Source organism: Synergistaceae bacterium, assembly GCA_031272035.1.
Classification (GTDB): domain Bacteria; phylum Synergistota; class Synergistia; order Synergistales; family Aminobacteriaceae; genus JAISSA01.
Genome location: JAISUO010000024.1, coordinates 1 through 57,671, shown reverse-complemented (window position 1 = coordinate 57,671; position 57,671 = coordinate 1). Strand labels below are relative to the sequence as shown.

General features: G+C 57.2%; 50 protein-coding genes and 1 other RNA gene (1 of these 51 running past the window's edge). 38 read left to right on the top strand and 13 right to left on the bottom strand.

Going from position 1 to position 57,671, the window contains the following annotated elements:
* The 4 genes from LBR61_02820 to LBR61_02805 all read left to right on the top strand — a co-directional run.
* On the top strand, nucleotides 1-647 hold the final stretch of the coding sequence (locus LBR61_02820) for an MATE family efflux transporter (protein MDR1731005.1). It extends 724 nt beyond the left edge of the window; only the last 647 of its 1,371 coding nucleotides appear in the window; its start codon lies beyond the left edge, outside the window; the stop codon is at nucleotides 645-647.
* 134 nt (nucleotides 648-781) lie between these two features.
* Nucleotides 782-1,951: an iron-containing alcohol dehydrogenase gene (locus LBR61_02815; GenBank protein MDR1731004.1), complete on the top strand. Its 1,170-nt coding sequence runs from the start codon at nucleotides 782-784 to the stop codon at nucleotides 1,949-1,951.
* A 32-nt stretch (nucleotides 1,952-1,983) separates the two neighbouring features.
* Nucleotides 1,984-3,111, top strand: a complete 1,128-nt coding sequence (locus LBR61_02810; protein MDR1731003.1) for a sodium ion-translocating decarboxylase subunit beta — start codon at nucleotides 1,984-1,986, stop codon at nucleotides 3,109-3,111.
* Between the two features lie 35 nt (nucleotides 3,112-3,146).
* Entirely contained in the window at nucleotides 3,147-3,929 is a 783-nt protein-coding gene (locus LBR61_02805) for a 2-keto-4-pentenoate hydratase (protein ID MDR1731002.1), read from the top strand.
* A gap of 355 nt (nucleotides 3,930-4,284) precedes the next feature.
* On the opposite strand, the gene LBR61_02800 is transcribed toward LBR61_02805, so the two are convergent.
* Both LBR61_02800 and LBR61_02795 read right to left on the bottom strand, forming a co-directional pair.
* Nucleotides 4,285-4,482 carry a hypothetical protein gene (locus LBR61_02800; protein MDR1731001.1) on the bottom strand — a complete coding sequence of 66 codons (198 nt, stop codon included), beginning with the start codon at nucleotides 4,480-4,482 and terminating at the stop codon, nucleotides 4,285-4,287.
* A gap of 17 nt (nucleotides 4,483-4,499) precedes the next feature.
* A complete protein-coding gene (locus LBR61_02795) occupies nucleotides 4,500-5,474 on the bottom strand; it encodes a hypothetical protein (GenBank protein ID MDR1731000.1) in 975 nt (324 codons plus the stop codon).
* 176 nt (nucleotides 5,475-5,650) lie between these two features.
* Between LBR61_02795 and LBR61_02790 the strand changes: the two genes are divergently transcribed.
* Together LBR61_02790 and LBR61_02785 are read left to right on the top strand one after the other, a co-directional pair.
* A complete protein-coding gene (locus LBR61_02790) occupies nucleotides 5,651-6,013 on the top strand; it encodes a hypothetical protein (GenBank protein MDR1730999.1) in 363 nt (120 codons plus the stop codon).
* A 987-nt stretch (nucleotides 6,014-7,000) separates the two neighbouring features.
* A complete protein-coding gene (locus LBR61_02785; GenBank protein ID MDR1730998.1) occupies nucleotides 7,001-8,710 on the top strand; it encodes a hypothetical protein in 1,710 nt (569 codons plus the stop codon).
* A 99-nt stretch (nucleotides 8,711-8,809) separates the two neighbouring features.
* Here LBR61_02785 and LBR61_02780 read toward each other — a convergent pair whose 3' ends face one another.
* The 4 genes from LBR61_02780 to folP form a co-directional block, all read right to left on the bottom strand.
* Complete coding sequence (locus LBR61_02780; protein MDR1730997.1) at nucleotides 8,810-9,841, bottom strand: hypothetical protein; 1,032 nt, start codon at nucleotides 9,839-9,841, stop codon at nucleotides 8,810-8,812.
* A 113-nt stretch (nucleotides 9,842-9,954) separates the two neighbouring features.
* Nucleotides 9,955-10,116: a hydrogenase expression protein HypA/HybF gene (locus LBR61_02775; protein MDR1730996.1), complete on the bottom strand. Its 162-nt coding sequence runs from the start codon at nucleotides 10,114-10,116 to the stop codon at nucleotides 9,955-9,957.
* 113 nt (nucleotides 10,117-10,229) lie between these two features.
* The gene (gene folK, locus LBR61_02770) at nucleotides 10,230-10,760 is read right to left on the bottom strand and encodes a 2-amino-4-hydroxy-6-hydroxymethyldihydropteridine diphosphokinase (protein MDR1730995.1); all 531 of its coding nucleotides are present in this window, start codon (nucleotides 10,758-10,760) and stop codon (nucleotides 10,230-10,232) included.
* Nucleotides 10,748-11,974: a dihydropteroate synthase gene (gene folP, locus LBR61_02765; protein ID MDR1730994.1), complete on the bottom strand. Its 1,227-nt coding sequence runs from the start codon at nucleotides 11,972-11,974 to the stop codon at nucleotides 10,748-10,750. Before folP ends, folK begins: the two co-directional genes overlap by 13 nt.
* Nucleotides 11,975-12,179: 205 nt before the next feature.
* On the opposite strand from folP, the gene hrcA reads away from it, so the two are divergent.
* From hrcA to LBR61_02740, 5 genes are all read left to right on the top strand, one after another.
* Nucleotides 12,180-13,196, top strand: a complete 1,017-nt coding sequence (hrcA, locus tag LBR61_02760) for a heat-inducible transcriptional repressor HrcA (protein ID MDR1730993.1) — start codon at nucleotides 12,180-12,182, stop codon at nucleotides 13,194-13,196.
* 94 nt (nucleotides 13,197-13,290) lie between these two features.
* On the top strand, nucleotides 13,291-14,055 hold the full coding sequence (locus LBR61_02755) for a nucleotide exchange factor GrpE (GenBank protein ID MDR1730992.1): 765 nt from the start codon (nucleotides 13,291-13,293) through the stop codon (nucleotides 14,053-14,055).
* 88 nt (nucleotides 14,056-14,143) lie between these two features.
* On the top strand, nucleotides 14,144-15,964 hold the full coding sequence (dnaK, locus tag LBR61_02750) for a molecular chaperone DnaK (protein MDR1730991.1): 1,821 nt from the start codon (nucleotides 14,144-14,146) through the stop codon (nucleotides 15,962-15,964).
* 137 nt (nucleotides 15,965-16,101) lie between these two features.
* A complete protein-coding gene (gene dnaJ, locus LBR61_02745) occupies nucleotides 16,102-17,229 on the top strand; it encodes a molecular chaperone DnaJ (protein ID MDR1730990.1) in 1,128 nt (375 codons plus the stop codon).
* Between the two features lie 85 nt (nucleotides 17,230-17,314).
* Nucleotides 17,315-18,232: a DnaJ domain-containing protein gene (locus LBR61_02740; protein ID MDR1730989.1), complete on the top strand. Its 918-nt coding sequence runs from the start codon at nucleotides 17,315-17,317 to the stop codon at nucleotides 18,230-18,232.
* A 3-nt stretch (nucleotides 18,233-18,235) separates the two neighbouring features.
* Here the strand turns inward: LBR61_02740 and LBR61_02735 are convergent, their stop codons facing one another.
* Nucleotides 18,236-19,171 carry a WG repeat-containing protein gene (locus tag LBR61_02735; protein MDR1730988.1) on the bottom strand — a complete coding sequence of 312 codons (936 nt, stop codon included), beginning with the start codon at nucleotides 19,169-19,171 and terminating at the stop codon, nucleotides 18,236-18,238.
* 208 nt (nucleotides 19,172-19,379) lie between these two features.
* Between LBR61_02735 and LBR61_02730 the strand changes: the two genes are divergently transcribed.
* The 4 genes from LBR61_02730 to LBR61_02715 all read left to right on the top strand — a co-directional run bounded on the left by LBR61_02730 (nucleotide 19,380) and on the right by LBR61_02715 (nucleotide 25,711).
* Nucleotides 19,380-21,152: a phosphoenolpyruvate carboxykinase (GTP) gene (locus LBR61_02730; protein ID MDR1730987.1), complete on the top strand. Its 1,773-nt coding sequence runs from the start codon at nucleotides 19,380-19,382 to the stop codon at nucleotides 21,150-21,152.
* Nucleotides 21,153-21,570: 418 nt separating this feature from the next.
* Nucleotides 21,571-23,097, top strand: a complete 1,527-nt coding sequence (locus tag LBR61_02725; protein ID MDR1730986.1) for an S-layer homology domain-containing protein — start codon at nucleotides 21,571-21,573, stop codon at nucleotides 23,095-23,097.
* A 540-nt stretch (nucleotides 23,098-23,637) separates the two neighbouring features.
* On the top strand, nucleotides 23,638-25,179 hold the full coding sequence (locus LBR61_02720; GenBank protein MDR1730985.1) for an S-layer homology domain-containing protein: 1,542 nt from the start codon (nucleotides 23,638-23,640) through the stop codon (nucleotides 25,177-25,179).
* Between the two features lie 133 nt (nucleotides 25,180-25,312).
* Nucleotides 25,313-25,711 carry a hypothetical protein gene (locus LBR61_02715; GenBank protein ID MDR1730984.1) on the top strand — a complete coding sequence of 133 codons (399 nt, stop codon included), beginning with the start codon at nucleotides 25,313-25,315 and terminating at the stop codon, nucleotides 25,709-25,711.
* A gap of 5 nt (nucleotides 25,712-25,716) precedes the next feature.
* On the opposite strand, the gene LBR61_02710 is transcribed toward LBR61_02715, so the two are convergent.
* The 3 genes from LBR61_02710 to LBR61_02700 form a co-directional block, all read right to left on the bottom strand.
* The gene (locus LBR61_02710; protein ID MDR1730983.1) at nucleotides 25,717-27,891 is read right to left on the bottom strand and encodes an FAD-dependent oxidoreductase; all 2,175 of its coding nucleotides are present in this window, start codon (nucleotides 27,889-27,891) and stop codon (nucleotides 25,717-25,719) included.
* Between the two features lie 150 nt (nucleotides 27,892-28,041).
* Complete coding sequence (locus LBR61_02705) at nucleotides 28,042-28,560, bottom strand: hypothetical protein (GenBank protein MDR1730982.1); 519 nt, start codon at nucleotides 28,558-28,560, stop codon at nucleotides 28,042-28,044.
* On the bottom strand, nucleotides 28,557-28,970 hold the full coding sequence (locus LBR61_02700) for a hypothetical protein (protein MDR1730981.1): 414 nt from the start codon (nucleotides 28,968-28,970) through the stop codon (nucleotides 28,557-28,559). Before LBR61_02700 ends, LBR61_02705 begins: the two co-directional genes overlap by 4 nt.
* Nucleotides 28,971-29,127: 157 nt before the next feature.
* On the opposite strand from LBR61_02700, the gene LBR61_02695 reads away from it, so the two are divergent.
* Both LBR61_02695 and dut read left to right on the top strand, forming a co-directional pair.
* Entirely contained in the window at nucleotides 29,128-31,431 is a 2,304-nt protein-coding gene (locus LBR61_02695) for a polyribonucleotide nucleotidyltransferase (GenBank protein ID MDR1730980.1), read from the top strand.
* A gap of 55 nt (nucleotides 31,432-31,486) precedes the next feature.
* Nucleotides 31,487-31,933, top strand: a complete 447-nt coding sequence (gene dut, locus LBR61_02690; protein MDR1730979.1) for a dUTP diphosphatase — start codon at nucleotides 31,487-31,489, stop codon at nucleotides 31,931-31,933.
* A 119-nt stretch (nucleotides 31,934-32,052) separates the two neighbouring features.
* Here dut and LBR61_02685 read toward each other — a convergent pair whose 3' ends face one another.
* On the bottom strand, nucleotides 32,053-32,856 hold the full coding sequence (locus LBR61_02685) for a TIGR00282 family metallophosphoesterase (GenBank protein MDR1730978.1): 804 nt from the start codon (nucleotides 32,854-32,856) through the stop codon (nucleotides 32,053-32,055).
* A 27-nt stretch (nucleotides 32,857-32,883) separates the two neighbouring features.
* Entirely contained in the window at nucleotides 32,884-34,416 is a 1,533-nt protein-coding gene (rny, locus tag LBR61_02680; protein MDR1730977.1) for a ribonuclease Y, read from the bottom strand.
* A gap of 204 nt (nucleotides 34,417-34,620) precedes the next feature.
* Between rny and rnpB the strand changes: the two genes are divergently transcribed.
* From rnpB to LBR61_02585, 19 genes are all read left to right on the top strand, one after another.
* Nucleotides 34,621-34,957, top strand: an RNA gene (gene rnpB / locus LBR61_02675) — RNase P RNA component class A.
* 118 nt (nucleotides 34,958-35,075) lie between these two features.
* The gene (gene mraZ, locus LBR61_02670) at nucleotides 35,076-35,543 is read left to right on the top strand and encodes a division/cell wall cluster transcriptional repressor MraZ (GenBank protein ID MDR1730976.1); all 468 of its coding nucleotides are present in this window, start codon (nucleotides 35,076-35,078) and stop codon (nucleotides 35,541-35,543) included.
* Between the two features lie 33 nt (nucleotides 35,544-35,576).
* Nucleotides 35,577-36,509, top strand: a complete 933-nt coding sequence (gene rsmH, locus LBR61_02665) for a 16S rRNA (cytosine(1402)-N(4))-methyltransferase RsmH (GenBank protein ID MDR1730975.1) — start codon at nucleotides 35,577-35,579, stop codon at nucleotides 36,507-36,509.
* Nucleotides 36,510-36,544: 35 nt separating this feature from the next.
* Nucleotides 36,545-36,907, top strand: coding sequence for a hypothetical protein (locus LBR61_02660; protein ID MDR1730974.1), 363 nt, complete (start codon nucleotides 36,545-36,547; stop codon nucleotides 36,905-36,907).
* A gap of 79 nt (nucleotides 36,908-36,986) precedes the next feature.
* Entirely contained in the window at nucleotides 36,987-38,615 is a 1,629-nt protein-coding gene (locus tag LBR61_02655) for a penicillin-binding protein 2 (protein ID MDR1730973.1), read from the top strand.
* Nucleotides 38,612-40,075: a UDP-N-acetylmuramoyl-L-alanyl-D-glutamate--2,6-diaminopimelate ligase gene (locus LBR61_02650; GenBank protein ID MDR1730972.1), complete on the top strand. Its 1,464-nt coding sequence runs from the start codon at nucleotides 38,612-38,614 to the stop codon at nucleotides 40,073-40,075. The genes LBR61_02655 and LBR61_02650 overlap by 4 nt, the downstream gene beginning before the upstream one ends.
* A gap of 16 nt (nucleotides 40,076-40,091) precedes the next feature.
* On the top strand, nucleotides 40,092-41,042 hold the full coding sequence (locus LBR61_02645) for a phospho-N-acetylmuramoyl-pentapeptide-transferase (protein ID MDR1730971.1): 951 nt from the start codon (nucleotides 40,092-40,094) through the stop codon (nucleotides 41,040-41,042).
* Nucleotides 41,043-41,102: 60 nt separating this feature from the next.
* The gene (murD, locus tag LBR61_02640) at nucleotides 41,103-42,467 is read left to right on the top strand and encodes a UDP-N-acetylmuramoyl-L-alanine--D-glutamate ligase (GenBank protein MDR1730970.1); all 1,365 of its coding nucleotides are present in this window, start codon (nucleotides 41,103-41,105) and stop codon (nucleotides 42,465-42,467) included.
* 3 nt (nucleotides 42,468-42,470) lie between these two features.
* Nucleotides 42,471-43,610: a putative lipid II flippase FtsW gene (locus LBR61_02635; protein MDR1730969.1), complete on the top strand. Its 1,140-nt coding sequence runs from the start codon at nucleotides 42,471-42,473 to the stop codon at nucleotides 43,608-43,610.
* A complete protein-coding gene (locus tag LBR61_02630; GenBank protein ID MDR1730968.1) occupies nucleotides 43,607-44,698 on the top strand; it encodes a UDP-N-acetylglucosamine--N-acetylmuramyl-(pentapeptide) pyrophosphoryl-undecaprenol N-acetylglucosamine transferase in 1,092 nt (363 codons plus the stop codon). Before LBR61_02635 ends, LBR61_02630 begins: the two co-directional genes overlap by 4 nt.
* 110 nt (nucleotides 44,699-44,808) lie before the next feature.
* Nucleotides 44,809-46,254, top strand: coding sequence for a UDP-N-acetylmuramate--L-alanine ligase (gene murC / locus LBR61_02625; GenBank protein MDR1730967.1), 1,446 nt, complete (start codon nucleotides 44,809-44,811; stop codon nucleotides 46,252-46,254).
* Nucleotides 46,255-46,301: 47 nt separating this feature from the next.
* Nucleotides 46,302-47,234, top strand: a complete 933-nt coding sequence (gene murB, locus LBR61_02620) for a UDP-N-acetylmuramate dehydrogenase (protein MDR1730966.1) — start codon at nucleotides 46,302-46,304, stop codon at nucleotides 47,232-47,234.
* A 72-nt stretch (nucleotides 47,235-47,306) separates the two neighbouring features.
* Entirely contained in the window at nucleotides 47,307-48,110 is an 804-nt protein-coding gene (locus tag LBR61_02615; GenBank protein ID MDR1730965.1) for a hypothetical protein, read from the top strand.
* A 6-nt stretch (nucleotides 48,111-48,116) separates the two neighbouring features.
* Nucleotides 48,117-49,430 (top strand): cell division protein FtsA, encoded by a 1,314-nt coding sequence (gene ftsA, locus LBR61_02610; GenBank protein ID MDR1730964.1) that lies wholly within the window; start codon nucleotides 48,117-48,119, stop codon nucleotides 49,428-49,430.
* Between the two features lie 47 nt (nucleotides 49,431-49,477).
* Nucleotides 49,478-50,641, top strand: a complete 1,164-nt coding sequence (gene ftsZ / locus LBR61_02605; protein ID MDR1730963.1) for a cell division protein FtsZ — start codon at nucleotides 49,478-49,480, stop codon at nucleotides 50,639-50,641.
* Between the two features lie 66 nt (nucleotides 50,642-50,707).
* Nucleotides 50,708-51,544 (top strand): SPOR domain-containing protein, encoded by an 837-nt coding sequence (locus tag LBR61_02600; GenBank protein ID MDR1730962.1) that lies wholly within the window; start codon nucleotides 50,708-50,710, stop codon nucleotides 51,542-51,544.
* Between the two features lie 20 nt (nucleotides 51,545-51,564).
* Nucleotides 51,565-52,923: a bifunctional folylpolyglutamate synthase/dihydrofolate synthase gene (locus LBR61_02595; protein MDR1730961.1), complete on the top strand. Its 1,359-nt coding sequence runs from the start codon at nucleotides 51,565-51,567 to the stop codon at nucleotides 52,921-52,923.
* Nucleotides 52,920-53,723 (top strand): polyphenol oxidase family protein, encoded by an 804-nt coding sequence (locus tag LBR61_02590; protein ID MDR1730960.1) that lies wholly within the window; start codon nucleotides 52,920-52,922, stop codon nucleotides 53,721-53,723. The genes LBR61_02595 and LBR61_02590 overlap by 4 nt, the downstream gene beginning before the upstream one ends.
* Nucleotides 53,724-54,034: 311 nt before the next feature.
* Nucleotides 54,035-54,997 (top strand): Gfo/Idh/MocA family oxidoreductase, encoded by a 963-nt coding sequence (locus LBR61_02585; protein ID MDR1730959.1) that lies wholly within the window; start codon nucleotides 54,035-54,037, stop codon nucleotides 54,995-54,997.
* Nucleotides 54,998-55,082: 85 nt separating this feature from the next.
* On the opposite strand, the gene LBR61_02580 is transcribed toward LBR61_02585, so the two are convergent.
* Nucleotides 55,083-55,454, bottom strand: coding sequence for a (2Fe-2S) ferredoxin domain-containing protein (locus tag LBR61_02580; protein MDR1730958.1), 372 nt, complete (start codon nucleotides 55,452-55,454; stop codon nucleotides 55,083-55,085).
* Between the two features lie 202 nt (nucleotides 55,455-55,656).
* On the opposite strand from LBR61_02580, the gene LBR61_02575 reads away from it, so the two are divergent.
* Both LBR61_02575 and LBR61_02570 read left to right on the top strand, forming a co-directional pair.
* Nucleotides 55,657-56,916 carry a putative DNA modification/repair radical SAM protein gene (locus LBR61_02575; protein ID MDR1730957.1) on the top strand — a complete coding sequence of 420 codons (1,260 nt, stop codon included), beginning with the start codon at nucleotides 55,657-55,659 and terminating at the stop codon, nucleotides 56,914-56,916.
* The gene (locus tag LBR61_02570) at nucleotides 56,913-57,671 is read left to right on the top strand and encodes a TIGR03915 family putative DNA repair protein (GenBank protein MDR1730956.1); all 759 of its coding nucleotides are present in this window, start codon (nucleotides 56,913-56,915) and stop codon (nucleotides 57,669-57,671) included. The genes LBR61_02575 and LBR61_02570 overlap by 4 nt, the downstream gene beginning before the upstream one ends.

Below are 57,671 nucleotides of genomic sequence, written 5' to 3'. Positions count from 1 at the left end.
GGCTTTCTCCCTGTCTTTCGGAGCTTTCCTTCACGCTTTTTTTCGTCCTTTTCAACCACGCGCTCCGCTTTCACGGCGGGGACATCGCCGTGTCCGCCATGGGGGCCTTCATGGGATGGGATTCTCTTCTGTTTCTTCCGGTGATTGGCGTTGCGGAGGCGATGCAGACGATTTTCGCCTACAATCAGGGAGCGCGTCTTTTCGGTCGGGTCCTCGATGCCCTCAAGTGGGCCCTTGCCACGGCTTCCGGCTACTTTTTCCTCAGCGCGGTGACGGTGTATTTTTTTGCGGAGGAGATGCTCCGCCTTTTCACCACCGACGAGGACCTTCTCCGGACAGCGATCCTGGGGGCGCGCATTTCCTACGCCGCCGTGCAGTTTGTGGGGATAGCCCTCATCGTCACGAGTTTTTTTCAGGGACTGGGACGGGCTGGAACCTGTCTGACGCTCTCCCTCGCCCGTCAGTTCGTTTTTTTGATTCCTTCCATTTTAATTCTGCCTCGCTTTTTCGGCCTGACGGGGGTCTGGTTCTGCTTTCCGGCGGTGGATGCGGCCAGCGGTCTCTTCGCGCTTTTTTTGCTGCTGAGGGAATATAATCGCTCGAAACTGGCGGAGTATGACGGCCGATCTTTTTGGGCGCGGAGGTAAAGCCGGAACGGTTACGCTATAATAGGCACACGTTAAAATACGTTAAACAGGCAGCAGTTATGGACGATGCAGTTGCACGGGTTAAAGAGTACGGGGCTCATGTCCTGGAGGTCATGTCCTGGAGGGAAGATAAAATGAAAAATTTTACGTGGTGGAACCCGACGATAGTGATTTTCGGTCGGGGGACGATTCCTCAGATCGCCGAGCAGCTGGCGGCTGTTGGGGCGAAGAGCGTGCTTTTGGTTTACGGAGGCAAGGCCATCTTTAAAAACGGAGTTTACACTCAGGTGACCCAGGCCCTTGAAAAGAAAAACATCGCCTTTCCCGAGCTGGGCGGGATAAAGTCCAACCCCCGAATCGACAAGGTTCGTGAGGGAGTGGCGCGGGTCAAGGCCGCCCCGGTGGACGCCATCGTTCCCATCGGGGGGGGAAGCGTCTTCGATTCGGCCAAGGCCATCGCCGCCGGAGCCTTCTATCCCGGGGACGTGTGGGACCTGTTCGAGGAGAAGGGGTCGGAGCTCACCCGGGCATTGCCGATTTTCGGGGTTTTGACGGCCTCCGCCACGGCCAGCGAGGTCAACAACATCTCGGTGGTCTCCAACCCTGAAAAAGATTCCAAGATTTCCTTCACGAGCCCCTTCATCTATCCCAGAGTGTCCATCATCGACCCCTCCGTCCAGGCCTCTCTCCCGGAGTCCCAGACGGTAAACGGCGGAATCGACATCATGGCCCACGTCATGGAACGCCTGTTCGACGGCGCGGAAGGCGTGGAAATCATGGACGAGCAGGGGTACTCCGTCATTCGGTGCATGATGGAGCTGATTCCGGCCCTTCGGGAAGATCCCGGCAATTACGACGCCCGCTCCCAGTACGCCTGGGCGGCCTCTTTGGGGCACAACGGCTGTTTTTCCTGCGGTCGGGACCCCAGAGGGGATTTTGCCTCGCATAAACTGGGGCATTCTCTGAGCCTTCTTTTCGACACTCCCCACGGCGCGTCTCTGGCCATCATGATGACCGCCTGGGCCCGTTATCTCTGTCGGGATTACCCGCTGCCCTTCGCCCGGTTCGCGGAGGCCGTGTTTGGAGTTATCGACGGCAGCGACGAGGAAAGGGCTCTGGAGGGCGTGGATCGTCTGGAGGACTTCTTCCGTTCGGTGGGGGCTCCCACGTCTCTGCAGGAGGCGGGCGTTGAGGAAAAGGACATTGAGCGTCTGGCGAAGAACGCCGCTCAGGTCGCTCCCTTTGGGACGCTGAAGAGCCTTTCGGCGGAGGATATTCTGGAGATTTACAAGCTGGCTTACTGAGCCGGAGAAACAGGGAGAGGGGAAAAGACGATATGGAACTTTTCAACGGGATTTTTTCTCTGACCTGGCAGCAGGCGGTTATGCTGCTGGTGGGAGGGGCGCTGATCTATCTGGCCGTGGCGAAGGAATATGAACCGTCGCTGCTGCTTCCCATGGGTTTTGGCACGCTTCTCGTCAACATTCCTCTTTCCTCGGCTCTGACTCAGTTATCCGGCGGGCATCTGGAAGTGGGGGCCATCAGTCGTCTTTTCGATATGGGGATTCAGACGGAGCTTTTCCCTCTGCTGATCTTCATCGCTATCGGCGCGATGATCGACTTTCGCCCGCTTTTTCTGACGCCTGTGGCGATGGTCTTCGGCCTGATGGCTCAGGGAGGCATTTTCCTCACCATGGGCATCGCCTACTGGTTTTTCGGGTTTTCCATTCAGGAAGCCGCTTCCATTGGCATCATCGGCGCGGCGGACGGGCCGACTTCGATCTATGTGGCCAACCGTTTCGCCCCCAACCTGCTGGGCTCCATATCGGTGGCCGCTTACTCCTACATGTCTTTGGTTCCCATCATTCAGCCTCCCGTGATTCGACTGCTGACGACTTCGGCGGAGCGGCGCATCCCCATGACCTTCCACGAACGGGAGGTTTCCCGACGCGCTTTGATTCTTTTCCCCATTGTCGTGACGCTGGTGGCCGGAATCCTCGTTCCCGCTTCGGCCTCTCTGATCGGGTTCCTGATGTTCGGAAACCTGCTTCGGGAGAGCGGAGTGGTGGATCGTCTGGCGAAGGGCGCTCAAAACGAGCTGGCGAACATCGTGACGATTCTCCTGGGTCTTTCCATCGCCAACAAAATGACGGGCGAGGAATTTTTACGGCCGATGACCCTGGGCATCATGGCGCTGGGGCTCGTGGCTTTCATTCTGGATACGGCGGTGGGAGTTTTGACGGCCAGAGTTCTGAACCTGTTCCTGAAACACAAGATCAACCCCATGATCGGAGCTGCGGGGATTTCGGCCTTTCCCATGTCCTCTCGGGTGATTCAGAAGATGGCGGCCCGGGAAGACAAGCAGAACTTCATTTTGATGCAGGCCATCGGCGCCAACGTCTCAGGGCAGATCGGTTCGGTGTTGGCGGGAGGTTTGCTTCTGGCTTTCCTGGCCGGACTGTAGAGCGGATAAAACCAGTGGATCGGGAGGGAAAAAGCATGGGAGATGAAAAGAAACGCATCAAGTTCGCGGCGGCGCTGTACGAGGCGGAGCGGAGCCGTAAGGTCATCCCGCCGCTGTCCCGGCAGGACGCTTCTCTTACGGTGGAGGACGCCTACGCCATTCAGTTGGAGAACGTGCGGCGGTTGGTGGGGGAGGGGCAGGTCGTCACCGGAAAGAAGATCGGCCTCACGTCTCCCGGCATTCAGGCGCAGCTTAACGTTCACGAGCCCGATTACGGACACCTTTTTGCGTCGATGGACTGTTCCAGCGGCGACGTTCCCACCGACAAGCTGATACAGCCCAAAATCGAGGCGGAACTGGCCTTCATTCTCAACGCCGACCTTTCCGGAGGCAGCGTTACCGTAGAGGACGTTCGAAAGGCCACGGAGTGCGTGGTCGGGTCCTTCGAGATCGTGGACAGCCGGGTGGAGGACTGGAAGATCAAACTGGTGGACACGGTGGCGGACAACGCCTCTTCCTGCCGGTACGTTCTGGGAAAGAAAAGGATTCCCCTGGGCGATATGGACCTGGCGGCTGTGACGATGAAACTCTGGAAAAACGGCGCGGTGATCGCCGAGGGAGCGGGGTCGGCGGTGATGGGAGATCCCTGTCTGTCCGTTGCGTGGCTTTCCAACCGCCTGTGGGATTTCGGAGTTCCCCTGAAAAAGGGTGAAGTGATTCTCTCCGGAGCTTTCACCGCCGCGCCCTTCGCGCAAAAGGGAGACGTGTTCCGGGTGGAGTTTTCGACCTTCGGAGAAGTGGAGGCGCGTTTCCTGTAGACCCATCGGACAGGCCGTTTCACGGAAAAATTTTTTTCGCGTTCGGTGAGTTTTGGTGTATAATGGCTTTAATACGTAAGTAGCCCTGCGGTATTCGTGATCATGAAAATGTCCTGAGCCAACGCTCGATTCCAGGAGGTAAACGTCCCTGTCGGAGATGATGGCCGGTGTGGTCGTCTGAACTGAGGCAGAGCGAGCCTCAATTTAATGGGAACGGGTCAGGACGTTCAGGACACGGTATTGTGGGGTTTTTTGATATGTTGTTTATCTGCCGCTCACATAGGCCACAATGCGTTTTGCGTAATCTTCATCATTAATATTGTCCCCGGTCCTCAAAGAGAACCGGGTTTTTTGTTCATTTGTTCAGCAGGGTCTCGACCTTTTCTTTCGACAGGCGCGTATACTGAACCACTTTATCTACAGGCACTCCATCCCGCAACATATTTTGAGCCATCTCCAGACGCCCCTTCAGACGCCCTTTCAATTCCCCTTCCCGAAGCCCTTCTTCTTTTCCACGGGCGGTGTAGACTCTTTCGAATACGGATACGTACATCTCTCTGTCCTTATGGTTCATTTGTTCAGCAGGGTCTCGACCTTTTCTTTCGACAGGCGCGTATACTGAACCACTTTATCTACAGGCATTCCATCCCGCAGCATATTTTGAGCCACCTCCAGACGCCCCTCACGAAGCCCTTTCTGAAGCCCTTTTAATTCCCCTTCACGAAGCCCTTCTTCTTTTCCACGGGCGGTGTAGACTCTTTCAAATACGGATACGTACATCTCTCTGTCCTCCTGGTTCATTTGCAGCACCTCCACATGGGCCACAATGCGTTTTGCGTAATCTTCGTCCCTGAGGTTCATCAGGTAGCTCACCGCGTTCAGAATAATTCGCTTGTCGTCGCTGTTCCATCCGCGTTCTGCCCACAGTGTCGAGATCCTGCGCAGATAACGGAATTTTTTCTCTTCGTCGTTACCGCTTTGCTGCAGACATTTCGCCGCGTAGAGAACAAGCCCGACTCGATTTTCTTCCTCCAGCAGCGCCTCGTCCTCCAGATCCATGAGCACCACATTGATGTATTCGTAAAGAACCCTAACCCCAAAACGCTCCCACCGGTAGGACGTTTGCTCACCCCTGGGCCGCGGGGCCGTCATGACGGCGATTCCCACCGGTTCTTCTCTGTATCGGAGGCAAATCATCTGCCGGTAGCGGTTCATCCTCACGGGCATGTCTCCGCCGCCTTCGCCCTGGATTTCGGTGTGGCAGAGAATCAGTTCCCCCTCGCCGTTTTTGAGTTTTACCCGCGTCAGAAGGTCCGCCCGGTTGGGACCGCCTTCAAGGTCAAAGGTCACTTTTTGTAGTTCCTTGTCGAGAAACTCTGGTTCTTTCGTTCGGTCTGCCGCCTCGTACAGAGCGGGCAGAAAAATTTTCAGCGCTTCCCAGAAAAAATGGTGCAGTATCGTCTTCCAGAGATTGTCATAATCAAAACGCTCCGGCGCACCGTTTTTCGCGTCGTGTTCCATTTCCTGAATTTCCTCGTCTCTCATTGCAGTTTTGTTCCATTAAAAATTTCTGTTTTGCCCTCTCTCGCTTCTTTTATTATACCGAAAAGCTGCTTTTTCGTGTTGAGGGAAGCTGTTATAATCGTTTTGCAGTGAACAATGTGGGAAAACCGGCTTCGGGCCGGATATGAGCGGAGGAGCAGTCAGGGAGGCGGAAAACAATGCCTGAAAAAGAGACAGAGAGGACAATGGCGGCCTCGTCGGCGCCAATGTGCGGATTTATGATAACGCCGGTGGACGAAAAGCGGTTTGAAAGCGAAATCAGATTCCTGGATTCACGGATTGAGGACGTGAAAAGAGGTCAGGAAAGATTTGAAAATGAAGTGCTGAGACGTTTCGACAAAATTGATGCGCGTTTTGAAAAAGTAGACGCGCGTTTTGAAAGAATTGATGAGCGTTTTGGAAAAGTGGACGCGTCTTTCGAAAGTTTTCGCAAAGAATTTCATGACCAGACCCGATGGCTTTTTGGCGCGATTGTCCTTTCAATTCTGGTTCCCGTCGCCCTTCAGTATTTCGGAAAATAACTGAACCACCTCCATCATTGTCACAACTCCGGAAAAAATCCGGTTCTCCTTTCAGCAAATCTGTGAGGCTTCTTTAAAGGGCAGAGACCTGTCTTTGCCGTGACTTCAGACCCGTATACGGCGGTCGAAAAGATGTTATAATTTTCAAGATAATAATGAATCATGCCGAAACGGGAAAGGAGACAGCGGAGCTCAACGGTAAAGGTTGTTTTTTTGCTCCAGTGATAAAGAAATAGCCGAAGATTTTCTTTTGGCTGCAATTGTTTGCACCTATTAAGGAGGGAAAAAAGGAGAATGAAATTTTTGCGTGGTTCGATTTTGTTTTTGCTGGTCGCCGCTCTGGCGTTCAGCGGAGGAGAAGCCTGGGGAGCGGCGTTAAGTTTCGCTAATTATGCTGTGGATGGTAACGTGGGGGCCATTGCAGCAAATGCGGCAAATGTTTATTATCAGGCAGGGAGCGGCGTCACCGACGTAAAGGTTCCGTTGTCGATTACTGCGTCTGTTGCTCCGTCGGTTACTTTTACCTGTGAAATTTCAACCGTTCCTGTATCTCATACTTTCCCTGCTGCTGGTTCATGGGGAAGTGCGACTGAGACTGGTATACTGACAGTGCCTCTTCCGAGCAGTGGAACAACTCAGGACATTGATTTTGTTGCAGATAGCGACAATGGTACTCTTACTCTTACCTTTGTTCCCGTCACCGTGGGTTTGGATCCCACGACGGTACCTGCTACGACCGATGCAGTGTTCGTTACGGATTTAGCCGGAGCTTCCTATGTGTATGACCTGTTGACAGGTACGCCAGCCGCCACAGTTGGTACAGTGCCGCTGTTTTGCCAGACAGGAAACACCACACAGGTGTCGACGTTCCCGAATTTGTGGAGCGGTATAGATGTAACTGCCGCACTAGTGACAGGAACGCCCCTTTTGACGTTGACGAATGGAACGGCCGTAACGGCGTCGCAAGCTCTAACAAGTTTCGATCTTGTGGCTACGGGTTCAAGTGTAACAGTGTCGGACGGCGGAGCTCTGGTAGCGCCTCTTGATGGCTCGTCAGGAACCCTGAAGATCGGGACGATCGGGGCGAAGATCGTGGAGTCCACCGACTACGCCATCACGCTCGCTTCGACGGCGTTGTCGGGGGGAAAGTTTTACGTTCCTCCGAGCGGCTCCGGTACGACGACGGTGACGGTCTCTCCTTCGGGAGCACTGGCGACGGCGCTGGGTATAAACATTGATCCCGCCAGACATGAGGGCATCCGCGTCTTTCCCGACCCCCTGCCTGCAATGACGGTAGGTTCATTCCACCCAGGGGCTAACGATTCCAGCTATATCGGTGTTACCAACCCGGATTCCGATGCCACTGTGAATGGAGTCACCGCTACAATTTCGAGTACGGGTGATATCATTCTCTCCACAGGTTTGGTAACGTACGCTGGGACAACAGTAAGATTCCACGTGTACACGACGCCCGCCTCCGGCCCTTATCAGAGTACGTATGTAGCCACAACAGGAGACGGACTGTGGGCCTATGCCGTCCTGGACGTCGAAGTTGGAACCCCTCCCACGCCTACTCCGACGGTATACACTCTGACGCTGACTCCGGACAGCCTGGACCTCAATACCTATGAAGCCGTGAGCCCTTCCAAGGTAATCAACGTAACCTACGACGTGGGTGCAGCAGCCGGGGTCACTCTGGTGAGTTTTGACATTGCGGGAGCCACCGGCGGTATCCTGTCACAGGGAGGCCTGACGTACCAGACGAATATGCCGAACGTGACGACCCCAACCGTTACCGTGTCGGGAACCCCGTCTTTCGAGGGCTTTCACACCGTGACCGTAGTGGGCGCGTTCTCGGACAACCAGTTGGCCTCGGCGGATTTGCGCGTCACCGCGGCGGAACGAATCTACACGGGCATACTGCGGCTGACGCCCGCGACCTTGACCATGATACTGAACCAGAACGACTCGAAAACCGTGTCGGCTGACATCACGACGGGTTCGTCAGAAGTTCTGTCCCCGAGCACGCCGCTGACGGTGAGCCCCACCAGCCTGAGCGGCCTGACCGCCTCGGTTTCGGGCAGCGTCATCACCATCTCGGGAACTCCCACGTCGGCCGGACTGAAGACCTTCACCGTGACGGGCAGAACGGTATCCAACAAAAAGATTACGGCCACCATCCAGGTCAACGTGCTGTCCAGCGCGGGCACGGGCATCGTCATTTCCGACCCGACGGATGCTCTGGTCTACACGGGCGTTACCGGCACGGACGCCCACTATTTCTACAATGTGACTACGGGCGAAAGCAACTTCAACGTGGGCCGCACGTACACGATAACCATTCCCTGCAGTACGGCGATCTCCCTCGTGGGGGTTGTGTACTCAAGCCCGACGTCCAGCGCGCTTCAGTCGCTGCCGGCCTCGTCCTACAGCCTGGTATCGCTTCCCGACGGCACCTGCAACGTGGTGATCGAGTTCACCCCGACGACCACGGGCTCGTACAAGTTCTACATCGATTACCTCTACGGCGGCACTCAGTACAGAGCGCCCACGTCCGGCCTGACCTTCGTGGCCACGAGAGCCACCAGCGGCGGCAGCGGTCTGGAGAAGGACGGCAGCGGCGGCTGCTCCTCCCTGAGTCTGGGCTTTGCGGCTCTGGCTCTGGCGGGTCTCGCGCTGCTTCGCCGGAGAGGCTGATCGCGGCGACGACGCGGCAATAACACAGCGCAACAAAAAAACGGGAGCGGCTTCGGCTGCTCCCGTTTAATTATCGGATTGGGTCAGAGGTCGAATTTTTTAAAAGAACAGCATACGAATGACCACGATGATGATGAGGACCGCCACGAACAGCGTCCCGAAGAAAACGAGGTTGTCGGTGTTGATGGGAAACGGCGGGAAGGGGAAGGGCTTTTTGTTCTGCATGTGGATGGTCCGGAGCCGCAAATCTTTGGTCACGGTGATCACGCCCCGAATTTCCTCGTTGATCGTCAAAAAGACGTAGGTTTTGTCCTTGGCCTTTTTTTCCACGGACTCCACGGGGAACACCGCGTCCTGGTTGGTGGAGGAGAGGTACTGCTCAATGAGGCCGCTGGCTCCGATGCCCCCCTGGATTTTGACCTCCACCAGGTCGCCGGGCTTGAGCTCTGAAACGGGACATCCCTTCGCGGGGTCGATGATGGGCATACAGTTGATGAGGGTCCCCTCGAAGCTCTTTTCCTCCTGTCCGGCGGCGTCCGCCGCGGTTTTCGCGGCTTCGCTTCCCTCGGCCGTCAGAACGCCCGCCGCCACCAGATTTTCCCGGGGCAGCCGTTCCAGCACGGTGTCGAACTCCAGAAAATAGTAGGTGGCGCGCTCGAAGTTTTTGCGGATCGCCTCGGTGATCATGGGGAGTTTCGAGGGATCTTCGGGGTGCTGCATGAGCTCCAGCCGGCTCGACAGGGAAAAGGTCTCCGTGAGAAGGGCGCTCAGTTTGTCCCCGACGGATTTTTCGTAAGGCCCCATGTCGGGGATGGACTTGTTGAACTCTCTCCATCCGGTGCTGACGTCCAGGCGGGCGTCCGAGGTGGCGTAGGTCGTCCAGAAAACGTTCTCCAGAATTTCTCCGGTGTTTCCGTCGATCAGCAGACAAAAAGCGCCCCGAATGTCTCCGCGTTTCGGAGTGTAAAAATAACCTTTCAGCGCGCCGTAGGTGAGTTCGCTTTTGGGCTTGGGCTGCGCGCCTGCGTCTTCGGCGGGGGGAACGGAGGTTTCACCGGTGTTTGAGGGAGAAGGCCCTGGCGTCCCCGTCGTCAGCGGGTCGTGCGTATCTGTCTGCTGTGTGTTCGGCATCGTAATTCCTCTCCTTTTCTGCCGCTTTCTTTTTCAGGAAGTACGGGATATGTCAGCGATTTTGGAGCGGAGGAAAATTGCGGAAACGCGCTCCTTTCCTCCGCCCCGATGGGTCATTTTACGCTGAAGCTTTTTGCGCTCCAGGATTTCCCACGCTTCATTTCCCCGGAGAGCAGTTCGAGGTAACGACCGAAACATTTTGGACAACGCTTCGTAGGTTCATCCGCATTGAACTCCACCTCGGTTCTGCACTCCAGACAACGGAACTTCGCCACGTGACTCGCCTCCCTCTCTGTCGGCAGAATTGCTGCCGCGTATAATCGCTACTCTATCATAATAGTAAAAGACCTGCCGCGGGTCAACGGGCAAAAAAGCAAACGACGCGGGTCTACAGCGGGCAGATGCGCACCGCCTGAAAGCCGGCGGCTCCGGAGTCGGAAAGGGATTTCGCCATGGCCGTCACGGTCTGTCCGGTGAGGGGATGCACCCAGTCGGGCAGGAGAGTGGACAGGGGAATCAGGACGAAGTCCCTTCGATGCATTTCGGGGTGGGGGATGCGCAGGTCGGGCTCGTCGAAAACGAGGGAGTCCAGGGTCAGGATGTCGATGTCGATGACGCGCTCGCCCCACCGGCGGGTGGCGGTTCTTCCCAGACGGGTCTCGATCTCCTTCACCGCCGAAAGAAGCTCCCGTGGGGTCAGGCTGCACTCCGTCAGGACGCAGGCGTTCAGGAAACTGGGCTGGTCCGTGACGCCCCAGGGGGCCGTTTCGAAGACGTCGCTGGCGCGAAGAATTTTCAGAGCGTTTATTTTGTCCGGTCCGTTTTCACGCCTGATATTTTTCAGGGCCCGCAGCGCGTTTTTCAGGTTCAGCAGCCGGTTGCCCATGTTGCTCCCCAGCCCCAGAGCTACGGTCGGCATGGCAGGGCCTCCCGCACGGCGCGGGCCATATCCATAGCCCGGCGGTTCTCCTTCACGTCGTGGACGCGAATCATCTGCGCCCGTCCCTCCAGCAGGGCCGAAACCGCCAGAGTTCCCGTCAGGCGCTGAGAGACGTCGTCCGCCCCCGTGGCGGTTCCCGTGAATCGCTTGCGGGAGTGCCCGATGAGGATGGGCCGGCCAAAGACGGCAAGGCTTTCCGCTTCCCTCAGAATCACGAGGTTGTCCTCTCCTTTCTTGGCGAACCCCAGTCCCGGATCCAGGATGAGACGTTCCCGGTCGAGACCCGCCCCTTCCGCCGCTTCCATTTTTTTTTGGAACCAGAGGTTCAGCTCGCTCAGGAGGTCCTCGTAGGGGGCGGGGTTCTTCATGTCGGCCAAAGTCCCTCTGAAGTGGGAAAGAATGAAGGGGACTCCCGCCTGCGCCGCCCGGGGCAGCATGTCGGGGGACAGCTCGAAGCCTCCCACGTCGTTGATGATGTCGGCGCCGGCCTCCACGGCCTCCAGGGCGACGTCGCCCCTGTAGGTGTCCACGGAGATCACCGCGTCGGGGAACGCCGTTCTCAGGGCCTTCACGGCGGGGCAGAGCCGGGCCGCCTCCTCCCGTCCGTCCACCGGCGTCGCTCCGGGGCGGGTGGACTCCGCTCCCACGTCCAGAACGTCCGCCCCGTCCTCCAGCATGGCTCCGGCCCGCGCCAGCAGGTCGTCGCCTCCGGCGACCCGGCTCTCCGGATAGAAGGAGTCCTCCGTCAGGTTGAGGATCCCCATGATTTTCGTCCGGTCGGAAAGCCGAAGTTCTCTGCCCCTGGGCAGGGCAAGCCTCCAGTCCGACAGCGCGGTCCCCGTCAGGGAGGCGGCGAGGGCCTCCCTCAGATTTTTCAGCCCCCAGATGTCCATGGCCTTCATCTTCTGAAGGAGGGATTGAAGCTGCCGGTCCGTCCCCATCAGAAGGACGTCGCTGTACTCCGCGCGGCCGTCGATGACGTGTTTGGCCACGACGGCGTCCCCGCCCCGGGCCAGAAGCTCCTGTTTCAAAAACGAGGCGGCCCGGAAGTCGGCGCGCCGGACGTAGAAATGCCGCATTCGCCTCTTGGGCTGGAAGTAGGCCAGAGAGCGCGGATCGGCCCCAATGCGCTTCACCGCGGCCTCCAGCTCCTTCGCGGATTGGATGTTCAGGGGATAAATACTTTCGGACATGTCAACCTCCTGCAGAACTACCTGATATTTTCTAAGAAGATTATACCTTCTGGAGTACGTAATAACCCTTAATCTTTCTGTTCAGCCTCTTCTGAACCTCTAACCTATTGACAATCGGGGCTGAGATTGCTAATCTATCCACAGATTAAAGATATTGGCACTCATTTAAAGAGACTGCTAATATAAGAGTCTGGAGATAGATCACATGCTGACGGAAAGACAACTTGGGATAGTTCTGGCGGTAGTATACGAGTACATCAAGACAGGGGAGCCGGCGGGGTCTCGGACCATCACGAAGAAGTACATTCGGGGGTTGAGTCCGGCCACGATACGAAACGAGATGGCGGACCTGGAGGAGATGGGGTATTTTTATCAGCCTCACACCTCGTCGGGGCGGCTGCCCACGGCGAAGGCCTACCGGGTGTACGTGGATTCCGTGACCTCCCGGGAGCGGCTGAAGCCTCGCGAGTCGAAGGAGTGGCAGAAGGAAATCGAGAGCCGACGCAGCGGGATCGAGGACCTTTTGAACTACGTGACGCACATGCTGGCCCGCCTCACCAACTACGTGGGCGTGGCGGCGGTGGCGGGGCTGGACACGGCGGAGATTCAGCACATCGACCTGATGCCCCTGGGGGGAACGAACCTCCTGGCTCTGATCGTGCTGAAGGGGGGACTGGTGCATCACTCCCAGTTTTCTCTCACCTGCGAAATGGACCCCGGCGTGATCGAAGAGCTGGCGCGGCGCATCAACACGGTGGCCTCCGGCAGAACCTGGACCGAGGTGCGGGGAGTTTTGTACGACTTCGTGCTGAACGGCCTGGAGGACGTGGAAGAGGCCTGCAGAATGGCGATCGGCGAGCTGGATCGTTTTTTGACCGTGCAGAACTACCGCTTTTTCAGCAGCGGAGCCCAGCATATTTTGAATCTGCCGCACTTCCAGACCCTGGGGAGACTTCAGGCGGTTCTCTCCCTCCTGGAGCAGGAGAAGCCCCTTTCGACGATGATCGAGCGCTGCAGACTTTCGGAAAGCCTCAAGGTCAGCATTGGAGAGGAAAACGGCGCCGAGGGCGTGGAGGGGATGGAGGAGAACTCCATGATTCTCATTCCGGCGCACACGCGTCAGCAAAAGGCGATTTTGGGGCTGATCGGCCCCCTGAGAATGGACTACGAGCGTTCCATCAACATTCTGGAGGCCATGGTGGACGCTCTGGGCCGGGAATAATACGGGAATGACAAAGGAATACCCGAAGGCCGCGGGGTGAAGCGAACGCGCTTTTCGGGGTCACAATATCGACGAAGTTTGGAGAGGATAGAGGATGGCAAAAATCGACTGGATGGACGGAGTGGGAGACATGGAGGAATACCGAGAAAGAAACGACGCTTCCCTGGAATCCACCGAGGTCGAACAGCATAAGGACGATGAAGATGAGACGATTCCGGAGATAATGGAAATTCCGGAAAAAATAAATGCGGAGGAATGGAACGACTCGAAAGAAGTCTTAAAAGAAGAATCATCAAAAGAAGTCTCAAAAGAAGAATCTTTAAAGGAAGAAACATCGAAGGACCGGAATGCCGCGAATACCGATGAAAAGGAAGCGGGAGACGAGGCTTCGGAAACCCTGATTCAAAACCTGAAAAACGAACTCGCCCTCGCCCGGGCGGACCTCTACAACTACCGCCAGCGGGTGGAGCGGGATCGGGTTCGGAAGATGAAGCTGATGGTGGAGGATCGGGTTTCGGAGTTTCTTCCGGTGGTGGACAACCTGGACAGGGCCCTTCAGGTTCCGGAGGACGGCAGCGTGAAGGACGTCCTGATGGGAGTGCGCATGGTGCAGCGCCAGTTTCTCTCGGTGCTGGAAAGTTTGGGCATAACGGCCGTTCCCACGGAGGGCTGCCGCTTCGATCCCCGCTCTCACGAGGCGGTGGAAACGGAGCTTGTGGACGACCCGGAGCAGGACGGAATGGTGCTTCAGGAACTGACCCGGGGTTACGCCACGCCGGATCGCGTTTTGCGCCCCGCTCACGTTCGTGTGGGGAAACTGAGGGACGTGGACGAGGAGGAAAATCCGGACCGGGAATAGAACGGCTGAAACAAATATAAGAAATCAGATATAAGAATTAAAGAAAATCAGGAAAATCAGATGAAATCACTTCAGGGGGAATGGAGATATGTCTAAAGTAGTGGGAATCGATCTTGGAACGACGAACAGCTGCATCGCGATACAGGAGGGGGACCAGACCACCATTATCGCCAACGCGGAGGGAATGAGGACGACCCCTTCCGTGGTCGCTTTTACGAAAGAAGGAGAGCGCCTTGTGGGGCAGCTCGCCAAACGTCAGGCGATCGTCAACGCGGACCGCACCATTATTTCCATCAAGAGAGAAATGGGCACGGATTACCGCGTCACCATCGACGACAAGAAATATACGCCGCAGGAAATTTCCGCCATGATCCTGCAGAAGCTGAAACACGACGCCGAAGAGTACCTCGGCGAGCCGGTGACTCAGGCGGTCATCACGGTTCCGGCCTATTTCACGGACGCTCAGCGTCAGGCCACCAAGGACGCGGGAACCATCGCGGGCATGGAAGTGCTGCGCATCATCAACGAACCCACGGCCGCCTGCCTGGCCTACGGAGAGAACAAGCAGGAAGAGCATAAAATTCTGGTGTTCGACCTGGGCGGCGGAACCTTCGACGTCTCGATTCTGGACGTGGGCGAGGGCGTGTTCGAGGTGCTCTCCACCTCCGGCGACAACCGGCTGGGGGGCGATGACTGGGACAACCGCATCGTGGACTGGATGACCGCCGAGTTCAAGAAGATGGAAGGCGTCGACCTGAAGAACGACCGCATGGCCATGCAGCGTCTGCGGGAGGCGGCGGAGAAGGCCAAGGTGGAGCTGTCCTCCATGATGGAGACCACGATTTCCCTGCCCTTCATCACCGCGAATCAGGCCGGACCCAAGCATCTGGAAATGAAACTCTCCCGGGCCAAGTTTGAGGAAATGACGTCAGACCTGATGGACCGCACCATCAATCCCACCAAGCGCGCCATCGAAGACTCCGGCCTCAAGGTGGAGGAGATCAACAAGATCCTTCTGGTGGGCGGTTCGACCCGTATGCCCATGGTTCAGAAGAAGATCGTCGAGCTGCTGGGCAAGGAGCCGACGAAGGGGATCAACCCCGACGAGTGCGTCGCCGCGGGGGCGGCCATTCAGGGAGCGATTCTGAAGGGCGAGCACAAGGACATCGTCCTGGTGGATGTCACCCCCCTGTCCCTGGGCCTTGAAACGCTGGGCGGCGTGTTCACGAAAATCATTGAGCGCAACACGGCTATCCCCGTGTCCAAGAGCCAGGTGTTCACCACGGCGGGGAACAACCAGACCCAGGTGGAAATTCTGGTTCTGCAGGGCGAGCGGGCCATGGCCAGCGATAACGTGAGGCTGGGGCAGTTCGTTTTGGACGGCATTCCTCCCGCGCCCCGGGGCATACCTCAGATCGAGGTCACGTTCAACATCGACGTCAACGGTATTCTGAACGTCACGGCCCGGGACAAGGGGACGGGCAAGAACCAGAAGATCACGATCCAGTCCTCCAACCTCTCCAAGGAGGAGATCGAGCGCATGAAAAACGACGCGGACTCCCACGCCGACGAGGACAGCAAAAAACGTCTGCTCATCGAGGCCCGCAACGAAGCGGATGCGGCTCTCTTCGCCGCGGAGAAGCTGGTGTCGGAGCAGAGTGACAAGATGACCGCCGACGAAAAGGGCCGGATCAACTCCGCCATCGAGGAGCTGAAACAGGCCGCCCAGTCGGAGGACGTGGAAAAACTGGAGAAGGCGAAATCCGTTCTGAACAAGGCGCTCCAGGGCTTCTCGACCCGTCTGTATCAGGAGGGCGGAAGCGTAGGGTCCAGCCCGAGTTCAGGCGATTCGGGCGGAAGCGCGGGAAATGACACCGTCGACGCCGAGTTCACGGATCAGGGAAAGTGACGCCCCTGATCTCCGCCTCCCCGGTGAAGGAATGAGGGTCCGGCGGGAGTGTTATAATCTGACGGATTGCGCAGAGAGAGGCAGAATCCTTTCTCCGTTTCTTTACAGTTTTCTCTTGTTACGGGGTGTTTTGTAAATTGGAAGATTTGTATCAGATCCTGGAAGTTTCGCGCGACGCCTCGCAGGCAGACATAAAAAAAGCCTACCGGCAGCTTGTTCGTAAGTATCATCCGGACACGAACCGCAATAACCCGGAGGCTGAGGAGAAGTTCAAGAAAATCAACGCGGCCTATTCCGTCATCGGGGATCCCGAAAAACGCGCCCGGTACGACCAGTTCGGCACCACCGACGGAACGACGGGAAATCCCTTCGAGGGCGGAGGATTTGGCGGGGGTTTCGGAGATCTTTTCGGGGATCTGTTCGAACAGGTGTTCACCGGCGGTATGGGGGGACGACGGGCGGATCCCCACGCGCCGCGGCGCGGCGCGGATCTGGAAATGAACGTGGGCGTTACGCTGCTGGACGCGGCCAACGGCGTGACCCGTACTGTGGAAATCCCCCGGTGGGACTCCTGTTCGGCTTGCGGCGGAACGGGGGCGAAGCCGGGGACGTCTCCCAGAACCTGCGAGACCTGCGGCGGACGCGGACAGGTTGAAAACGTCCAGCGTACTCCCTTCGGTCAGTTCGTCTCCGTCAATACCTGCCCGCGCTGTCAGGGAAAGGGAAAGGTCATCGCGGAGCACTGTCCGGAATGCGGCGGTCGGGGACAGGTTCGGGACAATCACAAAGTCGAGGTCAAAATTCCGGCGGGAGTGGAAACGGGGACGCGTCTGCGAATCGCCGGCGAGGGAGAGGGAGGGACAAACGGAGGGCCCTCCGGAGATCTATTTCTCGTTCTGGAGGTGGAGCGTCACAAAAGCTTCGAACGGGACGGCGGAGACCTGCACAGCCGGCTGCTTCTCACCTGGCCTCAGGCGGTTCTGGGGACCTCTGTGGAGATTCCCACGCTCATCGACGGAATGGAAAAAATCGACATTCCCCCGGGGACCACGCAGGGCCGGGTCCTGAAGGTTAAGGGCCTGGGTATGCCCCGGCTGCGGGGAGCCAGGGGACGGGGAGATCTTTATGTGCACGTGTTTATCGACGTTCCCTCGAAGCTCACCGATAAACAGAGGTCCCTTGTGAACGAACTGGCCCATGAAATGAAGGTCCCCGTCTCCTCCGAAGAGGGGATCTTCGATAAATTTAAAAAGCTTTTCGACTGACCGGGGATGAAGACCGGCGCCGATTTGGAGGCGCTGATTCCGAATCGGCGCAAAAACCCCGGGAGGTCAGCGGGGGTGGATAACTATGGCCGTGCAGTACAAAGACTATTATGAAATTCTTGGCGTGCCGCGCACGGCATCGCAGGAAGATATTCGCAAAGCGTATCGGAAGCTGGCGAAAAAATACCATCCGGACGTGTCGAAGGAAAAAAACGCGGACGTCCGTTACAGAGAAATCAACGAGGCCTACGAGGTCCTGAAGGACCCGGATAAACGGGTCAAATACGACACGCTGGGGGCAAACTGGGAGCAGGGGCAGGATTTTACCCCTCCGCCGGGCTGGGGCTCCTCAATGAACGGCGGGCCTCAGGTGGAGTTTGGCGGCGACCTGGGCGACTTCAGCGACTTTTTCAGAACGATTTTCGGCGGCGGCGGGCTGGGAGACATGTTTGCCGGAGGCAAGGGCCCCACGGTCTCCGGACGCTCCCGACCCATTCAGCGGGACAGCGAGGTGGAGCTGACCCTTTCCCTGGAGGACGTGATCCAGGGGGGAACGAAGGCCCTGCCCCTTCGTCTGAGCTCCGGCTCCGAGGCGCAGACGATCAACGTCAATCTGCCCCGGGGCGTGGTGGAAGGATCCCGCATACGCCTGCCGGGCAAATCCCCCAGAGGCGGCGACATTTATGTAACCCTCCATATTGCCCCTGACCCCGTGTTCGAGGTGGACGGGCACAATCTCACCCGTACGGTGAAGGTGACGCCCGCGATGGCGGTGCTGGGCGGCAGGGTGAACGTGGAAACCCCCAGCGGCGTCGTCGAAATGAAACTTCCCCCCGGCATTCAGGGGGGGCAGAAACTCCGGCTGAGGGGCAAAGGGCTTCCGCGTCGGGAGAAGAGCAGCAATGGCGACCTGTTCGTTCGCATCGAGATCGCCATACCCAAATATCTTACGGAACGGCAGAAGGAGCTGTGGGAGGAACTGGCGAAGCTGGATAATAAATGATGCCTACCGGACCCGGATGTAACCCCACTTGTTTTCCCGCTCCACCGCGGCCAGACCTTCACTGAAGGGGCGCGCGCCGTCGTAGATGGCGTCCAGGATGATTTTCCCGTTGACGTCGATATAGCCCCAGCGCGCGTCCGTGGCCACCGGAGCCAGTCCATCGCTGAAGGTTCCGGCCGCGTTGAAGCGGCGGGAAATCGTCTCCTGCCCCAGGGCGTCCAGATAACCCCAGTCCCCCTGCGGGGACGGACCCCGAACCGCCGCCCGGCCGTTGTGGAAGGGACCGCCCTCGTCGTAACGCGGGCTCACCGCGAACCGTCCGGACCGGTCGATGTAGCCGACTTTCCCCTCGTAGTCCACAGCCGCCGTTTCTCCGCTGTAGGCTTCGGCTCGAAGAAAACGCGGGCTGATCAGCATACGTCCCCGAACGTCGATGTAACCCCACAATCCCTCCTTTTTAACGGGAGCCATTCCTCCGGAAAAATCTCCCGCGGCCTCCCAGGCGGGCGGAAGCGCGTATTTTCCCGTGGAATCGATGTAGCCCCACAGCCCGTCGAACTGCACCGCAGCCAGCCCCTCCGAAAAGGAACGGGCACTCTCGAAGGATTTTCCGTCAAAGGCGATCGTTCCTTCCCTGTCGATAAAACTGCTTCCCGTGAAGGCGAAACCTCCGGAAAAATATCCCACCTCCGGAACGCTGTATTCAAAGGGAATGACGACCTTCCCCCTGTGGTCGATATAGCCCCACATGTCGTTGGATTTCACCGCAGCCAGCCCTTCACTGAACTCCCTGGCTTCGGAGTAGAGAAAATCCACCACGATTCTGGCCTCTCTGGCCTCCGCCGGAGCCGTCCGGTTCGTCGGCGGCGCGGACAGAGCCGCGACCAGGGCCGCGCAGCACAGGCACGTCTTTATAACTCGATTTTGCAGTATTGCCATCTGTCAACATCTCCTCATTCCAGTTCGAAATCCAGCGGGCCTCCTGCCCGTTTGAATTATAGCCTACCGGGGCGCGCCGGACCCTAAGGGACGAAGAAGTATATTTTTGGAATACTTGTCTTATTTTGTGAACGGAGTACAATTTTATCTGATTTGAGTTATCAGTGAATAATATAGTAAAAAATTCTCTGCGGAAGGGATGTTTATTTTGTCACTGACTAAGAACAAAGCAGTCAACGCCTGGGTGGAAGAAATGGCCGCCATGACGAAGCCGGATGCGGTCGTATGGATTGATGGTTCTGAGGAGCAGCTCGCCGACCTGCGGGCGCAAAGTGTGAGTTCGGGTGAAATTATCGCGCTGAATCAGGAGAAGCTGCCGGGCTGCTACCTGCACCGTTCCGCTTTAAACGACGTGGCGCGGGTGGAGCAGCGGACCTTCATCTGTTCGCGCCGGAAAGAGGACGCCGGCCCCACCAACAACTGGATGGATCCCGTCGAGATGTACGCGAAGCTGCGTAAACTTTACGATGGCTCGATGAAGGGCCGAACGATGTACGTGATTCCCTTTTCCATGACCGTCCCGGAGTCTCCCTTTGCGAAGTTCGGAGTCGAGCTCACCGATTCCATTTACGTGGTGCTGAACATGGCCATTATGACCCGCATCGGGACCCGTGTGCTGAAATGCCTGGACGCCGCCAAAGACCCCTCCGACTTTACGAAGGGCCTGCACTCCAAGGCGACCCTCAGCGAAGAGGACCGTTACATCGTCCAGTTCCCGGAGGACAACGCCATCTGGTCCATCAACTCCGGTTACGGCGGAAACGTGCTGCTGGGCAAAAAGTGCTTCGCGCTGCGCATAGCCTCCCATCTGGGGAAAACGGAGGGCTGGATGGCGGAGCATATGCTGATTCTGGGGCTGGAAAATCCCAAAGGCGAGGTTCGCTACCTCACCGGCGCTTTTCCCTCCGCCTGCGGCAAAACCAACCTGGCCATGCTGATTCCGCCGGAGATTTACAGGAAGAAGGGCTATAAGGTCTGGTGCGTGGGAGACGACATCGCCTGGCTGCGGGTTGGCCCGGACGGCAGGCTGTGGGCGGTGAACCCGGAGGCCGGTTTCTTCGGCGTCGCCCCTGGCACCAACATGAAGTCCAACCCCAACGCCATGCTCACCTGCCAGAAGAACACTATTTTTACCAACGTCGTGCAAAATCTGGACGACAACACCATCTGGTGGGAGGGCTGGGACAAGAACCCCCCGAAGAACGCCCTCAACTGGAAGGGTGAAAAATGGGACGCCTCCGACGGCTCCAAGGGCGCGCACCCCAACAGCCGCTTCACCGCGCCGGCCCGTCAGTGCCCCTGCATTTCCCCCAAATTCGAAGCCCCGGAGGGTGTGCCGATCTCCGCGATTATCTTCGGAGGACGCCGCGCGAAAACCGCTCCCCTGGTCTATCAGTCCCGAAGCTGGGACCACGGCGTGTTCGTGGGCTCCATCATGGGAAGCGAAACGACGGCCGCGGCGGCGGGAGCGGTGGGAGTCGTCCGACGCGACCCCATGGCGATGCTGCCCTTCTGCGGCTACAATATGGCCGACTACTTCGCCCACTGGCTGGAGATGGGGAAAAAGATCCCCAACCCGCCGAAAATTTTCAACGTCAACTGGTTCCGCACCGACGACGAGGGCAACTTCATCTGGCCCGGCTACGGCGACAACATGAGGGTGCTGGAGTGGATCATGGCCAGGGCCTTCGACGAGGCGGAGGCGGTGGACAGCCCCATCGGCTGGCTTCCGAGGCCGGAGGACATCAATCTGGAGGGTCTGGACGTCTCCAGAGACACGCTGAAAGGGCTGCTTTCCGTGGATAAATCCCTGTGGAACGAAGAAGTGAAGGGTATTCACGAGTTCTACGCCAAATTCGGCGATACTCTGCCGTCGAAGCTGAAAGAGGAGCTTGCGCTGCTGGAAAAGAAGCTGGCCTGAAAGTTCCCCTAGGTCTTTTAGGGCGTAAAGTCTCTTATAAATTGATTCTAAAGTCTCATGTAAAAAAACTTTTTTGGTGTAGGATAATTTACGCAGTTTGTGTGGTTTTATTTCTTTTGCTTCTGTGATTCGCAGATATTCCCGACAGGCAGGAAAGTGAGGTGCAACTCCCCCGTCAGCCAATAAGGAGAGCGAATCGTAAAGAAGGCGTCGGAAGATTCGAAAGCAAAATTCAGAAAGGTCGAGAAACGCCGGGGACGCGGGAAAGGGAACAAGGAAACTTTATCCGGCCCCCTTCGGAAGATCGAGTGATCTGGATCGAAGCCGAAGAAATTCGGAAGACGCGATACAGGCAGTACAAAACTCAAGGGGGTAAAGTTAAATGAAAAAGTGTGCAGTACTGGTAGCAGTAGTTGCGTTGCTCGCTGTTGCGGCGCCCGTTTTTGCGGCGACGAATCCGTTTATGGACGTTCCGCTGAACCATTGGGCTTATGATGCGATCGGTCAGCTTGCGGCCAAGGGTATCCTTTCCGGTTATCCCGATGGCACCTACAAGGGCAAGCAGCCCACGACCCGTTACGAGATGGCTTCCGCCCTCGCCCGCGCTCTGGCTGTTGTCGATATGACGAAGGCCAGCAAGCAGGACGTGGAGATGCTGAAGAAGCTCGTCGTCGAGTTCAAAGATGAACTGGACGCTCTTGGAGTGAAGGTTGACACCTTTGATGCCCGTCTGAAGAAGATTGAGGGCCGTCTGGGCGGATGGAAACTTGGTGGCTCCATTCGTTTCGACTTCTACAATCTGAGCTATGACAGCGATGATCTGGACGACCTGAGCGGCGCGGCGTTCGCCCGGACCCGTCTGGAAATTCAGCGCTGGTTCGGCGAGGATGAGGGGATGCACCTCTACATCCGTATCAACGACGGACAGGACCTTTATACGAAGGTCAATACGATTACGTTCAACAAGTTGTTTATTGAAGTCCCCGTCTGGTGGGATTCCACGCTGACAGTGGGTCGCTTTGCCTGGGACATGGAGTCGGCTTACTACCTTAACGGCACGACGAACTTCTCCGAGAACATGGGCCACGGCCAGGACTCCTGGCTGACCGACCGCACCGTTGACGGTCTGGGTTGGAGGAAGAGCTTTGGTCTGGGCAGAGTCAGCGCTTATGTGGCGAAACCCACAGTAACCTCTTATTTCACTTACGATACTGCGGAGAACAAGTATACGACCTATGGCGTCGGCGCCTGGGAACTTTTCGTGATGGGCGAACTGCAGTTCACCGAGAAGTGGGGCTTTGACATCGGCGCTCAGTATTTTGCGGGCGACGACAGGTCCAAGGTTGGAGATTTCGAGTTTGACTCCATGTGGACGGTTTTTGCGGGTCTTCGCTTCAACTTCAACAACAACATCGAGCTGAAGGGTCTGTTCTACTATCAGGATGCGGATGTGTCGGTGGCCGGCAGAGATGTTGATATCGACAGCGCCAGCGCGTTCCGCGCCATTATCGACGTGAAGCAGAGCCTGCTGAAGTTCACCAGCCTGTGGCTGGAGTATGACTACCTGGAAGAGAACTTCGTCATCCCCAACGGCGGCGCGCTGGTTCTGGGCGGTACGGAACCCAACGCTTTCGACCATGGCGAGTCGGGAATCCCCGGTTCCGGTACTCCTTCCGTTATGTGGGACGACCTGAGCATTTGGCGGATTGGCGCCAAGCAGGTGTGGAACGACAAGTTCACCACGTTGCTGTATGTGTCCAATTACTCCTTCGACGAGACGGATGCAAGCGCTATGCACTATGCCATCGGCCTGATCTACAAGTACAACCCCAACGTCCAGTTCGGTCTGGTCTACAGCGCTTTCGATTCCGACGACGAGCTGAAGAATACCAGCTTCTTCAAGGATCCCAGCGTTATCCGTTTCCGTACGTTCATCTCCTTCTAATCGAAGCGAAACGGTTTCAGTTCAAGGCAAAAAGAGAGGAGGGCTTCGGCCCTCCTTTTTTGATGGGGTGTTTTATGGTATTTTTCGACAGTCGCGGTTATAAGGAAGAGAGGGCTTCGGCCCTCTTTTTTTAATGTAGCATTTATCGATATGAAACGATCATAAAATATTATATTTGATCTATTATGGCATTTGTAATAACAGATTTAGAAAAATAAATGAAAAAATAATTTTATAAATTCTTTTATAACAAAGATAAATTATATTTTTGCATTCTAATTTCTTTATAAACTGGTACTTATAGTAAATATTACTTATAAATTAAGTAGTAATAAGGCTGAAAACTTATTAGATGCCTTACTGTAGTATGCATGTGGAAGATCTGAAGCAGATTCGCGGCCTTGAACCTGTGAATGGAACCTGTGAACGGGAGAAAGGAAACAAGGTAACTTTACTCCCGGACTCTCCAGGGTTGCTCGGCTGAAGAATCGAGCGGAAGATCAGAATGTCAGTGCAATATTTTTAGGGGGTTATTTCAGTATGAAAAAATATGCGGCAGCGGCATATCTGGCAGTTGCTTTTTTTGTGACCACACCGGTTTTTGCGTCGACAAATCCCTTTATCGACGTTCCTCTGAACCACTGGTCCCATGACGCGATTGGCCAGCTCACGGCAAAGGGCATTATCTCCGGTTATCCGGATGGCACGTATAAGGGCAAACAGCCCACGACCCGCTACGAGATGGCTTCCACCGTCGCCCGGGCTCTGGCGCTTGTGGATACTTCCAAAGCCAGCCGTCAGGACGTGGAGATGCTGAAGAAACTCGTCGTGGAGTTCAAGGATGAGCTGGACGCTCTCGGCGTGAAAATCGACAGTTTTGACGGTCGTTTCACGAAGCTGGAAAATCGCCTGGGCGGTTGGAAACTTGGTGGTTCCATTCGTTTTGACCTCTACAGCGTGGGCTACGGTCAGAACGACCTTGATGACGAGAGCGGCGCAGCCTTCGCCAGAAGCCGCCTGGAAATCAATCGCTGGTTTGGCGAGGACGACGGGATGCACCTGTACATCCGCATCAACGACGGACAGGACGCTTACACGAAATCCTCAAACATTCAGTTCAACAAATTCTATGTGGAGTTTCCGGCCTGGTGGGATTCCACTCTGACAGTCGGCCGCTTTCTCGTGGACAACGAGTCCAAATACTACCTGGACGGCGAGACGAACTTCTCGGAAAATATCGGATTCGGGCTGGACGCCTGGCTGACCGATCGTACCATGGAAGGACTGGGCTGGAGCAGGAGTTTCGGCCTGGGACGAGTGAACGCCTATGTGTCTCGCTCCTCCATCAATCCGGGCGTGTACGGTCATGATGTGGACGCTTCTTTCTGGGAACTGGGTCTGCACGCGGCTCTGCAGTTTACGGAGCAGTGGGGCTTTGACGTCGGCGGTCAGTACTTCCTGGGCGACGATCAGACAAAAGTGTCCCTGGGAAATTCGCTTACCTGTGATTTCGACAACCTCTGGACGGCTTACGCCGGTTTGCGTTTCAACTTCAGCAACAACGTGGAGCTGAAGGGCCAGTATTTCTACCAGAACGCCGATTACTCGATGAACGGCAGGGCTGTGGACGACTTCACGGCGGACAGGCGCAGCGCCTTCAGAGCCATCGTGGATGTGAAGCAGGACCTCCTCAAATTTACGAGCCTGTGGCTGGAGTATGATTCCCTGGAGAAGGGCTTCGTGCTTCCCAACGAGGGCGCTCTGGTTCTCGGCGGCACGGACAGCGGGTCCCTGACGGGACGGCGGGGCAGCGGCGTTCCTTCGGTCATCACCGACGATCTGTCCATCTGGCGCGCAGGCGCGAAGCAGTCCTGGAACGACAAATGGTCCACGTTCCTCTATGTGTCGAACTACTCCTTCGACGGGGCGGGCGGCGACACCATGAACTACGCTTTGGGCGTGATCTACAGGTATAATCCCAACGTTCAGTTCGGCCTGGCCTACAGCGCCTTCGACTCGGACGACAATCTGCACTTCCCGGATCCTCAGGTTCTTCGTTTCCGCACCTTCGTTTCCTTCTAGCACGGAATCGCTTTCGAGGCAGCACAGCATAAGAAACGGAAAAAGGGGGGCTTCGGCCCTCCTTTTTTCGTATGTTCCACAGGGTCTCTCTGATACAATGGTGTCCAATTCCAAAGCGGAAGTCTTTTGGAATATGAAGGAGCGATGCGGCATTATTCGTTTGATTTTTTGGTTTTTTCTTTTTTCCCTGTTTCTGAGTGTATTCGGCCGTCCCTTCAGGGGCAGCGACAGAAGCCGCGATGGGAGGTCCGGAAGACGCCGAAACAACCCTTTTGCGCCACCGGAGGGGGAACGAGGGGGCGACACTCTCGCGGACCGGCAGGCGGAAGAGCGTTTCGAGTTCCAGAAACGACAGGCGATGGCAGCCGGTTCAATGGGATATATCTGGCACGCGGGGCGCAATGGCTGCTGCCCCGCGCACCGAAAACTGGAGGGGCGCTTCGTCCCCTGGGAGAAACCTCCTCTGGTGGACGGGGTCGCCGTTCACGCGGGAGAGCGGGCGGGTTGTTCCTGCACCAGAGAAATTGTATAGTGCATTTATGCCTGATCGTTCACCGTCATGGCTTTCATGAGCATTTCCACAGCTTCTCCCCGGGTGATGGGACGGGCGGGATAAAATTCCGGACGATAGAGGTCCAGAATCCCCAGAGCGGCCAGAGTATCGATGGCGTCAAAAAAACGATGCTCCTTCGGAATTTTGACAAGGGAGGATGAAGGGCGAGAGCCCTTTTCGAGTCCGAAGGTTTCCCGAAGGGACTCGACAAATTCTCCCCGTGAAACGAATCGTTCCGGGTTTTCCTTCTCCGCCGGCTCGACGCCTTTTGAGGTTCTCGACGCAAGACGGGCTTTACTCAGCATCGAAAACATTTCCCTCCGCGTAATGAGCTGGTCCACCCCGAAAATCCCCTTGTCGGCCCCGCGAATGACAGCCATGGCCAGCACGGGATCGTCCAAATCGCTGATGTTGTAGGAAGGCGCGTGAGGAGGCTCCAGAGGGGGCAGCAGTTCGTAGAGGTTGGAAAGCTGCACGGCCCGGAAAAAGGGATGTTCCGGTGGCACGTCGGAGTATTTGCAAAGGGACAGAAGAACGTTGGCCTCCAGCAGCGCTCTCTGGACCCGAACGGGGGGGACCTCCCTGGGGGGGAGGCCGCTCTCCGCCGCCAGCGCGGCCAAAGCTCCCGCGGCCTGACCGACCATCATGCAGATGGGCTGCAGACGCAGAGCTCCCGCGGCCAGTCGCGTCATGGAAAGATTCTTCTCAGCGGCCAGGAAACCGTCGAGGTTTTTTGGAATGAGAATGTCCAAAGGCACCTGAAAGGGCCCCCGGGGACGGTTGGTCTCCATGGAATTTGCCCTTTCGCCGAAGTCCCACTCCATCCGGTCGTCCGTATCCGCGCCGTGGAGGTCCAGAATATAGCCGCCTATGGCGATGGCGTCGGAAAACTCGTGGCTGGTCTGGCCGTCCCGGTAGCTTAGGGAGTTTTGGAGAAGCTCCGCCGAGGTGAGGGTGTGGGCGCCCGCCATGCGCCGGGATTCTCTGACGTAGGGAATGGGGGGCATTCGCCGGGCGATTTCCTTCCATTCGTCGGGCAGGTCCGCGGCGGCCGCGGGCAGCTGGGAGTGGTCGTATTCGTCGTTGGCGACGGACCAGTTTTCCCCCAGTTCGTTTTGCATGTAATAGATAAAGTGCAGGGTCTTGACGAGGGCGTCCTTCTCGATCCGATCCCTCAGGGTCCTGTCCTCCAGATAGGCCGCGGGCAGCCCCGTGTCGCCGTTCCAGCTGTCTTTTCCCGGATAGTCGTTTCCCCAGTTGACGCCGCATTTCGAGATAAGCCCGCGGTTCTCCGCCCGCCCGTCGTAATTCCAGGGCGTGGAGGAGTCGGGAAGTCCGCGGTAGGCGTTGTGAGTGACGAAATTGACGGGGAGTACAACGGGGTAGGTTCCCTTGAAGTTCATGCCGTCCGAGGTCACGTAGCTTTCATAGTTGCGCTTCGCCTCCTCGTAGCCGGGAAGAGGAGAAAGCGGCCGCAGCTCCGGCGGAATGCCTCCCGGATAACTGCGAATGATGGCCACCCAGGTGATATCCTGAATCATGGCGTTTTCATTCAGAAAGGGCGTGGCGGAGTTTCCCACCCGGTAGGGCACTTTGGCAAGGGGCAGAACGTCTCCGTATTCGGTGGCGTCGATGAGGACCTGGCAGGCGACGTCCTTTCGTCCCCCCGGGCTTTGCAGGGTGACGCCGGTGACGGTGTTTCCCTGGCGGTGGACCTCCGTCACCGAGGAATACATCAGAATGTCGAAGGGTTTGCTGCGCTTCTTTTCGGCGTTGGCCTTTCGGGTCTGCTTCACCATATCCAGAAGGATTTTCTGTCCGACGGAGGGTTCGAAGGCCAGGCTGCGGGGATCCCAGTAGCAGGTCCCCATGGTTTTTCCCAGGGAATCGTAATGGTCCTTCAGACGGGAGATGAATTCGAGATAGAGTCCGCTGCGCTGACGGCTCAGGTCGTCCATGGTGGAGACGCCGGCGGCCACAGCCTGCCCTCCCAGCCAGTCCCCGGGCTCCAGAACGAGAACTCCCGCGCCAAGGCGGGCGGCCTGTATGGCGGCGGCCATTCCTCCCATCCCGCCTCCGGCGACAACGACGTCATATCGGGAGGCCGGAGCTCTCGTAATTTGGGCTCCTTCTCCGAAGGGGACATCGGAGCTGAACATATCTGTCAGGAAGAGAAAAAGGACAAAGAAAAAAAAGAAAGAAATAAAAAATAAACCGACGCGAAAAAATTTCCCTGTCGGGTACGGTATGTCTCTGAGAAAAAAATGTGACAATTCGTACAGCCCCCTCAAATTGAAAAGGAAAATGTTTTATCGCAGCGCGATGCAGGTACTTCGCACCGTTCTGGCGTTGTACTTCGAAAAACCGAAACGAACGCCTCCGCCCGTCCAGTAATACTCGCCTGTAGTCCGGTCGAAGGCGGGCATGACGCCGTACTGAGACCGTCCCCGTCGGGTGATCGCGTCCAAGGCCCGGGGGACCTCCCTCTCACTGGGAAGAGGGAGGGTGATGCTCACTCTGTGGGCCACGTCGCCGGTGCAGTAAATTTCCACTCCCATCTCGCCGTGAAGCCAGGTGTAAAGAATCAAATTCTCCATGCCGGTCACCCGGTGTTCGTTGGCGGGAGGTCCCAGGAGCTGGTTCAGCACGTTCAGCGAGGTCCCGGGCCGCAGTTTCGCGTTCAGAGCGAAGATCCTTTCGGCGTCCTCCCGGGCGTCGGCAAAAGAGGGGAGGGCGTACAGCAGCGCCGCTCCAGCCAGACACAGAACAAGTTTTCTGAAAAAAATCTTATGCGGGAAACGCGTGGGAAGCGACCGTTTTTTCGTCATTTTCTTCGTTTTTCTCCTCTGTGTCGGTCGTCCGCGTCGTCCTCCGCCAGTCGTTTTGTGTAGGTGTGCATGGAGCTTTCGTTTCGGCGCAGAACAGTCTCCGCCTCTCCCGGAGCGAGAGGGGCGAGTTTCGATGTTCTTTTTGAAGCTGAAGAGTCGCGCTCGCCGCTCTGGAGATGAATCGTGTCGATCATTCCCGCTGAAACCAGCGCCTCCACCTTTTGAACGGGAATCCCCAAAATCCGGCTGACGTCGTGGGCTGTAAAGGCCTCCTTCTCGTGGTCTCGCAGAAAATTTCTCACGACGGGATAGAGCGATTGAAGCTTTGTCGTGCAGTCGGGGCAGATTTCCTCTCCCTGAGGACCATTGATAAAAGCCCTTTTGCACATACTGCATATAACAAGAGCCACTGGCCCTCCTCCTTTAAATAAAAAAGTCTCGTTACACGAATAATGATGATATACCATTTATAAGTTTATTACATCCCTGGTATCTCTTGGACTAAATTTCATCTTGTGCTATTCTGATTCCGTTTGAAAAAGGAAAAAGGTGTCGAGGAGGAGAATGATGGAAAAAGAATTTTCCGTATTGCTGGGGGACAAGCCGCTTGTCTTCCGAACGGGAAAACTGGCGAAGCAGGCAAATGGAGCCGTTCTGGCGTCACATGGAGACACGACGATTTTGACCACGGCCTGCATCACGGATACCGCGCGGACGGGAATCGATTTTTTCCCGCTGCTGGTGGATTTTGAGGAGCGCTATTATTCGGCGGGAAAAATTCCCGGCGGTTTTATCAAACGCGAGGGCCGTCCCACCGAGTCGGCGATTCTGAGCGCGAGAGTGGTGGATCGGTCCATCCGGTCGCTTTTCGACGACAACATGCGGAACGACGTTCATGTGGTGGCCACGGTCATGGCGGTGGATCAGATTTATCCGCCCAGCGTGCTGGCCATCAACGGAGCTTCCGCCGCTCTGGCGATTTCCGGCATTCCCTGGGGAGGTCCGGTGGGGGCGGTGCGCATCGGCCTGATCGAGGGGCAGCTGGTGGTGAACCCCACGGAGGAGCAGATGCAGTCGTCGGCCCTGGATTTGCTGGTGGCCGGCCACGACGACGGCATTACGATGGTGGAGTCCGGCTCTCAGGAGGTTTCCGAGGATTTGCTGGTGGACGCCATGGAGCTGGCTCAGACCGAAATTCGAAAGCTCATCGCGCTGTTCCGGCAGATGAAGGAAGAAGTGGGAAAGCCGGAGATTCAAATCGCTCCCCCCGTATCCTGTCCCGAAATCGACGACTGGATCCGTGAGAACCTCGACCAGGAAATCGACGCGGGGGTTCGTATTCACGAGAAGAAGCCCAGGGCCGACAGAATCGGCGAGGCGAAAAAACGCGCTCAGGAGCATTTCGCCGAATCCTGTCCCGGCATGAACGACTACATCTCCGCCTTTGTGGACGAGCGGGTCAAAAAAATCATGAGGGCCATCATCGTTGACGAGGGCGTACGGGTGGACGGTCGGGCCATGGACCAGCTCCGGGATATTTCCTGTGAGCTGGGAGTGCTGCCCAGGGTGCACGGTTCGGCGCTTTTCACCCGAGGCGAGACCCAGGCTCTGGCGGTGACGACCCTTGGGATGGTGGGAGAGGACGATCAGGTTCTCGACGGCATCAAGCTGGACGAGCCCGCCAAGCGTTTTATTCTGCACTACAACTTCCCGCCCTACTCGGTGGGCGAGGTGCGCCCCATGCGAGGCCCCGGACGCAGGGAGATCGGACACGGGGCGTTGGCCGAACGGGCTCTTCGCTACGTGATTCCCGACGAGAACGAGTTCCCCTACGTGATTCGCGTGGTCTCGGACATTCTGGAGTCCAACGGCTCCAGCTCCCAGGCCAGCATCTGCGGCGGCAGCCTGTCCATGATGCACGCGGGGGTTCCCCTTCGCAAACACGTGGCGGGAGTGGCCATGGGACTCATCAAGGAAGGGAATAAAGTTCAGGTTCTCACCGACATTCAGGGTCTGGAGGACCACTATGGCGACATGGACTTCAAGGTTGCCGGAACCCGGGATGGAGTTACGGCGCTTCAGATGGACAACAAGGCCGGCGGCATCACCCGGGAGGTTCTGCAGAACGCCCTGAGCCAGGCGCGAAAGGCCCGCATGGAAATTCTCGATAAAATGGAATCGCGGATTTCCGCGCCGGAGAGCCTGTCTCCCAACGCGCCGCGCATCCACAAGACCACGATCGACCCCGAAAAAATTCGGGACGTCATCGGCCCCGGGGGCAAGGTGATCCGCGGTATCACTCAGAAAACCGGCGTTCGAATCAACGTGGAGGACTCCGGTGACGTTAGCATTGCCGGGCCCACGCAGGAGCAGGTCAACGAGGCTCTGGCGATCATTCGGGGCCTGACCCGCAATCCCGAAGCGGGGGAAATTTATTATGGCACCGTGACGCGGCTGATGTCCTTCGGCGCTTTTGTGGAGTGCCTGCCTGGCAAGGAGGGACTGCTCCATCTCAGCGAGGTCAGCACGTTCCGCATTCCGAAGGTGGAGGACGTTTTCAAACCCGGCGACAGAGTTCTGGTCATGGTGAAGGAAATCGACGACATGGGACGCGTCAACCTGACCCGACGGCGTATCGTTTCCGATGAGGAAAAGGTCAGAGAGGCCGGCTTCGCCGACGCCCTGCCGAACGAGCGGGAACGGGAGAACCTGATCGAAAGCATCGCCGGAAGCGCGGGCCCTGTGGCCCCCCGAGGCGACCGGGAACGTCACGATCACGGCGACCGGGACCGGGGAGGCGACCGTGGCGGTCGGGACCGTGATCGAGATCGGGATCATCGCCACGGCGGAAGGTCTTCCCGAAGGGATTAGCGCCGCTGGCCCTTATTTGTAAAACAGGATCTGAAAGAAGGATTGAAAATCGGTTATGAAGGAAGTAAAAGTCGCAATTTTGCGCGATGCCCGTGCCAAAAAGTTTCCCGTTCCCGAGTACGCCACTCCCGCGTCGGCTGGGGTCGATCTTCGTACGGTGGAAGAGGTGGTTTTGCTGCCGGGAGAGAGGACTCTCGTCTCCACCGGGATACGAATTGCGCTTCCCGTCGGATATGAGGCTCAGATTCGTCCCCGCAGCGGACTGGCCCTGAAACACGGCATTACCCTGCCCAACAGCCCGGGAACCATCGACGCCGATTATCGGGGTGAAATTCAGGTCATCGTGATGAACCTGGGGCAGGATCCCTTCACCTTCGAGCCGGGGGATCGGGTGGCTCAGATGGTTATCGCTCCGGTGTGTCAGGTGACCTGGGACGAGTCGGAAAACCTGGACGAAACGGAGCGGGGCGAAGGCGGCTTCGGCAGCACAGGCAGACAGTGATATCCGGTTCTATCCAAAGCCAAATACCCAAAGCTAAATATCCAAAGCCAAAGGACAGACAAACAGACCTCCGGTTTATCGGAGGTCTGTTCTTTTGATGCGATATTTTATTCCAGAATTTATTTCATTCCAGAATTTGTTTCATCCAGAGGGAGGCGTTCGTTGATTCGCACGATATTCAGGGCCCGACCGGTCTCGGAGTCGATTTCGATGACGACGGCGTTGATTCGCCGGTCCTCGTCGCAGACCTCGAATTTTGAGGGCATACCCGTAAGATAACGGGGCATGACGCTTTCCGTCTTTACGCCGATGATGCCGCCGTGGCCTCCGGTCATGCCCACGTCCGAGATGACGGCCGTACCTCCGGAAAGAACCTCCTCGTCGGCGGTCTGCACGTGGGTATGGGTTCCCACCACCGCGGCGGCGCGCCCGTTCAGGTGAAGCGCAAGGGCTTTCTTTTCCGACGTGGCTTCGGCATGAAAATCCACCAGGACGGGGATGTCGCCGAACTCCGGCAGAAGGGCGTCCGCCGTTCGGAAGGGGCAGTCGATGGGGGGCATGAACACGCGGCCCTGCAGGTTCAGGAGTCCCAGCTTTTTCCCGTTGCGCTCAAGAAGGGCGTGTCCCGTTCCGGGGCAGCCGGGGGCGAAGTTGGCGGGGCGAATCACCCGGCGCTCCGAGGCGAGGACGGGATAAAAAATGTTTTTGTCCCAGATATGGTTGCCGGAGGTCATTCCGTGCACCCCCATATCGAAAAGCTCTCCCATGATCTTTTCGGTCATGCCCTTTCCCGCCGCGGCGTTTTCGCAGTTGACGACCACAAAATCAAAGCCGTCCCATCGTTTCGAGAGGAGGGGAAGAGCTTCGGCCAAAGCGGACCGGCCGGGGCTTCCCACCAGGTCTCCCACAAAAAGTATTTTCATATAATAAATTCTCCGAATCTGACGGTTTTATTTCGCGTATTCCGTCGAACGCATCTCCCGGGAGACGGTCACTTTGATCTGGCCGGGGTATTTCATTTCTTCCTCGATTTTTCGGGCGATGTCGTAAGCCAGCTTGTGCACGGTGCCGTCGTCGGTGTTGTTGGGCATGACCAGAACGCGAACTTCGCGTCCGGCCTGTATGGCGTAGGCCTTGCTGACGCCGTTGAAGGCCTGAGCGAGTTCCTCCAGCTTTTCGAGTCGTTTGATGTAGGCGTCCAGGCTTTCGCGGCGGGCGCCGGGGCGTGAGGCGCTGATGGCGTCGGCGCAGGCGACGATGACGTCGTAAATATTTTTCGCCTCCACGTTGTCGTGGTGAGAGGCGATGGCGCTGATGATTTCCGGCCGTTCGCCGAAGCGTTTCGCCAGGTCCGCGCCGATCATGGCGTGGGGGCCCTCCACCTGATGGTCCACGGCTTTGCCCAGGTCGTGAAGCAAACCGGCGCGGCGGGCCATTTCTTCGTCGATGCCCAGTTCGGCGGCGATGATCCCGGAGATGTGGGCCACTTCCAGGCTGTGGGAGAGGGCGTTCTGCCCGTAGCTGAAACGAAACTTGAGCTGTCCCAGAGTGCGAATCAGCTCTCCGTGCATGTTCTTGATCCCCGTCTCCAGAAGGGCGGCTTCCCCCGCCTCCATGATCTGTTCCTCCACGTCCCGGGTGGCCTTGTCGATGAGCTCCTCGATGCGCGCCGGATGAATGCGCCCGTCGGTGATCAGGCGCTCCAGGGAAAGACGGGCGATTTCGCGCCGTACGGGGTCGAAGCTGCTCAGGGTAACGGCCTCGGGGGTGTCGTCCACGATGAGGTCCACGCCGGTGAGGGTCTCGAAGGCGCGGATGTTGCGTCCCTCTCTGCCGATGATGCGCCCCTTCATGTCGTCGGTGGGAAGAGGAACCACGCTTACCGTGGCGTCCGAGGAGTGCTCCACGGCGCATCGCTGCACCGCCGTTATGACGATGTCCCGAGCTTTGCGATCGGCTTCGCGCTTCGCTTTTTCTTCCAGCTCCTTCAGCCTCAGCCCAATGACGTACTGGGCCTCTTCTTCGGTTTTTCGAAGCAGGATTTCCTGAGCTTCCTGACGGGTCATTTGCGCTATTTCCTCAAGCCGGGCCAGCTGCTGTTTCAGAACGACTTCTATTTCCGCTCCACGCTGTTCCAGCTCTTCCTGCCGGTGGCGCAGCTCTTCTTCCTTGTGTCCAACCCGATCCAGTTTGCGGTCCAGATTTTCTTCCTTCTGCTCGATCTTGCGCTCCGCCCGCTGAAGCTCGCTGCGGCGTTCCCGAATGTCCTTTTCCGCGTCCTGACGGAGCCGGAAAACCTCGTCCTTCCCCTCCGTGAGGCGTTCCTTTTTCAGGTGTTCGGCGGTCTCCGTGGCTTCCTGCAGCATGACGATAATCTGATTTTTTACCCCTGAAAGACGGGAATTATCGATAGTTCTGAAAACCAGGTAGCCAACCCCCACGCCGGCGGCTATTCCCAGTATTAAAAATAAAACGGATTGCATGGCTGTGTGTCACTCCTTTTATATAACCCCGCTTTTGAGCGGGGGTTACACGATGTATTAGAAAGATACTCGCTTGCCTTGAGAAAAATCTTTTTCTATATAAAGCCAAGTTTAAATTTTACATTATGATGAGGCTACATCACAAGCCCTGACCTTCCATAATCTGTCGATTGGCGTCCATGCAGATGCTATAATGCCGACAGACGAGCAGAGCAGACAACCGCCGCGGGCCGAAGGGCATCGTGGAGGAAAGTCCGGGCTCCACAGGGCGGGATGCCGGGTAACACCCGGTCGGCGTGAGCCGAAGGAAAGTGCCACAGAAAGCAGACAGCCCTCAGGGGTAATGGTGAAAAGGCAGGGTAAGAGCCTACCGGATACGGCGTAAGTCGTATGCCAGGCAAACCCCATCCGGAGCAAGATCGAATAGGAGGGGATGAAGCGGCCCGCTGACCCTCGGGTCGATCGCTTGAGGAACGTCGCAAGGCGTTTCCCAGAGAAATGGTTGTCATATACAGAACCCGGCTTATGAGCTGCTCGTTTTTTAATCAGAAAAAATAAAAAATTATAATAAATTGCAACAAATTAGGACTTTAGAATCATGGATAATGATTTTGAAGTCCTATTTTCATTACTGGAAAGGAATGGCATTGTGGGATAAAATGCCATTGAGTGTTACAAAGTGTAATTTTGTGGGAGAGCTGTTTATGGGGACTTACGAACATCGACTGGACAGTAAGGCGCGCCTTGTCCTCCCGGCGAAGATTCGTGAAAAGCTGGGCGATGTTGTCGTGGCGGCTCTTGGACTGGAGAACTGTATTTCTCTTTATTCCGAGGAAGAATGGGGTCGGTTTCTGGAGAAAATCAAAAGTCAGCCTTTTTATTCCAACCGGGATGCCCGGGAATTTCAGCGCATCATGGTGGGAGCCGCGGAGGAAATTACGGTGGACGGGACAGGGAGGATTCTGCTCCCGGGACACCTGCGAAAGTACGCCGGGCTGACTCAGGAAGTGGTCATCAGCGGACTGGCGGACCACGTGGAGATCTGGGACAGGGAGCGCTGGGTGAACATCTGGGAGGCCGGCCTGGAGAACCTTTCCGAAATCGCGAAGGGAATGGACGGTTTTTAAGAGTATGAGCGATTTCGGGAGCGGGAGACCCTGATGGCGTTCGAGCACACGCCGGTGCTTCTGGCAGAGGTGATCGAGCAGCTGCGTCCGGTTTTTTCGGGACAGAGGGCAGCGGGAGCGAAGCGCATTGTGGACTGTACCCTCGGTCTTGGAGGTTACTCCGAAGAATTTCTGACCGTGTTCCCGGAGGCGGAGGTTTTCGGGCTGGATCGGGACAGGGCCGCGATGGAGTCGGCCCGGCGGCGTCTTGAAAAATACGGTGAGCGCTTCAGAGCCATTCACACCAATTTTGGCGATATGGAAACGGTTTTGAGGGAATTTGCCCCGGTGGACGCCCTTGTTTTCGACCTCGGGGTGTCCGGAATGCAGCTGACGGAGGGAGAAAGGGGTTTTTCCTTCCAGTACGCGGGACCTCTGGACATGAGAATGGACCCCGATAAAACGGACCGGAGCGCGGCCGATGTCCTGAAAGAACTGGACGCGGATGAACTTGAGAGAATTTTTCGGGTTTACGGAGAGGAACGCTACGCCCGGCGGTTCGCCGTGAAGATCGAAGAGGCACGAAGGCGGGGAAATCCGGTGACCACCACCGAAGCGTTGGTGACGCTGATTCGCGGCTCTCTTCCGGCGGCAGTGCAGAGAAAAATGGGAGCTCATCCGGCGCGCCGCGTCTTTCAGGCTCTTCGAATTTACGTCAACGACGAACTGGGAGAGCTGAGAGAGGGACTGGCCGCCGGGGCGGAGCTGGCGGGGCCGGGCGCGGTGATGGCGGTGGTTTCTTATCATTCTCTTGAGGATCGGATCGTAAAGCACACCTTCAGAACCTGGGAGAAAGAAGACAAAAAGGGGATCGTTCTGACGAAACATCCAATCGTTCCCGAATCTGGAGAGACGGAGAAGAATTTCAGAGCACGCAGCGCGAAACTTCGAACGTTTCAGTTTTCGGCAGAACGGAGACGGACTTGAAAACGGCGGTAAAGAACGGGCAGGAGGGAAAGGCCGTGGACAGAAAAAATACTTCGTCAAAATCTCTGTTTATTGTGGTGACGCTTCTTTTTTCCATGATCAGCGTTTTGGTGATACTCCGGCTTCACGCCGCGCGGCTGGAAACTGTGCGGAACGATCTGGACAGACAGTACGCCAGCTTCGAGGCGGAGGAGCGGGAATTGAAGCTGATTTATTTCGAACTGGCTTCACCGACGAAAATTTACAGTTACTGCAAGGATATTCTGGGAATGAATAAGGCTCAGAACGTGGAGATGATCCGGATCACAGCGCCTCGCGTGGCCGCCGTCCCCGCTTCGAACCTGCGAAAAAACTGGCGTTCGAGCCTGTTCTCGCTTTTTGGTTTCACGGTGAACTGAGGTTTGCCGATTTTCAGACTTTATGAAAAGGCGTTATTTTTTTAGCCCGTGGCTGTTTTTTATTATACTTTTCTGCTTCGTGATCTGGAAGCTGGTCCAGTATCACTGTTCTCCGGATTCCCGTATTCAGACGCAGGCTCAGCAGCAGTACTGGAGCCGCGTCCCCGTAAAGACGAGCCGCGGATACGTACAGGATCTCCGCGGCAACATTCTCGCCCTTTCCCGTCCCGTGTCCAGTTTTTTCATCGATCCGGAATTTTGGTCTCCGTCGGATGCCCCGGCGCTGAAGGGATTGGTTCCGGATTCCGTGTACGAGAAAATATCCGGGCCTCTTACGGGGCGTTTCGTATGGCTGCTGCGAAGAGCCGACGCTCACACGACCCAAAAAATTCAGGCCCTCGATCTGAAGGGCGTCTATGAAATTCCGGAAAAAAAGAGAGAGTATCCCAACGGCTCTCTTCTGTCTCACGTTCTCGGATTTTGCGACATTGACGAAAAGGGGCAGGCGGGGCTGGAACTGGCCTGGGATTCCACCCTCAGCAATTCCCCTGGCTATACGATTCTGGTGCGCCGTTCCGGGGGGCAGGCGATAGAAGTGGGAGGAGCCCGGCCCGCGTACGCCGGCGAAGCGGGAGTTCCGGGCATTACCCTGACCGTTGATTCCCGGGTCCAGTACGTGGTGGAGAAACATCTCGACGAGGCTGCGCGGGAGCAGGGCGCGAAATGGGGTGCGGTTATCTGCATGAACCCCAACACGGGGGCGATTATTTCCATGGCGAGCTGGCCTGTATTCAACCCCAACAAACGTGAAGAGCTGAGCAACGGAAAACAGATCATCAACAACGCGGTGGCGCGCGCCTACGAGCCCGGCTCCACCTTCAAGCCGGTTTTTATGGGAATCGCTCTGGAGCAGGGGCTGGTGCGGACGAACGAGGTTTTCAACTGCCCTGTCCGGCTGAAAGTGGCAGACGGCTTCATTTCCGAGGCTTACGCCAAAGCCATGGGCCAAATTTCCACGGCGGAGCTTCTCATAAAATCCTCCAATGTGGGCATGGCGCAGATCGGCATCCGGTCCCGACCGCTGGATATGTATCGGACCCTGCTGGATTGGGGGTTTGGGAAGGTCAGCGACGTGGAGCTGAAGGGAACGGAAAAGGGGCTCCTCGCTTCACCTGGCCAGTGGAGTGGCGTCGTGCCCGCAAATATCGCCATCGGGCAGGGGCTGGCCGTAACGCCGCTGCAGCTCATCACGGCCATGGCGGCCGTGGTCAACGGAGGCAGACTCATGAGCCCCTGGCTGATTCAGGAGGTGGTGGACCCCACCGGAACGACGGCTTACCGGGGAAGTCCCAGGGTTATCCGCGAGGTGCTGACTCCCGAAACATCCCGATGGCTGCGCCGGGTGATGCGGGACACCGTTCTGCAGGGAACGGCCAGGCCGGCCAACAGCCCTGTCGTCGCCATCGCCGCGAAAACGGGGACGGCTCAGGTGGCAGAGAAGGGCAAGTACGTGAAGGGGCGTTACGTGTCGTCCTTTATTGGCTTTTGGCCCGCCGAAGACCCCCAGTATCTCATGCTGATCGTCATCGGCGAACCCTCCAGGGGAAAATATTACGGCGGGGAAATCGGCGGCCCTGTCTTCCGGAAAATCGTTGAGGAAATGGTGGATTTGGACGGTTTTCAAATCCCCGGGGGAGGAAGGACATGAAATTTTCGGCACTGACTGCAGCCCTGAGGCAGAAAAAATTTGATTTTTCCGTAAGCAATCCCGGAGGCCTGGATCCTCTTGTCAGCCATGTTTTCGTGGACAGCCGCAGGGTGACGCCCGGCTCAATTTTCTGCTGTATTCGGGGTGAGAAGTACGACGGACACGACTATATCCCCGTGGCTGCAGAGGCCGGAGCGGGCGCTCTCGTCTGCGAATCTCCGGTGGAAACGGAGCTTCCCGCCATCCTTGTAAAATCCACCCGGGAAATCATGGGAGAACTGGCGGCCGAAGTCTACGGACGACCCGCGGAAAAACTGCTGATGGCGGGGGTGACGGGCACCAACGGCAAGACCACCACCACCTACGTTCTGCGCAGTATTCTTCAGGCGGCGGGGATCAGAACCGGACTTCTGGGGACGGTGGTGGAAAGCGACGGCGTTCATGAGCGGGATGCGGAAAGAACCACTCCGGAAAGCTGCGATATTCAGCGGTTGCTGGCCTCCATGGTCAAAAACGGCTGCGGCGCCTGCGTGATGGAAACCTCTTCTCACGGCCTGATGATCGGGCGTCTGTACGGCTGCAGTTTCGACGTTTGCATTCTCACCAATCTCAATCCCGAACATTTGGATTTTCATAAAAATATGGAAAATTATTTCCAAGCCAAACGCCTTCTGTTTACCCGGTACGCGAAAAAGAAAGCGGTTCTGGCGGTCAACGGGGACGACGCCTGGGGGGCGCGTCTGATGAAGGAGTTTCCGGAGGCGAGGGGGTTTCGTTTCTCCGATGTGAGCGATTTGAAGCTCGACAGAGAGCATTCTTCCTTTACGGTTCAAATGAAGGGATTTGCCCCTCTTCGGCTTGAAAGTCCGCTGATTGGAAAATTCAACGTCTTCAACGTGCTGTCGGCGGTGACGGCCCTGAGAGGCGAAGTGGAGGACGAGGCGATCGTCAGGGGGCTGAAGGAGATGCCTCAGGTGCCCGGGCGTCTGGAAAAACACGGAATGTCCAACGGAGCCACCTGCATTATCGACTTCGCCCATACCCCCGAGGCGCTTCGCAACGTGCTGTCGGCGGTACGGGACTTTTCTCCTCATCGGGTGATTTCCATTTTTGGACACGGAGGGGGACGTTACGAGTCCAATCGCCCCGAGCTGGGAAAGATCGCTGCGTCTTTGGCGGACCTGATCATCGTGACCATGGACAACCCCCGCAACGAGGATCCGGCGGCGATTGCGGAAAGCATCGTGGAGGGCATCCTGGAGCAGGGCGGGGGAACCCGCTACAGGGTCATTCTGGACCGAAAGGAAGCGATTTTGACCGGACTCAGCATAGCGGGTTCGGGGGATGTGCTGGTTGTTTCCGGAAAAGGACCGGAGAAATTTCTGACGATTCGGGGAGAGAGAATCCCGTTCAACGACGCGGAAACGGTGGAAGAATGGGAAAGGCTGGCCCGCGGATAAAGCCGGGGAATATAAAATGGGATATGCGGTTGCAGCCGGAGTGCTGAGTTTTCTTCTGGAGGTTCTGCTGCAGGATATCTGGATTCGAGTGCAGCGAAAGCGGCGCGTGACCCAGCTTCAAAAGAGCTATGGCGTGGGCATCGACGTGGAGGTCAAGGCGGCCACTCCCATGATGGGAGGCGTCGTCTTCATGGTCGTGGCTCTGGCGGCCTGTCTGGTCAGGCGGGATTCGGAGTCGCTGTTTTTCTGGTCTCTGCCCGCGGGCTGTGGACTCATCGGGTTTATGGACGATCGTCTCAAGTTCGTCAACCGGTCCAGCGAGGGGTTCAGCAGCCTGAGAAAACTCGCAGCTCAGACCGTCGTCGCCCTGCTCTGGAGCCTTTGGGCCTTTTATCGAAAAGGGCTGTTTCTGTGGCCGGGTCTCGACTGCCCTCCCTGGGCAGCCGTTTCTCTGACGGTTTTGGCCGTGATTGGAATGATGAACGCGGTCAACATCACGGACGGATTGGACGGACTGGCGGGAGGGGCGTTTATGATTTCTCTTGTCGTTCTGGGAAATCTGGCGGCCCGGCCGGGGTTCGATTTTTCGTTTTTTGCCGTTCTTTTCGGCATGATAGGGGGATTTTTGCTGTGCAACGTCCACCCTGCGCTGACGTTTATGGGAGACACGGGTTCCCATTTTTTGGGTGGGGCGCTGGTGGCGCTGGCGATTCAGGGAGGTATCCTGCTGGGGCTTGCGGCGGCCGGTTTTATTTTCGGGCTGGAGCTTCTGTCCTCGGCCCTTCAAATTCTGGCCATCAGAAAATTCAAAAAGAAGATTTTCAGAATGGCGCCCCTGCATCACCATTTTCAGCTTATGGGATGGGATGAGACGACGGTGACCCTGCGTTTTTTGGTTTGCCACGCGTTGGGTTCCGCGTTTTTGGCGGGCCTGATCGTGATGGCCTCAAATTGGCTCGGGAAATAAAAATAAAAAGATAATAAAGAAAAAATATAAACAGACTGCGGGAAAATGAGGAAAAGGCTGATGGACAAAGAAGAAAACTGGAGTTCTCGAAGCGTTGCGGTAATAGGAGCGGGAGTCAGCGGCACTGCCCTGGCGCTTCTGGCTTCCCGTCTGGGAGCGAAGGTTTTCGTTTCGGAAGAGAAGGACGCCCTTTCCCGAAGCGCTCTTGAGGCCTTTGAAAAAGAGGGCGTGGCCTGGGAAACGGGAGGTCATTCCCCCCGGATTTTCGAGGCCGATGCCCTGCTGCTCAGTTCTGGTATCCCGCCCGACGCTCCCTGCGTGAAAGAGGCGGAGCGTCGGGGGATTCCTCTGATTGGAGAGCTGGATTTTGTGGTTCCCCATATCCGCGGGCAAATTGTGGGAGTGACGGGCAGCAACGGAAAAAGCACCCTGACGGCTCTTACGGGGCACCTTCTGAAAAAAGCGGGATTTAAAACGGCGACAGGGGGAAATCTGGGTACGGCCATGGCCCTTTTTACGGGAGAGAAATATGATTTCGTGGTTCTGGAACTCAGCAGCTTTCAGCTGGATCGCGCCCATAACCTGAAAAGCTCGGTGGCCGTCGTCACCAATCTGGCGCCTGACCACATCGACTGGCATGGCAGTTATGAAGCCTATGTGGCGGCCAAGGCCCGGATTCTTTCCCTGCAGGGGCCGGAAGGCCGGGGAATCGTTCAGGATCGGGACTGCGACGCCTTGGGAATACGCGATTTTGGAAGAACGGTGGTTCTGAACTGGGAGGAAAAACCGGCCCATCAGACCCTGGGGCAGATTTTCATGGGAGAGACCGCCGCCGTTGTGCGCATGGATGGGCGGGAAGAGCCTCTTTTCCGCTACGGGGATGTGACGCTTTTGGGGAAGCACAACATGGAAAACGTGGCGATGAGCCTGGTGGCGGCTCGATTCTGCGGTGCGGCCGTGTCCGGCGTCGGGGACGCTCTTTCCGATTTTCATCCGCTGCCCCACCGGTGCGAACTGGCCGGAAAAACGGGCGGCGTGACCTGGATCGACGACTCGAAGGGAACCAACGTGGCGGCCTCCATAACGGCCCTCACCTCCATCGAAGGGCGCAAGGTCGTCATTCTGGGAGGAAAGGGAAAAGGCGAGGACTACAGGCCCCTGGCGGAAGCGGTGGTTCGGGAGGCCGACGCCGCCATCGTCCTGGGAGCCGAAAAGAAGAACATTCAAAAGGCTCTGAAAGACGCGGGGTATACCGCAGTGCGGGAGGTCGCCGACATGGAAGAGGCCGTAAGGACGGCAAGGGAGCTGGCCCGGCCCGGAATGGTGGTTCTTCTGTCTCCCGCCTGCACGAGTTGGGACATGTATCCGAATTACGGAAAGAGGGGCGAACATTTCTGCTCGCTCGTCCGCGCCCTGCAGGAATGATTCATGGCTGAACCGCGCGAAGGACAGCACGTTCAGCAGAGATTCTGGCTTTTGTGGATGATCCCCATGCTGCTGAGTCTGATGGGGATTGTCATGATCGCCTCTCTGACTTCCCGTGGCGGAAAAGAAGGTTATGGACTGACCCTCCGTCAGATCCATTTTTTGGGGATCGGTTTTTTCTTCATGTGCTGCTGTTATCTTACGCCTCTGCGCCTGGTCAGAAATATGAGCGGTTTTTTGTGGCTGGCGGCGGTACTCATGGTTTTCGCCACTCTGATCCCGGGGATAGGGGTTCGAGTGGGAGGCGCGCGTCGATGGCTGAATCTGGGTTTTGTTCAGTTTCAGCCTCTGGAGCTTCTGACCGTCGCCGTCCCCCTTTTTCTGGCGGACCGGCTGGAGGTCTCCAGACGCGAAAACATTCAGGGATTTTTCAGGCCCTCCTTTCTGCTGGCGCTGCTCTCCTCCCTCCCTCTTTATCTGCAGCCGAACATGGGAGGCATTGTTCTGGTGTTCGCGATCTGCATGTCGATGCACGTGGTGGCCCGGGGATGGAAATATCCTCTTTTGGGAGGGATGCTTCTGCTGGGGGTTTTTGTGGCGATGATCTTTCTGGAGCCCTATCGCATGAGGCGGCTGCTGGCGTTTCTCGATCCCTGGGAGGACCCCATGGGCAAGGGTTTTCAGATTATTCAGGGACTTGTGGCCTTCAGCAACGGAGGCATTCTGGGGGTGGGGGTTGGAAAGGGCCTTCAGAAAATGAACTACCTGCCCGCGGCCCACACGGACTACATTTTTCCCGCCATCGGCGAGGAATTCGGTCTGGTGGGGACGGCGGGCGTCATGCTGTTCTATGCCCTCTGGACCTGGAAATCCTGGCGCCTGTACCGCCGCGCCGACAGTTTGTACGCGTCGGTCCTGATATGGGGTCTGACGGCGTCGATTCTCTTTCCCATGTTCGTCAACGTGGGCGGGGTCATGAAGCTGATGCCCCTGACGGGCGTTCCTCTGCCGTTTGTGAGCGCGGGAGGCAGCGCCCTCGTCTTCATGTGGATAAAGGTGGGGTTTCTCATGCGCCTCGCCCGGGAGATCAACGCCCGGTCGGCGTCAGGGGCTTCATCGGGTGAGCGGGCCGCGAAATCATGAACGCCGGGGCGTCCGACGGAGCGAGAACGGTTCTGATTGTGGCAGGGGGCACGGGAGGGCATATTTTTCCGGCGCTGGCCTTTCGGCAGTGGATCGAAAGGGAGCGCAAAGCGGAACGGATAACCTGTCTTTCGGGCAGTCGTCCCCTGGAGGCGGAAATTTACGCTTCCCGGGGCGTCGTTCCGGAACGGCTGTTTTTGTCCGGCTCCCCTCTGGGAAGTTCTTCCATTCTGAAAAATCTTTGGCGGGTTCTGGAGTTTTTTCTCGCTTTTTTCCGCGCGGGGAGGTTGATGCGGCGTCTGCGTCCGGACCGCTGCTATCTTTTTGGCGGGTATATTTCTCTTGCTCCGCTGCTCTGGTGCCGGATACTGAAAATCCCGACGGTCATTCACGAACAGAACGCCTGCGCGGGGAAGGCGACGCGTCTCGCCTCCCGGATGGGGGTTCCGGTGGCGGCGGGCTGGAAGGAGTGCAGAGGGCTGAAGGTTCCCTTTGTCACAACGGGAATTCCCGTCCGCCGCTTTTCCTGGATGAACCGGCGGGACGCCGCCCGGGCCCTGGGGATCGAGGTTCAGGAGGACGATCTGGTGATCGGGGTGATCGGAGGTTCTCTCAGCAGCGCCGCTCTGAACGCCCTGTCGGAAAAACTTTTCCGCTCCAGGAAGGAGACTTCCCCGGAAAAACTCAGACCTCTCGTTTTTGCCATTCTTGGAGACAGCTCCGGTCCCGTGCCCGGCGCTTCCGTTCATTTTCTGGGGCGGCGATGGGATATGTCTCCTTTTTATTCTCTCGTGGATGCCGTGATTTGCAGGTCCGGCGCGTCGACCCTGGCCGAGCTCGCTCTGTATGGCATTCCGGCCCTTACGATTCCCTGGAAGGACGCGGCGGACGGTCATCAGGAGGCGAACGCCCGATGTTTCGCCGCGATAAGCGAAAATCTCGTCTGGTACGAAGAGGAAAATACCGGTCCGGAGGATGCCTTCTCGAAACTGCTGACCCTGTGCCTTCGAAAAAAAACGCCGAGAGGAGAAATTTCCGCTGACGACAGAGCCTCCCGTACACTGTGGAAAATGGGAACGGAACTTTGAGGCGGGGATTTTTTCGCTCTGGTATAATGCCCATGATATTCAACCCGTGACGAATCGGGATTCAGATCGTTCATGGGGTTCAGGCTGTTCACGGAGGGAATTGTTTTTTTATGCGTGAAGTGAGGGAACTGGAAGGAGTACAACGAATTCATCTCATAGGTATCGGCGGGTCGGGTATGAGCGCCCTCGCCCTGATTCTGGCGGGAGCGGGTTTCGACGTCAGCGGTTGCGACCTGGCCCGAAGCGAATATATGGCGACGCTGGAGAAACATGGAATCCGGTGCGCCGCGGGACATTCATCCTCTCATATCGAAGACCTTTCCCCCCAGTTCGTGGCTTACAGCAGCGCGATCAAACCGGAACACGAAGAGCTTGCGGCCGCCCGAAAACGGGGCGTAAGAACGGAGTGCCGGGGAAAGCTTCTGAGCTGGCTGTTCAACGCCTCCCGGGGGATAGGCGTGGCGGGAGCCCATGGCAAATCCACGACTTCCTCCATGATCGGCATGATTCTGGAACGGGCGGGCCGCAACCCCACTTTGGCCGTGGGGGCGGAAATTCGTGACATCGGGATAAACGCCCGGTACGGCGGCGACCTGTTTGTGGCGGAAATTGACGAAAGCGACGGTTCCTTCGAATTTTTCAGACCGGCGGTGACGGCGATAACGAACGTGGACTGGGATCATGTCAATTATTTTCAGACGAAAGAGGCCCTTCTTGAGGCGTTTACGCGCTTCGCTCTTGGACGAAAGCCGGGAACCCCCCTGGTGGTCTGCGCGGAGGACGAGGGAACCCAGTCTCTGATGGACTCCGTCGAAAAGGCGAACCCACGGGAAAAAGGGTGTTTCGTTACCTGCGGCTGGGGAAAATGCTGGAGTTGGGGAGCTTTTGACGTATGGCGCAAAAAGGGCGGCGGCGTCGTTTTTTCCGTGGCCAGAGAGGGCAGGGACTGGGGACGGGTGGAGCTGAACGTTTCCGGAGACCATAACATCATGAACGCTCTGGTGGCCTGCGCGGTCACGTCGCTGCTGGACGTTCCTTCCGCGGAAATTCTTCGGGCCCTGCGGGACTTCAGCGGCGCCCGTCACCGCCTTCAGAAAACGGGAGAGAAAAAAATCGGAGAAGCGGGAATCGTGGAGGTCCTGGATGATTACGGCCACCACCCGGCGGAAATTCTGGCGACCCTCTCCACCCTGCGGGACATTTATCCGGACCGGCGTCTGGTGGTGGTGTTTCAGCCCCATCGCTACACCCGTACCGCCGTTTTTTACAGGCAGATCGCCTCCTCTCTGGAGGAGGCGGATGTAACGGTGCTGCTTCCCGTGTATTCGGCGGGAGAGACACCCTCGTCTCCGGTTTCGTCCCGGGATATTTTCGAAATCATGGAGAACGACGGGCGGCGCTGCTTCCTTTGCCGCGACGGAGAAGAGGCGCTGGAGCGTCTGGATGAGGTTCTTTCCGGCGGAGACGTTCTGCTGACGCTGGGAGCGGGGAATGTCTCGCGCCTGGGGGAGGCTTATCTGAAAGCTCCGCTTAAAAACAAGAGTGCGCTTTCTTAAAGATGCTCTTTAGATTATAATCATTATGATATAAACGGGAACAGGTCATGTTGTGGAAAAAGAAACTGAAGGGCGTTTTGTCCTGCGCTTTTGAGGAAAACAGGGATCTTTCCCCGTTGTCTGCGTTGGGAGTGGGCGGCAGAGCGGAAGTTTTTGCGGAGCCCTCAAGGGTGGAAGATATTTGCGCCCTGTTTCGCCTGCGGAAAGAGACGGGTTTTCCTCTTTATATATTGGGCGGGGGGACAAACGTCGTTTTTGCGGACGGAGATCTGGAGGGCCTGGTGCTTTCGACTCGGGGCCTGAAGGAGACGACGCGGGTTTTGGGTGAAGATCCTCTTGAGACCCTGGTGAGCGTGGATGCCGGTTATCTCCTGCCTTGTCTTGTGCGGGAAACGGTTCTGGAAGGGCTTTCGGGGCTGGAGTTCGCTTTTGGCATTCCCGGCACCGTGGGAGGGGCCGTGGCGGGCAACGCCGGAGCCGGAGGACGAAGCGCCGCCGAGCTTCTTGAAGAGGTCGTGACCCTTGAAAACGACGGAGAGATCAAAAAATGGAAGCGGGCGGATTTTCACTACGCGTATCGTCATTTTTCTCTGACGGCTCCCGACCGCCTGATTCTGCGCTGTAAATTGAGACTGAAAAGCGCGCCGCGGGCGGAAATCGAGGATACCCTTGCGCGGTTTCGGAGCGTGAGGTCAGGTCAGCCTCATGGAGAGAGAAGCGCGGGATGCGCCTTTAAAAATCCGCCGGGAGACGCCGCGGGACGAATGCTGGACGTCTGCGGCTGCAAGGGGATGAGAGTGGGAGGCGCCGTTGTTTCCGACTCTCACGCGAACTTTATTTTAAATGCAAATAATGCCAGAGGAGAGGATATTTTCCGACTGGTGGAGTTATGTCGTGATATAGTATTTCAGAAGACGGGCGTCTGTCTGGAGCCCGAAATAAAATTTATGGGATTTTCTGAAAATATCGAAATGACCTGAAATGAGTTTCAGCGGTTTTGAGGAAATTCAGAAAGCAGAGCCTGCACAGCTTTTGGCAGGAGGTAACGTTTTGTGGTTTCCAAGAAGTTTCACTGGGTCAGGATAGCGTTATGTACGATGTTGCTGGGAAGTGTGTGGCGTCTGAACGAGTATTATATGTGGATGTCGCTTGGTGAATATTCTGTTGTGACGGCGGATCCGTTTCTGGAAAAGCGTTTTTGGAGCGTTTTTCCGGAGGAGTGTCTTCGTTTTTGGCCGTTGCTTCCAGGGAAGCTGGAGAAGGTCGCTTCTTTTTTTGAAAAAGCGCTTCCGGTGACAGTTCGGACCCGAATGACAGGGTTGGGGAGATTTTCGACAAGCATGGATTTGCTTTCTCCGTGGCTGTCGATTGAATGGGACGATCAGATCTGGTGCGTGTCCAGAGAAGGGCGAATGTGGAACACATCCGACGAGGATATGAAGCTGACGGGGCTGAAAATTCCTCAAAAACCTCTGTGGCGCGTGGCGTCTTCCGATGTTTCGGAGGCGGCTCGGGCCCCTCTTCCCCGGGGAGTGTTTCCTTCTTTTTTCCCGCTGGAGACGATAAGGGGATTTCTGGAGGGGTTCGAGAAGGCGTCGTGGTTTGCAAATGTGGAAGAGATTGTCCTGGAGCACAGAGGGGGCGCCGTTCTTTTCAGAGTGCGATACGTCCGTGAAAAACGACGGTTTACGATTTTGATTCAGGCGGACCGGAGCGGCTGGCAGGAGTTGAACAGGGCGCTGGAGCATATTCTGGAGCGACTGTTGCAGGAAGGCGGGAATCATCTGATTGACGCCACCTACAGGGACAGAATCGTGGTCAGAAGCCTGTCGGCAGGCGCGGGAGAAGGGAGTTAGAAACAATTGTTCAGGGATCCGAATACCTTAGTAGGACTTGGCGTCGGGACTACCAAGATCGCTGTGATCGTGGCGGAAAGGGATCCCCGTATGCGCGATGCGGCTCAGGTGATAGGTATAAGGTCTGCCCCTTCTCAGGGGATACGCAAGGGACTGATCGTCAACCTGGAGCAGGCGATTCGCTCCGTGCGGAACGCCGTCCGGGATACCGAGAACATGGTGGGCTTCAAGCTGAACCAGGCCATGGTATCCTTCAACGCCAGCGACGTGGAAAGCGTGATGACCGGAGGAATGGTCTCTCTGGGGCGGAACCCCCGGCCGGTGGCGGTGGACGATGTGGAGCGCGTCATAGAGGCGGCTCAGAGCGAGCTCTCCATTCCCGCGAACAAGGTTCCTCTCCACACGATTCCGGTGCGATATTCCATCGACGGAAATTTTGGAATCGACGATCCCCGGGGAATGACGGGTATGCGTCTGGAGATGGAGCTGCAGACCGTGACCGTCCCTCTGCCCTGCGTCAACAACGTGGTAAACTGCGTGGAAAGGGCCGGCATCGAGGTGGAAGGTCTGGTGCTGAAACCCGTTGCCTCGGCCCTGGGAGCTCTGACGGAGGAAGAGATGCGGGTGGGAGTCATCTCGCTCTGCATTGGCGGCGGGACCACGGGCCTCACGTTTTACCGGGAGGGACGCCCGATCAAGGTGGGGATCATCCCCATCGGCGGCGACCACATCACCAACGATCTGGCCACCGTTCTTCGCCTTCCTCTGAACAAGGCGGAGGACCTGAAGAGACGTCTTTTTATGCCCGACTCGCCCTCTTCGCCGGAGACGAAAGACTCCATCGAAAACAGCGTGGACACGGAAGAAGTGGTGGAGGTTATCAGCTGCCGGCTTGAAGAATTGTTCGCGGAACACGTGCAGGCCCTCATTCCCGAGGGAGATCCCCGCCTCTTTCCGGGGGGCATTGTCCTGTCGGGAGGAGTCGCGAAGACGGCGGGAATCGACACGCTTCTCGGGGATATTTTCAAGATGCCGGTTCGTATCGCGGATCCCCTGGATTATTATCAAATGCCTCCGGGCTGTAACGACACCAGCTATATTAACGCGACGGGCATTATACGTTATATTTTGAGCAAGGAGCGCAATCCTTACAGTTTTATCGACCCTCCGGTGTCGCAGTTGTGCTCCGGCGTGCATATCAGGCGCTCAATCGGCGCAAGGGAAGATGACTACGAGTCACCGAGGCCGAAAAACAGGGGAGGGCCCAACATGAAAAATATATGGGAGACGTTCAAAGAGTCTCTGAAGGAGCTCTTTTAAATGACAGGGCGGGTGCTTTGTCCTTTCGTGCGGGGGGTCAGGTAGATATGGGTCAGGATCAGGTTTTTCATGTTCCCGATACGTTCAAACAGCGAGAGCATATTGTTGTTATCGGAGTAGGCGGCGGCGGCGGCAACGCTCTCAACCACATTATCGAGAGCGGAGTCGAAGGCGTGGACTTTGTCGCCGCGAATACGGACGCAAGAGCCCTGAACCTGAACATGGCTCCCCACAAAATTATTTTGGGAGAAAAGCTGACCCGGGGGCGAGGCGCGGGAGCGGATCCTCTGGTGGGAATGGACGCCGCCAAGGAGTCCATCGACCGGATACGGGAATATGTCAGCGGAGCCGACATGGTTTTCGTGACGGCGGGCATGGGCGGAGGAACGGGTACCGGAGCCGCCCCCATCATCGCCGAGACGGCGAAGGAAATGGGTGTTCTCGTGGTGGGAGTCGTCACCACGCCCTTCAGCTTCGAAATGAAAAAACGTTACAAGGTAGCTCAGGAGGGGATCGCCAAGCTGAAGGAAAAAGTCGACGCCCTTCTGGTGGTTGAAAATGATAACCTTTTGAAACTGGTGGAAAAGAACACGAAGACCACCGACGCCTACAAGATGGCGGACGAAGTGCTGCGTCAGGCCGTTCAGGGCGTGACGGATCTCATTCTGAATCCGGGGACGATCAACGTGGACTTCGCGGACGTCAGGACCGTCATGAAAAACGCGGGGTCCGCGATCATGGGAATTGGCGTCGGCGAGGGTGAAAACAGGGCTGAACTGGCGGCTCAGGCCGCGGTTCGGTCGCCGCTCATGTCCGTTTCCATGAAGGGAGCCAAGGGCGTCCTTTTCAACGTCACCACGGGGCCGGACGCCACTCTGGCCGAAATGACCCACGCGGCTGAGATCATCAACAAAATGGCCGACGAAGACGCCATGGTCATCTGGGGACACTGCATCGACGAAAACGCGGGAGGGGCCATACGCATCACGGTTCTCGCCACAGGGTTCGACGAGGCGGCCTCTCCGGCAAAGTCCGGACCTCAGGACCGGCGTCAGGACAATGAGCTTCCGAGGGTCCGCCTGACGACGCGCAGGGACAGCACGCTCCTCACCGAGGCGGATGTGGTGCCCTCCTCCGGGGAGGACATCTTCGACGGGATGACCAAAACAGCTTTCGATCAGCCCGCGATTTACAGAAAACGACAAAAATAGTTCGAGAAATATTTTTATTCGCGCACCGGCCGCAACGCCGAATTTTTCAGGAAAGGAGAGCTGGAGGTGCCGCTGAGAGGAACCAGACGTTTTAAATCCAGAGGTTTTGTCGTGTCTTTTGGCGACATTATGCTTCCTGTGGTGGGTATTGTGGCGGCGGGAGTCCTGTTTGTGGCGGGAAGGCTCTTTTTCCTGTCCGCGCCGCAGGGTAACCGGTCGGAGCTGCCGGTGATCTCCGTTTCTCCTTCCGGTTCCGTTTTGCCTGAAACCCGGCCCGCTCAGGCGGAGCCCGTTCCGACATCTCCCGTCCGGGAAGGGAGGGTCACGTCGGACAATCCCGCCCCTGCCGCGGGCAGCGCCGTTCCCCAAAAGCGGGTGCTGACGACGGGGTTGGACGTGCTGGCGGTTCCCTACGACGGAAAGTCGTCCTCCCAGGGTTCTTCCGGGGGGCCGGCGGATAAGAGCGACGCGGGAAAACAAACGGATAATTCCTCACAGCCCGCCTCGGGACGGGAACCTCCCAAAGGAAGAGGACAGGCGGTGAAGGTTCTGGCTCCCAGGGAGTCCCAGACGAAAAAAGAGCCGACTGCTCCAACCGGAGAAACCCCCAAAAATCCTCGTGTTGCCCAACAGTCTGCACCTAAGCCCAATACAACGCCTGAAAAAAAAGAACCGCCTAAAAATTCCTGGAGAGTGCAGGTTGGAGCTTTTTCCACGCCTGCAGCTGCGGCGGCTGTAGCACAGGAACTCAGCCGGGCGGGATACGAGCCCATCGTGCTTCACGGAAAACTGAATCGCGTCATGGTCCAGGCCGGCTCCACGAGAGCGGAGGCGCTGGCTCAGGCGGCCAAAATGGGCAAATCCGGATTTCGGGGTGCTTTTATCGTTCCGCCAAGGTCATGAACGAGAACCTGAAAAATTCCATGAGTGATTCTTTCGTCGAACTGGAAGAACTCATTGCGAAACACGCCTCGCCGGGGATACGACCGGGGCTGGATCGCATAATGCGGCTTTTGTCTCTTTTGGGCGACCCCCAGGGCGCATATCCCGCGGTCCACGTGGTGGGAACCAACGGCAAGGGTTCCACCTGCGCCATGCTGAATTCCGTGTTTCGGGAGGCCGGACGCAGAACCGCCCTGTATACCAGTCCCCATCTGGAAAGCCCGGGAGAACGCCTTTTGATCGACGGTCGCCCTCTGAGCCCCATCCGCTGGAAGACGGCGGCGGAAAGGGTTCTGAGGGCTCTGAGTGCGGATTCGACGCTGCGTTCGGACCCGCCTTCGTACTTTGAGCTGGTGACGGCGATGGCCTTCCTGCTGGCGGCTGAGGAGAAAACCGAAATCGCGGTGATCGAGGCCGGCCTGGGCGGACGCCTCGACGCGACGAATCTGCTGTCGAACGTGGTCTGCTCCGTTATTTGTTCGATTTCCATGGATCACACCGAGTATCTGGGGGATACCCTTGAAAAAATAGCGGCAGAGAAATTTGCCGTGGTGCGCGGGGGAACTCCCGCCTGCTTTCTTGGAGACCGGACGGAGCTGATCCCGCTCTTTGAGGAATTTTGCGCACGGGTTGGGGCTTTTCCCTTCATCGTGGGAAGAGACGCTCTTGTGAGCCCGGCGGAGCTGTCGGAGGAGGGGTGCGTTTTCGATTTTTCCGCCTCCGGACTGAATCTGCCGAAGGTGCGGACGGGCCTGATCGGAGGGTATCAGGTTTCCAACGCGGCCCTTGCGCTTTTGACGCTTTCCCGCCTGAGAGAGCGATTTCCCTGGCTTTCGGAGTCCGTGATTCGAGCGGGGCTGCAAAAGGCCCGCTGGCCGGGACGCTTCGAAATCCTGTCCTGTGACGGAGAACGCCCGATTCTCGTTCTGGATGGCGGGCACAACCCGGATGGAGTGGAAAAATTCGCCGAAAGCCTCGCTTCGCTGTGGGGCGATAAAAAGATCGGCATTGTCTACGGCGTGATGAAGGACAAGGATTATCCCGCCTGTCTTGGCATCCTGAACGGGCTGAAGGAGAAAGGCTCGGCTCCGGCCCTGTACGCGACCTGTGTTCCCGGAATGGAGCGCAGCCTGAAGCCCGGCGCTTTGGCCGAATATGCCCGTCAGATGTCCTGGCGCAACGAGGTTGACGCGTACGATGACCCTCTCGATGCCATTGACCGGGCCCGGGAAGAAAACGACGTGGTGGTGGTTTGCGGCAGTCTCTACCTGATCGGCTGGGTGCGCCCGAGGCTTCGTTCGGGTGGGGACCCCACCGCCTGGCGGGTGATTGCGGAATGAAAGGTTTTGTCGAAGAACAGGCCGGCGGACAGAGGTGGCTGAGGCTGCTCCCTCCGGAAGGCGCGCCCGTTGCGGATATACGTCTTTTTCTGAGGGGAGAACTGCTCGACGGGGCTGAGGGACGCGCCCTCCCCATGCGAAAGCGTTTGATTCCCCTGTTGGGGGAGGAGTTTCCCATGATCGCTCCCCGTCAGATGCACGGCGTGACGATACTGGACTCCATCCCGGAAAATACGGCGGGCGATGGAGACGGTATCTTACTGGACGCGTACGATATGGAGGCATCGCTGCGCTTTGCCGACTGCGCCCCCGTGGTGGTGGCTCCGGCAGCTTCCGGCGAAGGCGGAAACGAACGGGGAAATAAACCCTGGGTGCTGCTGATGCATTCCGGTTACAGGGGAACGGTGCAGAACATCGTGAAGGCGGGGTTGGATGCGGTGCGGCGGCGTTACGGCAGTTCCGCGGTGGAGTCGTCCTGGGCCTGGGTGGGACCCTGTATCGGAGGCGCGAATTACCCCAGAGATCGGGAAGAGTGGACGGAACGGGGCCTTGGCGCTTTTCATCCGGAAAACGTTCGCCCGGGGAGCGTTGGGACCGGAGCCGAAAAGCGGGAAAAAATTTTTTTCGACATCGCGGGCGAGCTGCGGCTTCAGCTCCGTGAGGCCGGAATTGCCGAAGATCGCATTTTTCTTTCGGGAATGGATACGTTTCTGTGCAAAGACCGCTGTTATTCCTGGAGGGGCGGAGATTCCAAAGACCGGATGTTTCTCTGGTGCAGGCTCACGCCGCCGGAACGTTGAATCATAAGCACAGTTTTTATGCCCGATTCTCACATCAAAATTTTCATATCAAAATTCTCGTGCCAAAATTTTTATAATCATAGTTTTCATCCCATAGTGTTTATACCAATTTGCTTTCAACCGAGCGTTAATGAAGAAGTTAATGTTTGAATATCACTGCTTTTAGCTATTCTAACTTTAGGCCTTTTATTTCAAATTGGTATTATACCAAAATCACATGCCACAAAAGAAAAAGTCAAAGGGATAAGATTTTATGGAACAAATCGAATTTACATGACATCTGGATACAACCGGGACGAAAGGTGACGAGAATGGATTTTAAACGAGCAGGGGTTATTGGAGTTGGGCATTTGGGGCAGCATCACGCGCGCGTCTACACGGAATTGCTGGAGGCTCGTCTGGTGGGAGTGGTGGATGTCGACGAAAACCGCGCTCATTCCATAGGGGAAAATCTGGGAGTTCCCTGTTATACGAGTATGGGAGAGCTCATCGAATCCCAGCATCCCGACGCCCTGTCCATCGTGGTTCCCACGAGTCAGCACTACGCGGTGGCAGGGGAGGCCCTGGAGAGGGGCATTCATGTTCTGGTGGAAAAACCCGTTACGACACGACCCAGTGAGGCGGAAGATCTGCTCAGGCTGGCGGACCGCAACAACCTCGTTTTGCAGGTGGGACATATCGAGCGTTTCAACAGCGCGATCCGTCACATCTCTCAAACCGTTCACGATCCCTTTTATATCGAATCCAAACGCATCGGCCCCTTCTCTCCCCGCATCGGAGACGTGGGTGTTGTGCTCGATCTGATGATTCACGACATCGACATCATTCTTTCCCTTGTCCCCTCGGAAATTCAGCGCATTGCCGCCACGGGACGCTGTATCTACACGGAGCACGAGGATATCGCCGACGCTCAGATCACCTTCGAAAATGGAGCGATGGCGCATATTCTGGTCAGTCGGGTGTCGGAAAAGAGAATGCGTCAGCTGGATATTATGGAACGGGAACGTCACATCACCGTCAACTACGAAACCCAGGACGTGCAGCTGCATCGCTGCGTCCGCGACGGCATGGGCGTGACCGAGATACTGGAGCGTCCCGTTTTTCCGAAAAGCGAACCTCTCAAGCTGGAACTGGCGCATTTCATCAGCTGCATTCGTGAAAAACGGCAGCCTCTGGTGGGTATTCGCGACGGTAAACGCGCGCTGGAAGTGGCTATTGAGGTCCTGCGTCAGATTCACGACCCCACCCCCAGGCAGGAGATCCACTGCGCCTGAAAAGAAAAAACAAAAGGCCCCTCCAAGGCGAGGGGCTTTTCTTTTTCTATTGTTTAACTTTTAGGCCTTTTACTTCAAATTGGTATCAGTCCGCACGGCCGATGACGAGATCCTTTACGATCGTTCCGTTGACGATGTGGTCGGACACGATTCGGGCCGCATCGGCAGGGGTCACACGTCCGTAGGTGATGCGGGAAGCCCCCTCCCGGATGACGTCCACGAGAGGTTCCTGCTGGCACATTCCGATACAGCCCGTGGTCTCCACGGAGACGTTGTTGAGAGATCTCTTCTGAAGCTCTTCCATGATCGCCTGCATGACGGTGCGCGCACCGGCGGCAATGCCACAGGTCCCCAAACCGACGATAACGCGGGTTCTGCCTTCGCTTCGAGCGGCGGTCTGATCCGAGGCGCTTTCCTTTATTTTACGAAGGTCGGCAAGGCTTGTAATTTTGGGCATTCTATACCCCTCCCCCAATTCAGAAAATTTTTCGACGCTTCCACGCTTATTTTAACACAGCGCGTAAACCATGAGAACATGAAACGCCGAGAGGTTTCGAGAGCATTTCTGGTGGGCCCGGCGAGATCTGCTATAATGATCGCTACGTATATGGTAGCAATATTCCAACGAATTTGGTCGTTATTGGGGGCAGACTATGGACATGACGGACAAACTGACGATACTGGCGGATGCGGCGAAGTACGATGTTTCCTGTTCGTCGAGCGGATCGAAGCGCTCCAACACTCCGGGAGGGCTTGGAAACGCGTACAGCGCCGGAATCTGCCACACCTGGACGGACGACGGCCGATGCGTGTCTCTTCTTAAGATGCTGCTCACCAACGACTGTATTTACGACTGCGCCTACTGCGTCAACAGGCGCAGCAACGATCGCCCGAGGGCGACCTTTACGCCGAGAGAAGTGGCGGAGCTCACCATCGGGTTCTACCGTCGAAACTGCATCGAGGGGCTCTTTCTGAGTTCCGGTGTTCGCCGGACCCCCGACGATACGATGATGGACCTGATTCGGGCCATTCACATTTTGCGCGTTGAATACCGCTTCAACGGCTACGTTCACGCCAAGACGATTCCCGGTTCGTCTCCGGAGCTGATTGAACGGCTGGGGCGGCTGGCGGATCGCATTAGCGTCAACATCGAACTGCCCACGGAGGAAAGCCTGGCGCTTCTTGCCCCCCAGAAAACGAAGCAGGCTATTTTTACGCCCATGCGCTTTATCAGCGGACGCATAGAAGAACGCGCACAGGAAAAGCGACTGGCCCTGCGGGCGCCGCGATTCGCTCCGGCCGGCCAGACCACCCAGATCATTATCGGCGCGACGCCGGAGACGGATCGGAGCATTCTGCGCCTGTCTGAGGGGCTTTATGGAAAACTGGGGCTGAAACGGGTCTATTATTCCGCCTATCTGCCCGTCAACGAGGGCAGGAATTTACCCGCCCTGAACACGGCGCCGCCTCTTTTGCGGGAACATCGCCTTTATCAGGCGGACTGGCTTTTGCGCTTTTACGGGTTCAACGCGGAGGAAATTCTCGACGAACGGCAGTCCTCCCTGGACGGGGAACTGGATCCCAAAACGGCCTGGGCGCTGCGCAACATGCATTTTTTCCCCGTGGACGTCAATCGCGCGGACTACGAACGCCTCCTGCGCGTTCCCGGCATCGGGGTGAAGTCCGCAAGGCGCATCGTTGTGGCGCGCCGGGCCCGACGGCTGCGGCACGAAGACCTGAAGCGGCTGGGCGTCGTAATGAAGCGCGCCGCGCATTTTCTGACCTGCGACGGGCGGATCGGGAAAACGGACGAACGAATCGCGTCCTCCCTGGAGCGGCTGCGTTTTCTGCTGGCGGACCGGCCCATCGACCGGCAGCTTCTCCTGCCCTTCGGCGCGTCGGAAGAGGCGGTTTCATGACCTACATTTACGATGGCACCTGGGATGGTCTGATGTGTCTGGTCTACAGAACAGCGGAGGACGGACTCGTTCCGGAGGGGATTTTTCGTGAAAAAACGATGGAGCAGAGGGTTTTGTTCGAAACGACCCGTATCGAAAACGATTCGGCCCTGGCGGAGGCGACTGCCGCCCTTCTGAAGAAACGGGTTTCCGGTCCGATGTGGGCTGACATCTGGTTCGCTCTGCTTTCGGACGACAGCGGCATCGATATGGCTTTGTGGCATGTGCTGGAGCGTTCCTGGGCTATGGGGCGCAGGGCGGCTTCCGACCTGGCCGATCCCTGTATCGACGCCGTGCGCCGCGCGGCCCGACGGACGGGAGGAGAGTATGACAAATATCTTGGTCTGACCCGCTTCAGGGACACGGGCGGCATTTTATACGCGGAGGTGGAACCGGACTGCGACCTCCTGCCTCTTTTGGGACGGCACTTCGCGAAACGTCTGTCCGACCGGGGATGGGTGATTCACGACCTGCGCCGCGGGCGAGCGGCGATTTACGATGGATCGGGCTGGTACGTGGCGGACATGGAGCTTTCGCGGACTCCGCGGAACGGGCCGGACGAAGAAGTTTTTCAGGAGCTCTGGCGCGGGTTCTATCGCGCCACAACCACGCGGGAACGCCTGAATTACAAATGCCAGCGCAACCACATGCCCCGAAAATACTGGAAGCACCTCACAGAAAATCCCGGTGAGCTGAACGGAAAACCGCTGGTTTGA

What these genes read in the sequence shown, in the direction of transcription:
- LBR61_02815 (MDR1731004.1), top strand. Translation starts at nt 782, where the DNA reads ATGAAAAATTTTACGTGGTGGAACCCGACGATAGTGATTTTCGGTCGG.
- LBR61_02810 (MDR1731003.1), top strand. Translation starts at nt 1,984, where the DNA reads ATGGAACTTTTCAACGGGATTTTTTCTCTGACCTGGCAGCAGGCGGTT.
- LBR61_02805 (MDR1731002.1), top strand. Translation starts at nt 3,147, where the DNA reads ATGGGAGATGAAAAGAAACGCATCAAGTTCGCGGCGGCGCTGTACGAG.
- LBR61_02800 (MDR1731001.1), bottom strand. Translation starts at nt 4,482, where the DNA reads ATGTACGTATCCGTATTCGAAAGAGTCTACACCGCCCGTGGAAAAGAA.
- LBR61_02795 (MDR1731000.1), bottom strand. Translation starts at nt 5,474, where the DNA reads ATGAGAGACGAGGAAATTCAGGAAATGGAACACGACGCGAAAAACGGT.
- LBR61_02790 (MDR1730999.1), top strand. Translation starts at nt 5,651, where the DNA reads ATGCCTGAAAAAGAGACAGAGAGGACAATGGCGGCCTCGTCGGCGCCA.
- LBR61_02780 (MDR1730997.1), bottom strand. Translation starts at nt 9,841, where the DNA reads ATGCCGAACACACAGCAGACAGATACGCACGACCCGCTGACGACGGGG.
- folK (MDR1730995.1), bottom strand. Translation starts at nt 10,760, where the DNA reads ATGCCGACCGTAGCTCTGGGGCTGGGGAGCAACATGGGCAACCGGCTG.
- folP (MDR1730994.1), bottom strand. Translation starts at nt 11,974, where the DNA reads ATGTCCGAAAGTATTTATCCCCTGAACATCCAATCCGCGAAGGAGCTG.
- hrcA (MDR1730993.1), top strand. Translation starts at nt 12,180, where the DNA reads ATGCTGACGGAAAGACAACTTGGGATAGTTCTGGCGGTAGTATACGAG.
- LBR61_02755 (MDR1730992.1), top strand. Translation starts at nt 13,291, where the DNA reads ATGGCAAAAATCGACTGGATGGACGGAGTGGGAGACATGGAGGAATAC.
- dnaK (MDR1730991.1), top strand. Translation starts at nt 14,144, where the DNA reads ATGTCTAAAGTAGTGGGAATCGATCTTGGAACGACGAACAGCTGCATC.
- LBR61_02740 (MDR1730989.1), top strand. Translation starts at nt 17,315, where the DNA reads ATGGCCGTGCAGTACAAAGACTATTATGAAATTCTTGGCGTGCCGCGC.
- LBR61_02735 (MDR1730988.1), bottom strand. Translation starts at nt 19,171, where the DNA reads ATGGCAATACTGCAAAATCGAGTTATAAAGACGTGCCTGTGCTGCGCG.
- LBR61_02720 (MDR1730985.1), top strand. Translation starts at nt 23,638, where the DNA reads ATGAAAAAATATGCGGCAGCGGCATATCTGGCAGTTGCTTTTTTTGTG.
- LBR61_02715 (MDR1730984.1), top strand. Translation starts at nt 25,313, where the DNA reads ATGAAGGAGCGATGCGGCATTATTCGTTTGATTTTTTGGTTTTTTCTT.
- LBR61_02710 (MDR1730983.1), bottom strand. Translation starts at nt 27,891, where the DNA reads ATGTTCAGCTCCGATGTCCCCTTCGGAGAAGGAGCCCAAATTACGAGA.
- LBR61_02705 (MDR1730982.1), bottom strand. Translation starts at nt 28,560, where the DNA reads ATGACGAAAAAACGGTCGCTTCCCACGCGTTTCCCGCATAAGATTTTT.
- LBR61_02695 (MDR1730980.1), top strand. Translation starts at nt 29,128, where the DNA reads ATGGAAAAAGAATTTTCCGTATTGCTGGGGGACAAGCCGCTTGTCTTC.
- dut (MDR1730979.1), top strand. Translation starts at nt 31,487, where the DNA reads ATGAAGGAAGTAAAAGTCGCAATTTTGCGCGATGCCCGTGCCAAAAAG.
- LBR61_02685 (MDR1730978.1), bottom strand. Translation starts at nt 32,856, where the DNA reads ATGAAAATACTTTTTGTGGGAGACCTGGTGGGAAGCCCCGGCCGGTCC.
- rny (MDR1730977.1), bottom strand. Translation starts at nt 34,416, where the DNA reads ATGCAATCCGTTTTATTTTTAATACTGGGAATAGCCGCCGGCGTGGGG.
- mraZ (MDR1730976.1), top strand. Translation starts at nt 35,076, where the DNA reads ATGCCATTGAGTGTTACAAAGTGTAATTTTGTGGGAGAGCTGTTTATG.
- rsmH (MDR1730975.1), top strand. Translation starts at nt 35,577, where the DNA reads ATGGCGTTCGAGCACACGCCGGTGCTTCTGGCAGAGGTGATCGAGCAG.
- LBR61_02650 (MDR1730972.1), top strand. Translation starts at nt 38,612, where the DNA reads ATGAAATTTTCGGCACTGACTGCAGCCCTGAGGCAGAAAAAATTTGAT.
- LBR61_02645 (MDR1730971.1), top strand. Translation starts at nt 40,092, where the DNA reads ATGGGATATGCGGTTGCAGCCGGAGTGCTGAGTTTTCTTCTGGAGGTT.
- murD (MDR1730970.1), top strand. Translation starts at nt 41,103, where the DNA reads ATGGACAAAGAAGAAAACTGGAGTTCTCGAAGCGTTGCGGTAATAGGA.
- LBR61_02635 (MDR1730969.1), top strand. Translation starts at nt 42,471, where the DNA reads ATGGCTGAACCGCGCGAAGGACAGCACGTTCAGCAGAGATTCTGGCTT.
- LBR61_02630 (MDR1730968.1), top strand. Translation starts at nt 43,607, where the DNA reads ATGAACGCCGGGGCGTCCGACGGAGCGAGAACGGTTCTGATTGTGGCA.
- murC (MDR1730967.1), top strand. Translation starts at nt 44,809, where the DNA reads ATGCGTGAAGTGAGGGAACTGGAAGGAGTACAACGAATTCATCTCATA.
- murB (MDR1730966.1), top strand. Translation starts at nt 46,302, where the DNA reads ATGTTGTGGAAAAAGAAACTGAAGGGCGTTTTGTCCTGCGCTTTTGAG.
- ftsZ (MDR1730963.1), top strand. Translation starts at nt 49,478, where the DNA reads ATGGGTCAGGATCAGGTTTTTCATGTTCCCGATACGTTCAAACAGCGA.
- LBR61_02595 (MDR1730961.1), top strand. Translation starts at nt 51,565, where the DNA reads ATGAGTGATTCTTTCGTCGAACTGGAAGAACTCATTGCGAAACACGCC.
- LBR61_02590 (MDR1730960.1), top strand. Translation starts at nt 52,920, where the DNA reads ATGAAAGGTTTTGTCGAAGAACAGGCCGGCGGACAGAGGTGGCTGAGG.
- LBR61_02585 (MDR1730959.1), top strand. Translation starts at nt 54,035, where the DNA reads ATGGATTTTAAACGAGCAGGGGTTATTGGAGTTGGGCATTTGGGGCAG.
- LBR61_02580 (MDR1730958.1), bottom strand. Translation starts at nt 55,454, where the DNA reads ATGCCCAAAATTACAAGCCTTGCCGACCTTCGTAAAATAAAGGAAAGC.
- LBR61_02575 (MDR1730957.1), top strand. Translation starts at nt 55,657, where the DNA reads ATGACGGACAAACTGACGATACTGGCGGATGCGGCGAAGTACGATGTT.
- LBR61_02570 (MDR1730956.1), top strand. Translation starts at nt 56,913, where the DNA reads ATGACCTACATTTACGATGGCACCTGGGATGGTCTGATGTGTCTGGTC.